Origin of the sequence: Providencia sp. PROV197 (assembly GCF_028479625.1) — a bacterium.
GTDB classification, from domain to species: domain Bacteria; phylum Pseudomonadota; class Gammaproteobacteria; order Enterobacterales; family Enterobacteriaceae; genus Providencia; species Providencia vermicola.
Genome location: NZ_JAMPNZ010000014.1, coordinates 1 through 57,671 on the forward strand (window position 1 = coordinate 1; position 57,671 = coordinate 57,671).

General features: G+C 41.2%; 48 protein-coding genes and 1 other annotated feature. Of the genes, 27 read left to right on the forward strand and 21 right to left on the reverse strand.

All coding sequences use genetic code 11. The annotated features are described in order from the left end of the window. Positions 1-113: 113 nt before the first annotated feature. Positions 114-830, forward strand: a complete 717-nt coding sequence (deoD, locus tag PR808_RS06560) for a purine-nucleoside phosphorylase (RefSeq protein ID WP_206084491.1) — start codon at positions 114-116, stop codon at positions 828-830. A 58-nt stretch (positions 831-888) separates the two neighbouring features. On the opposite strand, the gene PR808_RS06565 is transcribed toward deoD, so the two are convergent. Beyond that, complete coding sequence (locus PR808_RS06565; RefSeq protein ID WP_272539036.1) at positions 889-1,389, reverse strand: GNAT family N-acetyltransferase; 501 nt, start codon at positions 1,387-1,389, stop codon at positions 889-891. Positions 1,390-1,603: 214 nt separating this feature from the next. On the opposite strand from PR808_RS06565, the gene PR808_RS06570 reads away from it, so the two are divergent. Next, positions 1,604-3,148: a hypothetical protein gene (locus PR808_RS06570; protein WP_272538959.1), complete on the forward strand. Its 1,545-nt coding sequence runs from the start codon at positions 1,604-1,606 to the stop codon at positions 3,146-3,148. 65 nt (positions 3,149-3,213) lie between these two features. On the opposite strand, the gene PR808_RS06575 is transcribed toward PR808_RS06570, so the two are convergent. The 5 genes from PR808_RS06575 to PR808_RS06595 all read right to left on the reverse strand — a co-directional run bounded on the left by PR808_RS06575 (position 3,214) and on the right by PR808_RS06595 (position 12,166). Next, complete coding sequence (locus PR808_RS06575) at positions 3,214-6,003, reverse strand: M16 family metallopeptidase (protein ID WP_272538960.1); 2,790 nt, start codon at positions 6,001-6,003, stop codon at positions 3,214-3,216. After that, positions 5,993-7,699: an ABC transporter ATP-binding protein/permease gene (locus PR808_RS06580; RefSeq protein WP_206084495.1), complete on the reverse strand. Its 1,707-nt coding sequence runs from the start codon at positions 7,697-7,699 to the stop codon at positions 5,993-5,995. The genes PR808_RS06575 and PR808_RS06580 overlap by 11 nt, the downstream gene beginning before the upstream one ends. 69 nt (positions 7,700-7,768) lie before the next feature. Beyond that, the gene (locus tag PR808_RS06585; protein ID WP_272538961.1) at positions 7,769-10,522 is read right to left on the reverse strand and encodes a secretin and TonB N-terminal domain-containing protein; all 2,754 of its coding nucleotides are present in this window, start codon (positions 10,520-10,522) and stop codon (positions 7,769-7,771) included. A gap of 118 nt (positions 10,523-10,640) precedes the next feature. After that, complete coding sequence (locus PR808_RS06590) at positions 10,641-11,630, reverse strand: FecR family protein (RefSeq protein ID WP_272538962.1); 990 nt, start codon at positions 11,628-11,630, stop codon at positions 10,641-10,643. Positions 11,631-11,632: 2 nt separating this feature from the next. Continuing rightward, on the reverse strand, positions 11,633-12,166 hold the full coding sequence (locus tag PR808_RS06595; protein ID WP_272538963.1) for an RNA polymerase sigma factor: 534 nt from the start codon (positions 12,164-12,166) through the stop codon (positions 11,633-11,635). 200 nt (positions 12,167-12,366) lie between these two features. On the opposite strand from PR808_RS06595, the gene PR808_RS06600 reads away from it, so the two are divergent. After that, positions 12,367-13,149: an energy transducer TonB gene (locus tag PR808_RS06600; protein ID WP_206084499.1), complete on the forward strand. Its 783-nt coding sequence runs from the start codon at positions 12,367-12,369 to the stop codon at positions 13,147-13,149. A gap of 3 nt (positions 13,150-13,152) precedes the next feature. On the opposite strand, the gene PR808_RS06605 is transcribed toward PR808_RS06600, so the two are convergent. Then, positions 13,153-13,908: an AhpA/YtjB family protein gene (locus tag PR808_RS06605; protein ID WP_206084500.1), complete on the reverse strand. Its 756-nt coding sequence runs from the start codon at positions 13,906-13,908 to the stop codon at positions 13,153-13,155. Between the two features lie 191 nt (positions 13,909-14,099). Between PR808_RS06605 and serB the strand changes: the two genes are divergently transcribed. From serB to nadR, 3 genes are all read left to right on the forward strand, one after another. Then, entirely contained in the window at positions 14,100-15,077 is a 978-nt protein-coding gene (gene serB / locus PR808_RS06610; protein WP_206084501.1) for a phosphoserine phosphatase, read from the forward strand. A 509-nt stretch (positions 15,078-15,586) separates the two neighbouring features. Continuing rightward, positions 15,587-16,972 carry a DNA repair protein RadA gene (radA, locus tag PR808_RS06615; protein WP_047756332.1) on the forward strand — a complete coding sequence of 462 codons (1,386 nt, stop codon included), beginning with the start codon at positions 15,587-15,589 and terminating at the stop codon, positions 16,970-16,972. Between the two features lie 24 nt (positions 16,973-16,996). Then, positions 16,997-18,232 carry a multifunctional transcriptional regulator/nicotinamide-nucleotide adenylyltransferase/ribosylnicotinamide kinase NadR gene (nadR, locus tag PR808_RS06620; RefSeq protein WP_206084502.1) on the forward strand — a complete coding sequence of 412 codons (1,236 nt, stop codon included), beginning with the start codon at positions 16,997-16,999 and terminating at the stop codon, positions 18,230-18,232. A 193-nt stretch (positions 18,233-18,425) separates the two neighbouring features. Here the strand turns inward: nadR and ettA are convergent, their stop codons facing one another. Next, positions 18,426-20,093 (reverse strand): energy-dependent translational throttle protein EttA, encoded by a 1,668-nt coding sequence (gene ettA / locus PR808_RS06625; RefSeq protein ID WP_206084503.1) that lies wholly within the window; start codon positions 20,091-20,093, stop codon positions 18,426-18,428. A 395-nt stretch (positions 20,094-20,488) separates the two neighbouring features. Here ettA and PR808_RS06630 point away from each other — a divergent pair, with 395 nt between their 5' ends. From PR808_RS06630 to trpR, 4 genes are all read left to right on the forward strand, one after another. Beyond that, positions 20,489-20,632 (forward strand): type II toxin-antitoxin system RelE/ParE family toxin, encoded by a 144-nt coding sequence (locus tag PR808_RS06630; RefSeq protein ID WP_272539037.1) that lies wholly within the window; start codon positions 20,489-20,491, stop codon positions 20,630-20,632. Between the two features lie 10 nt (positions 20,633-20,642). Then, the gene (locus PR808_RS06635) at positions 20,643-20,948 is read left to right on the forward strand and encodes a HigA family addiction module antitoxin (RefSeq protein WP_272538964.1); all 306 of its coding nucleotides are present in this window, start codon (positions 20,643-20,645) and stop codon (positions 20,946-20,948) included. 298 nt (positions 20,949-21,246) lie between these two features. After that, entirely contained in the window at positions 21,247-23,160 is a 1,914-nt protein-coding gene (sltY, locus tag PR808_RS06640) for a murein transglycosylase (RefSeq protein ID WP_272538965.1), read from the forward strand. A gap of 362 nt (positions 23,161-23,522) precedes the next feature. Next, on the forward strand, positions 23,523-23,840 hold the full coding sequence (gene trpR / locus PR808_RS06645; protein ID WP_272538966.1) for a trp operon repressor: 318 nt from the start codon (positions 23,523-23,525) through the stop codon (positions 23,838-23,840). Between the two features lie 268 nt (positions 23,841-24,108). Here the strand turns inward: trpR and yjjX are convergent, their stop codons facing one another. Continuing rightward, entirely contained in the window at positions 24,109-24,645 is a 537-nt protein-coding gene (yjjX, locus tag PR808_RS06650; RefSeq protein WP_047756997.1) for an inosine/xanthosine triphosphatase, read from the reverse strand. Positions 24,646-24,697: 52 nt separating this feature from the next. Here yjjX and gpmB point away from each other — a divergent pair, with 52 nt between their 5' ends. Beyond that, on the forward strand, positions 24,698-25,345 hold the full coding sequence (gene gpmB / locus PR808_RS06655; RefSeq protein WP_206084507.1) for a 2,3-diphosphoglycerate-dependent phosphoglycerate mutase GpmB: 648 nt from the start codon (positions 24,698-24,700) through the stop codon (positions 25,343-25,345). A gap of 40 nt (positions 25,346-25,385) precedes the next feature. Here the strand turns inward: gpmB and robA are convergent, their stop codons facing one another. Next, on the reverse strand, positions 25,386-26,300 hold the full coding sequence (robA, locus tag PR808_RS06660) for an MDR efflux pump AcrAB transcriptional activator RobA (RefSeq protein WP_206084508.1): 915 nt from the start codon (positions 26,298-26,300) through the stop codon (positions 25,386-25,388). Between the two features lie 179 nt (positions 26,301-26,479). Between robA and creA the strand changes: the two genes are divergently transcribed. Next, entirely contained in the window at positions 26,480-26,956 is a 477-nt protein-coding gene (gene creA, locus PR808_RS06665) for a protein CreA (RefSeq protein ID WP_206084509.1), read from the forward strand. Between the two features lie 71 nt (positions 26,957-27,027). Here the strand turns inward: creA and arcA are convergent, their stop codons facing one another. Further along, positions 27,028-27,744 (reverse strand): two-component system response regulator ArcA, encoded by a 717-nt coding sequence (gene arcA / locus PR808_RS06670; RefSeq protein WP_206084510.1) that lies wholly within the window; start codon positions 27,742-27,744, stop codon positions 27,028-27,030. A 1,057-nt stretch (positions 27,745-28,801) separates the two neighbouring features. Here arcA and thrL point away from each other — a divergent pair. The 4 genes from thrL (at position 28,802) to thrC (ending at position 33,646) form a co-directional block, all read left to right on the forward strand. Next, positions 28,802-28,870 carry a thr operon leader peptide gene (gene thrL / locus PR808_RS20680; RefSeq protein ID WP_071548816.1) on the forward strand — a complete coding sequence of 23 codons (69 nt, stop codon included), beginning with the start codon at positions 28,802-28,804 and terminating at the stop codon, positions 28,868-28,870. Beyond that, positions 28,809-28,930: a sequence feature (Thr leader region), on the forward strand. (Overlaps the previous gene by 62 nt.) A 24-nt stretch (positions 28,931-28,954) precedes the next feature. After that, positions 28,955-31,414 (forward strand): bifunctional aspartate kinase/homoserine dehydrogenase I, encoded by a 2,460-nt coding sequence (gene thrA, locus PR808_RS06675; RefSeq protein WP_206084787.1) that lies wholly within the window; start codon positions 28,955-28,957, stop codon positions 31,412-31,414. A gap of 3 nt (positions 31,415-31,417) precedes the next feature. Then, entirely contained in the window at positions 31,418-32,347 is a 930-nt protein-coding gene (gene thrB, locus PR808_RS06680) for a homoserine kinase (RefSeq protein ID WP_206084512.1), read from the forward strand. Positions 32,348-32,350: 3 nt separating this feature from the next. Next, positions 32,351-33,646: a threonine synthase gene (thrC, locus tag PR808_RS06685; RefSeq protein ID WP_206084513.1), complete on the forward strand. Its 1,296-nt coding sequence runs from the start codon at positions 32,351-32,353 to the stop codon at positions 33,644-33,646. A gap of 150 nt (positions 33,647-33,796) precedes the next feature. Here the strand turns inward: thrC and PR808_RS06690 are convergent, their stop codons facing one another. The 4 genes from PR808_RS06690 to PR808_RS06705 all read right to left on the reverse strand — a co-directional run bounded on the left by PR808_RS06690 (position 33,797) and on the right by PR808_RS06705 (position 36,860). Continuing rightward, the gene (locus tag PR808_RS06690) at positions 33,797-34,015 is read right to left on the reverse strand and encodes a hypothetical protein (protein ID WP_272538967.1); all 219 of its coding nucleotides are present in this window, start codon (positions 34,013-34,015) and stop codon (positions 33,797-33,799) included. 197 nt (positions 34,016-34,212) lie between these two features. Next, positions 34,213-34,680 carry a hypothetical protein gene (locus tag PR808_RS06695; RefSeq protein ID WP_272538968.1) on the reverse strand — a complete coding sequence of 156 codons (468 nt, stop codon included), beginning with the start codon at positions 34,678-34,680 and terminating at the stop codon, positions 34,213-34,215. 115 nt (positions 34,681-34,795) lie between these two features. After that, positions 34,796-36,184 carry a Cu(+)/Ag(+) sensor histidine kinase gene (locus PR808_RS06700; protein ID WP_272538969.1) on the reverse strand — a complete coding sequence of 463 codons (1,389 nt, stop codon included), beginning with the start codon at positions 36,182-36,184 and terminating at the stop codon, positions 34,796-34,798. Beyond that, on the reverse strand, positions 36,177-36,860 hold the full coding sequence (locus PR808_RS06705; RefSeq protein WP_272538970.1) for a heavy metal response regulator transcription factor: 684 nt from the start codon (positions 36,858-36,860) through the stop codon (positions 36,177-36,179). Before PR808_RS06705 ends, PR808_RS06700 begins: the two co-directional genes overlap by 8 nt. A gap of 153 nt (positions 36,861-37,013) precedes the next feature. Here PR808_RS06705 and PR808_RS06710 point away from each other — a divergent pair, with 153 nt between their 5' ends. From PR808_RS06710 to PR808_RS06730, 5 genes are read left to right on the forward strand one after another with little or no spacing between them, the layout of a single operon-like run. Continuing rightward, positions 37,014-38,402 (forward strand): efflux transporter outer membrane subunit, encoded by a 1,389-nt coding sequence (locus tag PR808_RS06710; RefSeq protein ID WP_206084518.1) that lies wholly within the window; start codon positions 37,014-37,016, stop codon positions 38,400-38,402. 8 nt (positions 38,403-38,410) lie between these two features. Next, complete coding sequence (locus tag PR808_RS06715) at positions 38,411-38,752, forward strand: copper-binding protein (protein WP_241016854.1); 342 nt, start codon at positions 38,411-38,413, stop codon at positions 38,750-38,752. A 17-nt stretch (positions 38,753-38,769) separates the two neighbouring features. Then, positions 38,770-40,038 (forward strand): efflux RND transporter periplasmic adaptor subunit, encoded by a 1,269-nt coding sequence (locus PR808_RS06720; protein WP_272538971.1) that lies wholly within the window; start codon positions 38,770-38,772, stop codon positions 40,036-40,038. Between the two features lie 3 nt (positions 40,039-40,041). Continuing rightward, complete coding sequence (locus PR808_RS06725; RefSeq protein WP_272538972.1) at positions 40,042-43,179, forward strand: efflux RND transporter permease subunit; 3,138 nt, start codon at positions 40,042-40,044, stop codon at positions 43,177-43,179. Positions 43,180-43,224: 45 nt separating this feature from the next. Further along, positions 43,225-43,647 carry a DUF411 domain-containing protein gene (locus PR808_RS06730; RefSeq protein WP_206084521.1) on the forward strand — a complete coding sequence of 141 codons (423 nt, stop codon included), beginning with the start codon at positions 43,225-43,227 and terminating at the stop codon, positions 43,645-43,647. 52 nt (positions 43,648-43,699) lie between these two features. Here PR808_RS06730 and PR808_RS06735 read toward each other — a convergent pair whose 3' ends face one another. Together PR808_RS06735 and yaaA are read right to left on the reverse strand one after the other, a co-directional pair. Continuing rightward, positions 43,700-44,689: an aldo/keto reductase gene (locus PR808_RS06735; RefSeq protein ID WP_206084522.1), complete on the reverse strand. Its 990-nt coding sequence runs from the start codon at positions 44,687-44,689 to the stop codon at positions 43,700-43,702. Positions 44,690-44,880: 191 nt separating this feature from the next. Further along, complete coding sequence (gene yaaA, locus PR808_RS06740) at positions 44,881-45,657, reverse strand: peroxide stress protein YaaA (RefSeq protein WP_206084523.1); 777 nt, start codon at positions 45,655-45,657, stop codon at positions 44,881-44,883. Between the two features lie 473 nt (positions 45,658-46,130). Between yaaA and tal the strand changes: the two genes are divergently transcribed. Together tal and mog are read left to right on the forward strand one after the other, a co-directional pair. Next, positions 46,131-47,084: a transaldolase gene (gene tal / locus PR808_RS06745; protein WP_272539038.1), complete on the forward strand. Its 954-nt coding sequence runs from the start codon at positions 46,131-46,133 to the stop codon at positions 47,082-47,084. A gap of 186 nt (positions 47,085-47,270) precedes the next feature. Beyond that, complete coding sequence (gene mog / locus PR808_RS06750) at positions 47,271-47,852, forward strand: molybdopterin adenylyltransferase (RefSeq protein WP_206084524.1); 582 nt, start codon at positions 47,271-47,273, stop codon at positions 47,850-47,852. A 57-nt stretch (positions 47,853-47,909) separates the two neighbouring features. Here mog and satP read toward each other — a convergent pair whose 3' ends face one another. Then, positions 47,910-48,476 (reverse strand): acetate uptake transporter, encoded by a 567-nt coding sequence (satP, locus tag PR808_RS06755; protein WP_272538973.1) that lies wholly within the window; start codon positions 48,474-48,476, stop codon positions 47,910-47,912. 336 nt (positions 48,477-48,812) lie between these two features. On the opposite strand from satP, the gene dnaK reads away from it, so the two are divergent. Then, positions 48,813-50,729, forward strand: a complete 1,917-nt coding sequence (gene dnaK, locus PR808_RS06760; protein ID WP_206084526.1) for a molecular chaperone DnaK — start codon at positions 48,813-48,815, stop codon at positions 50,727-50,729. A gap of 109 nt (positions 50,730-50,838) precedes the next feature. Beyond that, complete coding sequence (gene dnaJ / locus PR808_RS06765) at positions 50,839-51,975, forward strand: molecular chaperone DnaJ (RefSeq protein ID WP_206084527.1); 1,137 nt, start codon at positions 50,839-50,841, stop codon at positions 51,973-51,975. 66 nt (positions 51,976-52,041) lie between these two features. Here the strand turns inward: dnaJ and PR808_RS06770 are convergent, their stop codons facing one another. Both PR808_RS06770 and PR808_RS06775 read right to left on the reverse strand, forming a co-directional pair. Continuing rightward, positions 52,042-53,442: an amidohydrolase gene (locus PR808_RS06770; RefSeq protein WP_206084528.1), complete on the reverse strand. Its 1,401-nt coding sequence runs from the start codon at positions 53,440-53,442 to the stop codon at positions 52,042-52,044. A 129-nt stretch (positions 53,443-53,571) separates the two neighbouring features. After that, on the reverse strand, positions 53,572-54,420 hold the full coding sequence (locus PR808_RS06775) for an EamA family transporter (RefSeq protein ID WP_272538974.1): 849 nt from the start codon (positions 54,418-54,420) through the stop codon (positions 53,572-53,574). A 391-nt stretch (positions 54,421-54,811) separates the two neighbouring features. Here PR808_RS06775 and nhaA point away from each other — a divergent pair, with 391 nt between their 5' ends. Together nhaA and nhaR are read left to right on the forward strand one after the other, a co-directional pair. Then, entirely contained in the window at positions 54,812-55,987 is a 1,176-nt protein-coding gene (gene nhaA / locus PR808_RS06780) for a Na+/H+ antiporter NhaA (RefSeq protein ID WP_206084530.1), read from the forward strand. Between the two features lie 192 nt (positions 55,988-56,179). Further along, complete coding sequence (gene nhaR / locus PR808_RS06785; RefSeq protein WP_206084531.1) at positions 56,180-57,097, forward strand: transcriptional activator NhaR; 918 nt, start codon at positions 56,180-56,182, stop codon at positions 57,095-57,097. Positions 57,098-57,155: 58 nt separating this feature from the next. Here nhaR and rpsT read toward each other — a convergent pair whose 3' ends face one another. Next, entirely contained in the window at positions 57,156-57,416 is a 261-nt protein-coding gene (gene rpsT, locus PR808_RS06790; RefSeq protein WP_006662810.1) for a 30S ribosomal protein S20, read from the reverse strand. Between the last annotated feature and the right edge of the window lie 255 nt (positions 57,417-57,671).

Sequence of the window (57,671 nt, forward strand, 5' to 3'; positions counted from 1 at the left end):
CGGTGTTGGCTAAAATTTACATTGCTTAGGGTAATGGCATACTGATTCTAATAATAAGGTGGGGGACCACCTTATTTATTTTAAAAAATTTTATTGTTTAAAGGGAAATAATCATGGCAACTCCACATATTAATGCAGAAATGGGTGATTTCGCTGATGTCGTTCTGATGCCAGGTGATCCATTACGTGCAAAATACATCGCAGAAACTTTCCTGCAAGATGTCCGTCAAGTGAACAATGTTCGTGGCATGTTAGGTTTTACAGGGACTTATAAAGGTCGTAAGATTTCTGTTATGGGTCACGGCATGGGTATCCCTTCTTGTTCAATCTATGCAAAAGAATTGATCACCGATTTCGGTGTGAAAGTGATTATCCGTGTAGGTTCATGTGGTGCAGTGATGGATGATGTGAAACTGCGTGATGTTGTTATCGGTATGGGTGCTTGCACAGACTCTAAAGTTAACCGCCTGCGTTTCAAAGACCAAGATTTCGCGGCAATCGCAGATTATGATTTAGTTCACAACGCGGTTGAAGCGGCAAAAGCCAGAAAAGTTAACGTCCGTGTGGGTAACCTGTTCTCTGCTGACCTGTTCTATACGCCAGATCCAGACATGTTCAAAGTGATGGAAAAATATGGCATCTTAGGTGTTGAAATGGAAGCTGCGGGTATCTATGGTGTTGCGGCAGAATACGGTGCGCGCGCACTGGCTATCTGTACTGTATCTGATCACATCAAAACAGGCGAGCAAACCACTTCTGACGAACGCCAAACAACATTCAACGAAATGATTGAAATTGCGCTGGATTCGGTGCTGTTAGGCGACAAATAGTCGTTAGCAAAATACCGAGATGATTTCTTTAAAATGCCACGTATAGCGTGGCATTTTTTTAATTATTAGTTTTTATCCTGCTCATCATCACGGCATCAACGTATTGCCCATCACGGAATGCATAATCACGCATTCTACCTTCTTGCTCGAAGCCAAATTTCTTATATAAGCTAATGCCATTATCGTTGGCGGCAAATACTTCCAATTCAATACGACGCACATTCAACCAGTTATCGCAGTAATCCACCATCACTTGCATTAGTTGTGAACCAATTCCTTTGCCTTGGTGAGCTTCACTGACGGTAATACCGAAAGTGGCCACATGGCGACGGCGAACTTGACCCAGCTGGCTGATGGTCAGCAAACCCACAACTTCTTCATTAATGGTGGCGACAAACTGGGTGACGAGTGGGTCATTCGTCCCAAGGCGTGCTTCCCATGTTTTTTCTGTTGGGTATGGTAGTTGTAAGGTGTTGGCATACGCCGAATAGTCCGCGTGCATTTTGGTGATTGCAGGCACATCGTTCAGTGTTGCTCTGCGGATGGTTACGTTGTTCATTACTTTACTCATTATTGTCGTTTCTAGAATATATTAATCACATCAAAATTATTTTATGTCAATGAGATATAAGACTTATTACATAAAAAACGATGAAATAAAGTAAACGTTTTATAATCGTTATTTGATATAAAAGACTAATCTATCACTATACTATTTTTATGATATATAAATTTTTATTTAAAAATAAAACGAATGTTAGAGGGGGATTGATATGCCAATTTTTGGAAAACAAAAATTTGATGAACAAAAATATCTAACTATGTCATTGAATGAGATGGTAATAGCAATAACCAGAAACCCAAGGGTTTTCGAAGGGAAAAGCGATATCATTATCAATAAAATAAAAACAGCCAAAAACAATGGCGAGAATGGCTGGGCAGAAATAAATAAATCATGGGGTATTGTTGCGAGCGGGAAAGCGAAAGAAAAAATTGATAAGTATTTTAATCAAGGGTTGAAAGTTGATAGTGATCCTTCAATAAATAAAAATATAAAGATAAACTTTAGTGATAAAGGGGCAACGCTCCAACTTATAGGTGTTAAAGATAAAGAAATATCTAATTCTGAAAATGAATGTGAGAGGTGCGATTTTAGTAGTAAGATAGAAAAGAAATTTAAACAGGCTGTAAATAAAATGGCAGGTAATATTGAAAGTAAAATGGAGTCAACAAAAAAAAAGAGAGCTGAAGAGAGTGAGGAAATAAAGAAAGTTGAATATGATAGCTTTGATGATTTAATTAATGATTTAAAAAAAGGAGAGGCTTTAGCTGAGAATGGATTGAGTCATATAAAACTTTTGATGAACTACATTATAACAAAAAATACAATCGGTAGAAATGAAAGTGTAAGGGAGGAACTTGAAGGTTTATTTAAGAAAATTCACGATTCATTGAATAATGATGTAGATAAAAGAAAAATTCTTCTTATATATCAAAATGCACGCTTCTTATCTCTATATAACGCATCCTGTCGAGTTGAAACCTACGCGATAGAAAGTTTACTTGAAAAACAAAAGTTCCCTAAGGAAATAATCACTCAGGTTAAAGAATGCCTTATTGGTTATTCGAATGAATATTTATCTAAGATTAAATTAAACGAATCTGAGTATAAAAAATATATTAAAAACATAAAAAAACATTCGGATTTTTCAGTTTTTAAGGGGGTTGAAAGTATTGATAAAATTAATTTAATTAAAAATGTTCTCTCTGAAAATGAATTTACAAGTGAGAACAGAAAGTTTTTAACGGAACTGAGTCATAATTTAACGGATGAAAGAATTATTGACTTTATAAAAGATAAAATAAATTTAGATATTAAATTGTTACAATCTGAATATAATGAGAAATATTTGGAAGAAAAAAATGCATATAACCAGTATATTAAAAAGAAAAATGAAGTTATAGATGCTGCTATTAATAGAATTGAATCAATGTTAATAGCAAAAAAAATACCTAAAAGTATTGTAGACTCTGTGATTCAAGTCATTAATAAAGAAAGAAGTGACACAAAGATAGAGCTGCTTTCCTCTAAAATTGATTTAATTATCAACATTCTCCAGTGTAAAAGAATTAAAGGTAATGAAATTACTAACGATATTGAACACTATCTGAATATTTCAATGGAACAATTAAAACTAGAGGTTGAAATAGCGAAATCTAAAAGAATGTCATTTCAAGAGCGCATATCTTCATTCTTTAATAACTTAAATAATCGAGTGTTAAATTTTATCTATAACGTAAGGCATTCATTTAAATAATAGTACGATTAATGTACCTATGGAAACCAACAGCTTGATAAATAAAGCTGTTGGTTTTTCTGATATTAAGGCGTCATCATAAACACTTTGCTATTTTGCCCTAAATATTGACCAGCCAAACGGTTTATATCTTCAACCGTGAGTTGGCGTACAATAGCTTGCTCTTGGTTTAAACGTTGATATTGCCCATCATCAGCAGCGATTTGTGCCAGTGCTTCAGTCCAATAGCTCGCACTATCAGTGACTTGCGAATTCTCTGTTAACCAAATATTTTTGGCTTCGGTTAACTCTTTTTCACTCACACCCGATTGGCGAATTTGCGCAATGGTTTTTTGCGCGATTGCCGTCATTTCCTGCGCACGCTCAGGGGAAGTGGTGAAGTTCAAGCGAGCAAGGTAATAAGGCTGTGGTTTTTTCGCTAACATCTGCGAAAAACCGAGCGCATAAATTCCGCTGGCTTTTTCACGTAGTTCCCCGCGTAAGCGTTGACTAACAAGGGTATCAATCAATTGCAGTGCCAGTTGATCTTGTTGCGACCAAACCGCAGGCGCCGCAAATTGAATGCTTACCATGCTTTTATCACTGCTACTGATTGGGTAGGTTTTATTGAAACTCGCCATTTTTGGCATGATGCCTTGGTCGCGTGATACCAATTTTTGGTCACTAGATGGCAGTGAAGCAACCCATTTCTCTAACATTGGTTTCAGGTCTTTGCTATTCATCGCCCCTGTTATGACCAACGTCATATCCGCGGTTGAGGTGAGCAATTGGCGATTGGCTTGTTGCAATTGTTGTGCGGTGAATTGCTGCCAGCCACCTTGTGGATTGATGACTAAAAATTCACCGTGGGTATAACTTTCCTGATTGATATTATCGAGGAAGGTTCGCTCTACCGGGGTTTTCGATAAATTTAACGCGAAAGATTGTTTTTGTTGCTCGAGTTTTTCCCCGCTAAATTGCGGCGCAGTGAGCTTTAAATTCAGCAGCTGCAATGCCGTTTCGAGGTTATCTACAGGGGTTTTACCACGAAAACCGTGTGTCAGTAACTCACTGTAAGGGCGTAGCGAAATTTGGTTGTGTTTTGCCAGCAGCGCTAAATCACGCGCGCTGTAGTGACCATAACCACTGCTTTCAGGCAGTTTCAATGCCCAGTCGGTTAAACCTGCAGTTTGTTGGGTTTCTAAGGAACGGCCGCCTGGTAATTGAAGGTTAAACTGAATATCATCTTTAAGATTTTTATCCGTTTTAACAATCACTTTGATGCCATTACTTAATGTCCATTGCTCGGTTTTATCAACAGGCAATTTGTCTTGCTCAACAATAGTGCCTTTTACTACTTCAGGCAGTTGCAAGGTAATCGCTTTTGAACGCAACGTAAATGGCCCTGGTGAGCTTTGGCGGGCGTTGAGCCATTGGGTATTAAATGTGGATTTATCCACGGTTGGGGCATCAGTATCTGGGCCAATCAGCGCTAAGCGCGGGGAAGCCACTTGCAGGAATTTTGCCACGTGTTGCTGTAACGCTTGTGGTTTTATTCCATTAATCAATTGATAGCTGCCATCCAATTGCTGGCGTTTATTCCACATTGGCATGTCATACTCAAGGGCAGTCGTCAGTTGCCCTGCCAGATAATCATTGCTGTAACGCTGTTCAGAGGCGGCTTGTAAACTGAGTTTTTTCAACATCGCTTGTTTTGCGCTATCGAGCTCTTCTTGGGTTACAGGCTCTGTGGCTAATCGTTGTAATTCCGTAAACAGAATTTGCGTAGCACCTGCATAGTCATTGCCTTTCGGGTGGATAATCATCAGTTGCTGTAAACGTTGGTTATCCAGCATTGCACCTTGTTCATTGATGCTGATTGACGGTAGAACGCCGTTATCTACCATCACCGTAAAGCGTTGGTTTAAAATGGCGAGCCATAAACTGTCTAATAAGTCTTCTTGCTGCCCTAAGCGGGTATTTAGCGGTGCGCTAACATCCTTTTGCAATGCGAATTGGACATAGCGTGCACCTTGTTCCTTATCAAAAATTCCTTGCACTAACATATTGGTGGAACTAGCAAATTGCTTCCATTGTGGGTTATCTTCCGCCACTTTTTCAGGTTTAGGTAAGGCAAATAACGTATTGACCTGATTGCGAACTGAAGAACTATTAAAGTCACCAATCACTAACAGGGTCATGCGCTGTGGTTGGTACCATGTTTGATAGTAGTTTTTGGCTTGTTCAATTGGGGCTTGGCGTACGATATCGAGGGAGCCAATCGGGTTACGTTCTGCATAACGACTGCCGTGGTAACGTAGTTTTTCAAGGCTATCATTAATGCGATAACCCATCCCTTGGCGTAAACGCCACTCCTCGACAATCACTGGACGTTCTTTTTCAAATGCGTCTTGGTCGAACGTCATATTTGAGGCCCAGTCTGCCATGACTTGCAAGCCTGTCTCTACCTGTTTTGTGGTTGCATCGGGTAACGACAACTTATACAGGGTGGAATTTAAACTGGTGATGGCATTGACGTGGCTACCTAGCTTCAGTCCTTGCTGTTCCAGCTGTTTAAAGCCCGTTGTGCCGGGAAAATGTTTAGTGCCTTTAAACGCCATGTGCTCGGTAAAGTGAGCAAGGCCAAGCTGCTGTTCATTTTCTTGCAATGAGCCGCTATTCACTAATAAACGCAGCTCAACACCTGGCTGGCTACGCTGTAAGAGGTAAACTTGCAGGCCGTTATCTAATTTATAATGCTGTAGGTCGCTACGCACAGGCAGTAAAGTTTGTGCATTTTGGCTAGTGGTAGCATGACCTGCACAGCCGCCCAACACTAAGCTGATGCAAGTAACAAAAGTGATTTTACGAAGCATATTCAGGTGTTCCTGTCATTAAAGAGTCAGTACGGACAGACTCTGAAAGGTGAATTTTTTGTTCTGCAAATTGCGTGACAAAGCTTTGGTGGCTGACGAGGACAATCGCGCTATCGTGCAGTTCCGCTTTTAGCAGCGCGAGCAATTCCAATGCGCTGTTTTCATCTAACGCGGATGTGGTTTCATCAAGCAACAACAGTTTCGGGCGGTTAAGCAACAAACGCGCAAACATAATGCGTTGCTGTTCGCCTCCAGATAGGCGGTTGTTCCAGTCCGTTTCTAAGGCTAACTGATGGTGTAGTTTTTCTAACCCCACTAAGGTCAGTGCATACTGGAAATCGTGTTGGTTAAATTGGCAGGCAGCTTGTGGGTAAGCTAATAGGTTATCTAAGCGGCTGATAGGTAAATACAAGCGCTGTGGGATCCACATGACGTGCTCTGTGCGTGAAATCGTACCGCTAAAGAACGGCCAGTGCCCACTAAGAGTGCGCAGTAAGGTGGATTTACCAATGCCAGAGCGCCCTGAAATTAATGTCAGTTCCCCTTGTTTAGCCGTGAAATTAACATCTTCAACCAGTAGGCGGTTATCTGCCGTTGATACGCTAATTTTGGCGGTTAACGGCGCATGTTGCTCATCAACAGTGACTTGTGCTTTATTGTCGTTTTCCAATAACACCACGAAGTTATATAAACGGGAGACGGTAGCTTGCCATGCCGCGATTTCTTTATAGGCGAAAATAAACCAGCCCAAAGAGGTGGCAACGCTAGTGAACGCTTGGCGCAATTGCATTAACCCACCTAACATAATTTCCCCAGCAAGGAATTTAGGCAAGGCCAATAAAACAGGTGCTAATGCGGTGACTTGTTGGTAACCCACAGTGTAAAAAGATAAATTTCGTTCACAGCGGATCAAACGGTTCCAGTTAGTGATGATTTCACCAAAACGCCCCATTAACTCTTTTCTGTCTTGGTTTTCACCACGTTGCCCTGCGATGGCATCACCGTGTTGGCGGCAGTTAATGAGCGAGGTACGGTAATCTGCCTCACGGCGCTGCTTGTCCATATGCAAACGGCGCAGTGGAAAGCCAATCCACTGGGTGAGGGCGATACCAATTAGGGTATAAATGATGCAAGCCCAGAACATATAACCAGGGATAGTCCAATCGCTATCGGCAAAGTTAAACGACAGGCTACCAGAGAGCGTCCATAAAATTGCCGCGAATGAGACGAGTGTTAACATTGAGTGTAGGAATGTCACTACCAAATTGAGGGTTGATTCAATCAGTAAGCGAATGTCTTCGGCAATACGTTGGTCTGGGTTGTCGGGCTCTTGGGCGGTCAACCTTAACAGGTAATGTTTGCTGTTGGGGGATAACCAACGGCCAAGGACTTGCTCGGTCATGCCCTTGCGCCAACGGATAATCAACATTTGTTTGAGGTAATTCCCCATGACCACTACAAATATTAATCCGCTGACTAAGATAACAAAGTACTGTAATAAGCCATACAGTGCTTGCCCATCAAGCTTTTGTAGCGCGTTATAAAAGTCGCCGTTCCACATGTTCATTTTGACGTTGAACCACACGGATGAGAGCGTTAGCCCCAGCGAGGCGAAAAGTAGTATCCAGCACAAAAGGGCAGCACGCTGCCCCCAAAAAGGTTTTACTAAATAGAAAAATTGTTTCAGTGTCTTCATGACGTTTTATTCATTTGTTGTTTTATTTTAATGATTAATATTGTTTTAATTGCTCACATTGCTGGTGGATTACAGGTCGTAATTCACTTGTAACCAGAACTGACGGCCCGGGTCATAGGATTTAATTACACGATCATCAAACATAAATCGGTCTGCAATATTTTTGTTATTCAGAACATTATTCACTTCAACTGAGAAGCCAAAACCGTGAGCGAATTCAGGCTTCCAGCCTAGGCGGGTATCCCACGTATACTTACTGGCAAACTTTTGTTTGCTGTATTTACGGATTTGTCCCACTTCAGGGTCGGTATAATAGTCATTGTCATAACGAACTGCTTGGTCACGAGCCCCCCACCATTGCAGGCGGTTATACCAAGTGACATCGTAATAATCCCAAACACTGGTTAACTCTAAATTAAGTTTGATTGGTGAGTTGAAACTGGTAGATGGTAGTTTGGATGCATCGATCACTTTGCCGTCATACCAAACTTTGTTTAGGTTGACTTTATTGGCTGGGTCGAATGAGTTATAGCCCGAATCTTTTGGCGTATTACTTTCACTTTGCTGCCAAGTAAAGGAGGCATTCATCACGTGAGAGGCTTGTGCCCATTCCCACGGTTGACTATTTTTTACGGATAATGTCACTGTATCGTGAGAACTACGACCACCATTATCATACATACGAATGCTACGTTTATTGGCATCCGTTGAATTGTATTTAGTACGAGTTCTGACTTCATCGTAACCTTCACGGTGTACATATTGTAGGCGCCATGTGGTTGACATCACTTCTTGTTGTAAGGCAAGTGTTAACTCATCGTTATAGGGAGTTTTAAGTGAATCAACACCCTCATAATCACGCTCATCAGTCCATTCATTGGTGTTAGGATCAATTCCACAGAACATATAACAGTTTTGCATTCCTGCATTTTGAGCACCATACAACGCATAGGTAAGCATTGAGCGGCCGTAGTAACGGTTAGCCCCTGCAATTAGTAAGGTTTCATTATTGCCAAAAATATCATAAGTCCCAGTGATACGAGGGGCGATATTGGTACGATTAACGAAATCATCACGGTCAAGGCGAAGTCCTGGGCGCAGGTTTAATTTGCCATACTGTAAATTGTCATCTAAAAAAATTGCATAGCTGGTGTAATCAGCCGAGTGTGTACCAGATTGGAAGCGAGTGATATGATCAGCAGAACCAATCCATTGAATATTGTCTGCTGTGCCGATAAAACGATAGCGATAGTAATCTTTATCACGCTTATAAGTCCCTTTGGTATATGAAACCTCAGAACCTAATGTGGGTTGGTGTGTAATACCGAAACCATCTTCGATTGGGTTGAAGCGCATTACGGCTTTAGCAGTATGAATATTTTGTTTTGTTGTTAAGTCACCTTGCCCGCCACTGCGCAGTGATTGAGGGTTTTTCCAATCGCTGTAGTCTAAAAGTTCAACATAATCTTGTTGGTCATTTTTTCTATCATCTTCTAATGTTTGTGTGCTGGCAGTTAGTTCTAATTTACCGATGTCATAATCATGTTTGAATACACCGGTAAATCCAAGTCCATCATGAGTACTGTCATAACCTGAATTTAAGACAGAGCTAGCAAATAAATAACTGTTATACTTAGCATAATTGATAGATAGGTCTAATGAGCTATGCGGCGATAAATCCGCTGAATATTTTAGGAAAAAATTATCCGAATCTCTTTTTTGTTTGCGAGTTCCTTCAGGCGAATAAATCTCTTCCAATTCCCCTGAACTATTCAATGTCACGCCTGTTCCTCCGGTCACTGTCATTGGAATAGTCGAACTACGACGTGAGGCCGAGAACACAATACCTGAATTTTCACTCACCCCTAATTCAAACCAACCACCAAAGTCATTTTTATCGTAGCGGTTTTGGAAACGGGCTGGGTTGGCGGTATCATTCTTAGTAGTATCAATACCTTGCGTGGAGTCATGAAATAGATTATTCCAACCGGAGCGAGTTAAGCGGTAATAGGCATGGGCGCTATTTTCCCCTTGCCAGCGGCGGCTGTTTACCTCAACAGTTCCCCCTGTAAAGCCACCAAATTCAACTGGAATATTGTTATCGTATACCGTCATGCTGTCGATAAGACGGCTATCAATATAAATCCCTTGGTCACTACTGCTTAAACGCGTGGAAGTTTCCCCAAGGCCACTGTCCGCAGGGTCGAAGTCATTGTTAAAACTCACCCCATCGAGACGGTAAGCATTCTGATAGCTACTGGAACCGTGAATCGAAATACGGGAAGGCTTGATTTCCCCTTGGTTCATCGAGTTACTGTCATTATTGGCAAATTGAACAGCAGGGTTAGTTTTCATTAAATCGGTGATATTGCCATCACCGGTATTTTTCTGGCTAATCTCTTCAGCGGTAACATATTGCGGCGCAGACATAACATCTGTCGCGGGGTGGTTCTGAACAACGCCAGACACTTGCGTTTCTGGTAATACCAATGTGCCTTGGTTTAAATTTTGCGGACGAATAACGAAAACACCATTTTCATTCACTAACTCTAACCCGCTACCGATAAGTATTTTTTGTAATGCGGTTTGTGCTGAGTAATTGCCAGACAATGCAGGTGCACGCAAGCCATTTAATTGGCTTTTATCGTACAATAGTTGGATTTGGCCTTGGCGGCTAATTTCTGCAACGGAGGTTGCGAGCGATTGTTCGGGTAGTGAGAATGCCAGCTCTTGTGCAGCTGCGGATTGGCAAACTATTGCGCTACCAACTGCCACAGCAAGGGCAAGCGGCTTTAACCGGCCTTGAGTAAACTGAATAGACATGGATATCCCTTATTCTTAAGCTGCACAAAAAGTGTGCGGAAAATAGTCAGTAAAAAAACGAACTACTTAAGAAGAGGGTGAAATGAGAATTATCCTCACCTGTAAATGAAAATATTTTTCATTTATTTTTTTTATTGTTGATAATCAAAATGTTATTTTTATCTTGATAGACAACTTGGACAGGTAATAGTGACGGAAGGGCTTGAAAAAACAGATCTGGCTGACGGATATTGATACGCCCTGAGATTTTACTGTTTGCTAAAGTGGCAGGTGAAAGCTCAACATTAACAGCAGAATAGTTTTTGAGTTCAGCGAGTACTTCAGCAAGGGGTTTATCCACAAAAACCAATTCGCCAAAGCGCCAGCGCGCGACATCCTGCGCATCCACGTGTTGTCGGGTAATTTTGCTACTCGGGCTGGCACTGACCGCGCTATCGCCAGCGAGCAAAAAAACAGGGTGGGAGTTTTGTTCGCTTTGGAAGCTCACAATGCCTTGGCTAACATTCACCGAAACCTGTTGTGCGGCCTTATTTACTTCAAACTCGGTACCAACAACCTGAATACGCCGTTGGTCAGATTGAATAACAAAGGGGCGGTAAGGGTTTGATTTTACTTTGAAATACGCATTGCCTTCATCAAGGTACAGGTTACGCACAGGCGTTTCATAGGCAACACGGACACGGGTATGGCGGTTGAGAAATAATTGAGAACCATCGGGTAATGTGACTTCTTTTGGAGTATCCATCGTCACTAATGTCATGTTATTCAATAACATGGAGGGTAAATGGCTGTAAGGTAAAAATAAAATAGCAGCGATAAAAAATGCGGCTAATGTATTACCCAGCGGCCGCCAGAGGCGAAAAAAAGGGCGTTTTTCACTTGCCTCTTTTTTAGCACTGGCAGGGCGAGGCATTGCATCAAAATCACGCCATACTGACGCCATTGCGTCATAGGCTTTTGCATGTTCAGAGGACGCCGCAAGCCATTGTTTAAATTGCGCGGTTTCCTGTTCACTGATGCGTTGGCTGTGCATTCGGGTAAACCAAAGTGCAGCCTCTTCATCAATGTGGTTTGTATCCTCTGATTCGTGCAAAGGCTCGTGTGTCATGACTATTTATTGCCCTGATTATCAAGGTGTTTTTTACAATGAACTAACGCCGCCGCAATGTGTTTCTCCACCATACTGATTGAAATTTCCATTCGCTCAGCGATTTCACTTTGCGATAACCCATCAAAACGATATAGCAAGAATGCTTCTCGCCGACGAGGAGGCAAAGTTTCAAGGGCTTCACTTAACCGTTGAATGCGTTGCTGATGTTCCAGTATTTCACTGGGATCAGCTTCGCGTTGCTCTAAACTGTGTTCATGCGCGATCTCATCAATGGCGGTTTCTGATTTGGTTTGGCGCAGGTTACGCCGCCAATGATCAATCAGCACATGATTTGCAATTTTAAACAGGTAAGCGCGGCTCTCTTTTACTGGTGTTTGTTCCTTGCGATTAAGCCATAGTGTAAACACATCCTGTGATAAATCATCAGCATCGTTGCTGTTGTCTAGCCGATTGCGGAAAAACCGTACAAGTTGGCTATAAGTTGACTGATACGCACCGCTAATTTTGCGGGCAAGGGATTTATCGATGGTCATTTTACTGGTGTCAATGTTATCAAAGTGCGCAAATAACAGGATGGGAGCCCTAAATGCGCTGATGAATAATCCGCTCAGATTACTTTTTATTATGAATCAATATCTTATTTTAATTATTGTGTTTTTAATAATAATAATGAATATCATTTTTGTTTGTATTATGCCTATAATCTGCAAAAAATAAAGTCGTGAGGCAGAATATGAGCAGTATAACGGGCAAGTTAGAACGCCCGATTTTCCGTCCACTGGGCGGTTTGGCGTTGAGTTGTCTTTTCCATGGAACACTAGCAATTATTTTTATTGGATGGTTTACGTCTTCCATCCCCAAAACAGGCGTATTGCCACCCGCAATTTCTTTGCAACTCGGGGTTTATCAGCTAGAGCAACAAGCGGAGCCTGAGGTGAACCATGCGCCTAAACAGCAAGTGGTGACTCGCGAGGAAACCTTGCCAGAAGTGGTGGAAAAAGCGGAGAAATTGCCTGAAACTGCACTGGTGGATAATGGTACGTTAACGAAAGTGACGGAGAGAAAACGCCCACCAAAGAAAAAAATTCCTCAAGAGAAAAAAGTGTTTGAAGATGCCCCTGTGACGACCCAAGAGTCTGCAGTGACATCCGCACCCGCGTCAGGAAGTGAATCCAGCAGCAGTGCAAACTTTTCTAGCAATGCCTCGATGGCAGTGAGTGGTCACCAAGGGTGGCAAAGCGAAGTTCATCAACGTATTGCAAAAACAAAGCGTTACCCACGTGCAGCGCTGCGTTTTCGCTCAACAGGGGTTTCCCAAGTAAAAGTGGTGCTGGATAGCAAAGGGGAAGTTGTCACCGCGAGTTTGTTTAATTCGTCAGGCACAAAAATTTTAGATAAAGAAGCCATTGCAACAATTTCACGCGCGGCACCTTTTCCAGTACCGCCAGAAACTTTATTAGTTGATGGACGTGTGGAATTTATTGCTCCGATTGTATTTGATACAACTTCAATTTAAGCGTTATTTTTCCGATTGTGACGGCTTGCGCTTTGAGGCAGGCCGTTTTGGCCGATAAGGACGAGGCTCTTTTTTGCGCCGCAATCGGATTGGTTTTGCGCGAATAGCCGGCTCATCGCTTTGGTTATCTACTTCATTTTCTTCGTTATTTTCTTCAGTATTTACCACTAACGGTGGTGGCTGTTTGTGGCCTTTCTTTTTCTTCAATTTCAGTAAGGTATTGGCCAAAACAAAACCTATGCACAGCGCGAATAAAATAAAAATGCGTAATACATTGGTGCTGTTATCTGCTTGCTGAATTTCCGCTGCTAGCAATTCGGTATCAATTGTCAGGCGTAAGTAGCCTTTCGGTTCTTTCGCGCCTTGAATAGGGACAACAAGTTGATATTGAAAGTTTTGCAGCGAAGAATTATTGTCAATGGCAAGGCGTTCTTTGACTGTTGTTGGTTCTCCAACTTGAGTGACCAATGTCCCACTCGCGGTGTAGATACTCGCATCTAAAATATAGCGGTCTTTTGCCACATTATTTAAATTGGCATTAATTCGTTCCAAATTAAAATCTTTGCTGCCAGGAACAATATAATCAGATAAGCTGAAAGCAACCTGTTCAGCAAGAACATAAGTCAATTGTTTAAATTGCTCGATTCGGCTTTGATTTTGGCTATAACCTAAATAGGAAATGCCGTGCATCAGTAAAGTTACCAGCGCAACGCAGATAACGATAATGACAGTTTTATGTAGCCTGAAGGTGCGTTTCATTGCTTTATTGGTGCTCTCGACTTATTTTGAGTATAAAGATAGCCTTATACTCAAGTAATAGGGGTTTATATTTCGTTTTCGCAGTAAAAACGTAAGGTTATAAAGCCTTAAAGTTTAGTATAGTGGCTTCGTTCGGCTACTCGCAACACATCATTATAAAAAAGTTATTTCGATTACAGGAGCGCATTTTCATGTCAACGAGTTTGACCTATTGTTACCTACCCGACGAAATCCAAAAATGGCCTGGTCTGCCCCTTTCTTTAAGTGGGGAAGAAGTGATGCCCCTTGATTATCGTGCTGGTGACAGTGGGTGGTTGCTCTATGGTCGCGGTTTAGATAAAGCGAGGATCAGTAATTTCCAACAACGTCTGGGAATTGCGATTGTGATTGTGTCTTCATGGCGCATTGATGACTACCAAGTTGTAAGGATTGCAGGCAGCATCACGCCAAGAATTAAAAAGCTCGCTGATGAATGTCAACTAGACGTGGTGCCATTAGGGCAAATCCCGCGCTTACGTTCGCCGGGGATTTTGTTGATGGATATGGACTCCACTGCAATTCAAATCGAATGCATTGATGAAATCGCCCGCTTAGCAGGGGTGGGTGAGCAAGTGGCCGAAGTCACTGAGCGAGCAATGCAAGGGGAGCTGGATTTTACCGAAAGCCTACGTGCCCGTGTCGCATTATTGGAAGGCGCAGATGCAGCTATCTTAGATAAAGTCTTAGAAACACTGCCATTAATGCCGGGGTTAACGAACCTTGTTCGTAAGCTACAAGCGATGAACTGGCATATTGCAATTGCCTCAGGCGGTTTTACGTTTTTCGCCGACAACCTAAAACAAAAACTCAAATTAGTGGCGGCTGTAGCGAACCAGCTTGAAGTGAAAAATGGTAAGCTAACAGGGAAAGTTAAAGGGCCGATTGTTGATGCAAAATATAAAGCGCAAACCCTAGTAAAACTGGCGGAAAAACTCGAGATCCCAATAGAGCAAACCGTGGCGATCGGCGATGGTGCCAATGACCTAAAAATGATCCGTAAGGCAGGTCTGGGAATAGCATATCATGCGAAACCAAAGGTGTATGCGAGAGCAAAAGTGGCGATTCGTCATGCGGATCTCATGGGGGTGTTGTGTGTACTCAGTGGGGGCCTGAAGCACGAGGAACGCTAATATTCTTCATATTTCGTGCTGTGGCGGTGTTGGCTGCACTCGGCTGCTTGGGTCACATACTTGTGTATGCTCCTAGGGCTTAGCTTCACTTGCCGCCTTGTTACAACACAATCCATTTTGAATATTATGAGATTAATTTAACGCTAAATTAATAGATAAAAGAGTTTGCTGTAGAGGTGTTGGCTTCACTCGGCTGCTTGGGTCACATACTTGTGTATGCTCCCCAAGACATCCTCCTTTGCCGCCTAGCCACAACACGAACTATTTTGAATATTAGTTTTAAATTAATTTATAAGAAGAATCTGCTGTGGCGATGTTGGCTTCACTCGGCTGCTTGGGTCACATACTTGTGTATGCTCCTAGGGCTTAGTTTCACTTGCCGCCTTGCTACAACACAATCCATTTTGAATATTAAGCTAATTTAATTTTCGAGATTTGAAGACTCAAGAACATTAGAACATTGTGGTTCGTCGGTTGTAAAACAGCATAATTTTAACGAGGAGTTTGGTGTGGCGAAAGGGGTAAAAAGGGCGTTTGTCTGTAATGAATGCGGAGCGGATTACCCGCGTTGGCAGGGGCAATGCAGTGCTTGCCATGCATGGAATACGATTACGGAAGTGCGTCTTGCCTCAACAAACTCGGCTTCACGTAATGACCGGTTAACGGGGTATGCGGGGAATGCGGCTGGGGTGAGTAAAGTTCAGAAACTCTCTGATATCAGCCTTGAAGAATTGCCTCGCTTTACGACAGGTTTTAAAGAGTTTGACCGTGTATTGGGCGGTGGAGTTGTGCCAGGAAGTGCCATTTTGATCGGCGGAAATCCAGGGGCGGGTAAAAGTACCTTGTTGCTGCAAACCATGTGTTTGTTATCTCGTGAAATGAAAACCCTGTATGTTACGGGGGAAGAGTCATTGCAACAGGTGGCGATGCGCGCACACCGATTAGGTTTGCCGACAGACTCGCTCAATATGCTCTCTGAGACCAGCATCGAACAAATTTGTTTAACCGCAGAGCAAGAACAGCCTAAATTAATGGTGATTGACTCCATCCAAGTGATGCATATGGCTGATATCCAATCCTCTCCGGGCAGTGTTGCGCAAGTCAGGGAAACCGCAGCTTATCTCACTCGCTTTGCCAAAACTCGTGGTGTCGCCATTATCATGGTTGGTCACGTGACAAAAGATGGCTCACTGGCTGGGCCAAAAGTACTCGAACATTGTATCGACTGCTCTATCATGCTTGATGGCGACGCAGATAACCGCTTTCGTACCTTACGCAGCCATAAAAACCGCTTTGGGGCAGTGAACGAATTAGGGGTGTTTGCTATGACAGAGCAAGGCCTCAAAGAAGTGAGCAATCCCTCCGCGATTTTCTTAAGTCGCGGCGATGAAATTACGTCTGGGAGTTCCGTGATGGTGGTGTGGGAAGGGACACGCCCACTGCTGGTGGAAATCCAAGCGCTGGTCGATCACTCAATGATGTCGAACCCACGTCGTGTAGCTGTTGGCTTAGAGCAAAACCGTTTAGCCATTTTATTGGCGGTGCTGCACCGTCACGGTGGCTTGCAAATGTCGGATCAAGACGTGTTTGTGAATGTAGTAGGGGGCGTAAAAGTGACTGAAACCAGTGCTGATCTCGCTTTGCTATTGTCTCTTGTATCCAGTTTCCGTGACAGGCCATTACCGCGCGACCTTGTTGTTTTTGGCGAAGTCGGGTTGGCGGGTGAAATTCGCCCAGTACCAAGTGGGCAAGAGCGTATTTCAGAGGCGGCAAAACACGGTTTTAAACGCGCTATTGTTCCCCATGCCAATATGCCGAAAAAATCACCACCAGATATGAAAGTGTATGGGGTGAAGAAATTAGCGGATGCATTAAGTATTTTGGATGAGCTATAACGCTTAGAGCAAAAAGGAAAAACCATGGCTGAATTTGACTATCTAAAAAACGCGATCAAAAGAGCGGGCTATACGCTTCAACAGGTTGCGGATGCGACAGATATGACCAAAGGCTATCTCAGCCAGTTGATTAACGACAAAATTAAGAGCCCAAGCGCCCAAAAAATCGCTGCGCTTCATCGCTTTCTTGGATTGGAATTCCCCAATCAGCAAAAAACGATTGGTGTGGTTTTTGGTAAATTTTACCCGCTACATACGGGGCATATCTATCTTATTCAGCGGGCGTGTAGCCAAGTGGATGAATTGCACATTATTTTGTGCCATGATGAACCTCGTGATAAAGAGCTGTTCGTCAATAGCTCCATGTCCCAACAACCCACGGTGAGCGACAGATTGCGTTGGTTGCTACAAACCTTTAAATATCAAAAAAATATTCATATTCATTCGTTTGATGAGCAAGGTATTGAGCCTTATCCACACGGTTGGGAAGTGTGGAGCGATGGAATGAAAGGCTTTTTGAAAAAGCACAATATTAACCCGAGATATATTTATTCTGGGGAAGCCAATGATACTCTGCGGTACAAGAAACACTTAGGTGTCGAAACTATTTTAATTGACCCTGAACGTACTTTTATGAATATCAGCGGCAACCAAATTCGCCAAGCACCTTTTCGTTATTGGGAATATATCCCAACGGAAGTTAAACCCTTCTTTGTTCGTAAAGTCGCTATTCTTGGTGGTGAATCCAGTGGAAAATCGACGTTAGTCAATAAGTTAGCTAATATTTTCAATACCTCCAGTGCATGGGAATATGGTCGTGACTATGTGTTTAGCCACTTAGGTGGTGATGAGATGGCATTGCAATATTCGGACTACGACAAAATTGCATTGGGGCATGCACAGTACATTGATTTCGCAGTGAAATATGCCAATAAAGTCGCATTTATTGATACCGACTTCGTCACGACTCAAGCCTTTTGTTTACGCTATGAAGGTAAAGAGCACCCATTTGTTCAGGCATTGATAGACGAATACCGATTCGATTTGGTAATAGTTTTAGAGAATAACACCCCTTGGGTGGCAGATGGTTTAAGAAGCTTGGGCAGTGATAAAGACCGAAAAGCTTTTCAAAACCTACTGATTGAAATGCTTAAGAAAAATAATATTGAATTTGTGCGGGTGGAATCCTCAGATTACGATACACGCTTCTTGGAGTGTGTCACCCTCGTTCAGCAGTTATTGATGCTAGATGACTTATAAAATTATCCAATAAAAACGGCATCATTAGGTGCTAATTTTATTTTACTAACACTCTATTACTCCATCTATCCCTTAAATAATTTGGATTATAGGTAGGCGGCAAGGGAGTGAGTCCCTAGGAGCATACATTAGTATGTGACTAGGGCTCACGAGCGCAGCCAACACCGCTATAATCCGAAATTATGACAGGGATTTATTTGGTCATACGTTTATACTTCATCCTGTGCGGTTGCAATGCTTCTGCACCTAACGTCCGCTTCTTGTAATCTTCATACTCAGAGAAGTTACCTTCGAAGAACGTAATATTACCTTCATCTTGATAATCAATGATATGCGTAGCGATACGGTCAAGGAACCAACGGTCATGGGAAATAACCATTGCACAACCAGGGAACTCTAACAGCGCATTTTCTAATGCACGTAAGGTTTCTACGTCGAGGTCGTTGGTTGGTTCATCGAGTAACAGCACGTTGCCGCCCACTTGCAGCAGTTTTGCTAAGTGTAAACGACCGCGTTCACCACCGGATAATTCGCCAACACGTTTACCTTGGTCAACGCCTTTAAAGTTAAATCGGCCAACGTAAGCACGGCTTGGGATCTCGAAATTGCCGATGCGCATGATGTCTTGTCCGTTGGAAATTTCTTCCCACACGGTTTTGCTGTCATCCATTGAGTCACGGAATTGGTCAACAGACGCGATTTTTACCGTCTCACCCAAGGTGATCGAGCCTGAGTCTGGTTGCTCTTGGCCTGAAATCATACGGAACAGCGTGGATTTACCCGCACCGTTTGGACCGATGATCCCAACAATGGCTCCTTTAGGAATGGAGAAATTCAGGTTATCGATTAATACGCGGTCGCCATAAGATTTGCTTAGGTTTTCAACTTCGATCACTTTGTCACCTAAACGTGGTCCAGGTGGAATAAAGAGCTCGCTTGTTTCATTACGTTTTTGATATTCAACGTTATTAAGTTCTTCAAAGCGAGCAAGGCGTGCCTTACCTTTCGATTGACGGCCTTTTGGATTTTGGCGGATCCACTCAAGTTCTTTCTCGATAGACTTACGGCGAGCGGCTTCAGTTGATGCTTCTTGCGCCAAACGTTCATCTTTTTGCTCAAGCCAAGAGGAGTAGTTACCTTCCCATGGAATACCTTCACCACGGTCAAGTTCGAGGATCCAACCTGCAACGTTATCTAAGAAATAGCGGTCATGCGTGATGGCGACAACGGTGCCTTCGTAGTCATGTAAGAAGCGCTCTAACCACGCAACGGATTCGGCATCCAAGTGGTTGGTTGGCTCATCGAGCAGCAGCATGTCTGGTTTTTCCAGCAGTAGGCGGCAAATTGCCACACGGCGGCGTTCCCCCCCAGAGAGGTTTTCGATTTTTGCATCCCAAGCTGGCAGGCGCAGCGCATCAGCAGCACGCTCTAATTGGTTATCTAAATTGTGGCCATCTTGTGCTGAAATAATCGCTTCTAACTCGCCTTGTTCTTTGGCCAGTTTATCAAAATCAGCACCTTCTTCAGCGTAGGCGGCATAAACTTCGTCTAAACGCGTTAATGCACGTTTAACTTCGCCAACAGCCTCTTCCACCGCTTCACGCACAGTGTGCTCAAGGTTCAGTTTTGGTTCTTGTGGCAGGTAGCCGATTTTTAAACCAGGTTGCGGACGTGCTTCACCTTCGATATCGGTATCAATACCCGCCATGATGCGCAGTAATGTTGATTTACCTGCACCGTTGAGACCTAAAACACCGATCTTAGCCCCCGGGAAGAAGCTCAGAGAGATATTTTTTAAAATATGACGTTTCGGTGGAACAATTTTTCCAACCCGATACATACTATAAACGAATTGAGCCAAGTTATTTACCTTTTGTTTTATAAAGGGAATTTTAATTTTATGCTGTTTTCTGTGCGTCAGGGGAAAATGCCCTAAAAGACAGAGAAAAACCGCGATAAATTGTTTGTCCTGAACTATACCTGAACATCAGAGGATCATCCATCCCTCCCCGTTATCTGATGAGAGATAGGCAGATAACAGCGGTGTTTTATTTTTAAACATTTACTTTTTTAACTCTGACTGCATAGTGAGTCGATACGCTATACAGGGAGTGAATTGCGATAAAAAGTTTTATGCACAAAGGAATAGAGCGTTTTTTAGGATGGTAATTACCTCAGGTATTCAAGCGAAACATATTACAAAATTATGGATACCGCTTACTGCGTTAAATACGACCAAAAGGCCACAAGATATGTCTGCACCCTAGTTGGGAACTACATCAGTTAAAAGATGCTGATTTGCAAAGTCATTGGTCAATATCCGTCAATGGAAATTGGCGATTAACGTTTAAATTTGAGGGTGAAGATGCCATCCTCGTTGATTATCAAGATTATCATTAAGGTGAAAATCATGAATAAAATGCATAACCCTGTACACCCTGGTATTGTGCTGCGTGAGTATTTAGAGGGAATTTCAGTGACAGGCGCTGCGAAAGGGCTGGGTGTCACAGGTGCAACATTGTCGCGTATTCTTAATGGTAGCAGTGGCGTTTCAGCAGATATGGCGATCCGCTTGGAAATGGCATTAGGAACCAGTGCAAAGATGTGGGTAGAAATGCAGGCTCAATATGAACTTTGGCAAGCTTCTTTGGAAGAACGCCCCGCAATTAAACCGTTATTTCCGAGGAGCAAAGACTTTAAATCATTTATGGGCTGACTGATACGTAAAAGACTGTAAAGTCGATAAATTCAAGAACTCTCCGCTGTTACTAAATAAAAACTTTCGGTAGCATTCACAGTATTGATATATGTTTAATATACCCGTAATCCTACAAGTTGCAGCGCTTTTCGTTGAGGTATAAGTGACAGCGCTCAGTTAGCAGAGTCACATAGTTTATCTATGCTCCTCGCCTATCTTCGCTTGTCGCCTACCTGCAACTCGAATTATTTGGGGTATATATAGGTTAAGGTTTCTCCTGTATTTTGACTTTAGTTTAGCGATGGAGCGAGAGGATATGAAACGTTGGTTAGCGGCAGTTCCAGTAACAATGATGCTGGTTTCTAGCACCGTATGGGCAGATTCCCTACAGTCACAGCGGGAGCGGTATCAAGCGATTAAAACCGCTTGGGATGCAAATAAAATGGATGAAGTGGAGCGCTTATTGCCGACGTTGCATGATTATCCTCTTTATCCCTATTTGGCTTACCGTGAGTTGACGCAAGATCTTGATATTGTTTCACCTCGTCAAGTTCAAGAGTTTATTAATGCCTATCCAACGCTACCTGTTGCTAAGAATTTAAAAACGCGTTTTGTCAATGAACTTGCCCGTCGCCAAGAGTGGAAATCATTGCTTGAATTTAGTCCTGAGGCACCAAAACCTGCCGAAGCACAATGTAATTTTTATTTTGCTAACTGGGCGGTTGGGAACAAACAAGTGGCTTGGCAAGGCGCTGAAAAAGCGTGGTTAAATGGCCATTCAATGCCCGCGGCCTGCGATAAACTATTTAACGAATGGGAAAAAGCAGGCTATTTAAGTGCTGAAATGGTGCTGGAGCGTATTAATCTGGCGATTAAAGAAGGGAACCCATCGATTGCCAGTTATTTAGCAAAACGTCTACCACCGAGTTATAAAACCATTGGTGATGCGTTGATTAAATTGCAAAATGAGCCAGCTTCGGTGGTTTCGTTTGCAAACACTGTCACCCCAACGGATTTTACTCGCCAAGCAACCATTGCGGCATTTAACCGTTATGCTCGCCAATCGCCAGATGCTGCTCGCTCCGTATTAAGCAGCGTAAGCTCTGCGCAAAAAATGAATATGGCTGAAAGCCAGCAGCTAAAAGACAGCATTGCATGGCAGTACATGGGGGATGTGACTCCTGAACAAGCACAGTGGCGTGATGAAACTATTCAGGAAACGAATTCAGCTTCGTTAAAAGAGCGCCGTGTTCGTCTTGCGTTAGGGCAAGGGGATAAAATGGGTGTCGCTTCATGGTTAAGGCAGCTTCCAGCGGAAGTGAAAAACAAAGAAGAATGGCAATATTGGCAGGCGATTACGCTAATTGATGCAGGGAAAAAAGCGGAAGGCGAAACGCTGCTTCGCCAGCTAACTGAAAAACGTGGTTTCTACCCGATGGTTGCCGCACAAGTGTTAGAGATTGATTACCCTGTGTTAGTCAAAAGCGCGGTGAAGCCTGATGCGAGCATCAGCCAGCTCCCTGAAGTCCAACGTGTGCGAGAGCTAATGTATTGGGAAATGGATAATTTAGCGCGCTCAGAATGGGCAAGCTTGGTGGCATCCCGCCCAGCTAATCAACAAGAACAGTTGGCACGTTATGCGTTCGATAATAAATGGGCAGATCTCAGCGTGCAAGCGACGATCACGGCAAAACTGTGGGATCACCTTGAAGAGCGCTTCCCATTGGCGTGGGATAAAGAATTTAATCTGTATACCAAATCAAAAGACATACAAAAAAGTTATGCGATGGCGATCGCCCGCCAAGAAAGTGCTTGGAACCCGCAAGCACGTTCGCCTGTTGGTGCGACAGGTTTGATGCAGTTAATGCCAGCAACCGCAAAACATACGGCACAGAAGCAAGGCATTGATTATGTGAATACTAGCCAGCTAACTAACCCAACGATGAACATCGAGCTGGGGACGGCTTATCTGGAAGATGTGTATCAGCAATTTGGTAACAACCGTATCTTAGCCAGTGCAGCCTATAACGCAGGCCCATCACGAGTGACACGTTGGCTAGGAAACAGCGGTGGTCGCATCGATGCCGTGGCATTTGTTGAAAGTATTCCATTCTCGGAAACTCGCGGGTACGTGAAAAATGTGCTGTCGTATGATTTATTTTATCGCCATTTTATGGGGCAAAAGAATAGTAAGGTTCTTATGCCTAACGAATGGAATATGAAATACTAAAAATACTCTTCATATTTCGAATTGTAGGGGTGTTGGCTTCATGTGTTAGCCCTAGTCACATACTTTTGTATGCTCCTAGGGCCTAACACATTTTGCCGCCTACCTACAATCCGAACTATTTTGAGTATTAAGACTTGTCATATTTCGAATGATAGGGGGTTGGCTTCATGTGTTAGCCTAGCCACATACTTTTGTATGCTCCTCGAGCTATCCTCGCTGGTCGCCTAGTCACAACTCAAATTATTTAGCGTATTAATGCAGTAACTAAATGAAATTCGCTTTTTTTTTGTTTGGTTGGTTGATGATTTCTAATCAGAGTGTGTTATCATTTGTACTAGTTAAATAGTATGGATGGATAAACGATGACAGCAAATCAACACAATGATCCGGCGCTAACGGCCGATGAGAACGCTGACTGGCTGCGCTTTGTGAATTTACTTCAATTGGCATTTGAACAAGATATTCAATTGCCAGTTCTGCAATTACTGCTTACTCCAGATGAACGAACAGCTTTAGCAACTCGGGTAAGGATCGTGCAAGAACTGATGCGTGGCGAAATGAGCCAACGAGAACTGAAAAATGAGCTCGGAGTTGGAATAGCGACGATTACACGTGGGTCAAATAGTTTAAAGTCAGCGCCTATTCCAGTGAAGGAATGGTTAGAGCAGCAACTCCTCTGATATTCGTTATACTTCGCACGATGACGTTGTTGACTGCTCTCGGCTACTTGGGTCACATACTTATGTATGCTCCCCAAGCTATCCTCGCTGGTCGCCTAGTCACCGCACGAATTATTTAGAATATCCATATTCGTTATGCTTCAAATTAGAATATCCTATTTGTCATGCTTCGAATGAATACACATAAAAAAAGTATGGTTTCCCATACTTTAGTGTGTATAAAAGTGGTGCTTTTGCCTACATGCAATTTTAATTATTTTGAGTATAATTAGTCTTCGACTTGGTTTAGCTCTTTATAAATTTCATGCTTAATGGGAACCAAAGCCAGTATCAAGGCTTGTTGGTAAACACTGGTGCGGGTTAATACACCGTCAGTGAAAAAACCGATGGCACCACCTTGTTGTTTGATATTATCGATACCCGTCAAAAAGGCCATTTCATCGCCAAGTTCACGACCTTCGCGAATACCTGCCAGAATTTTTTCTGGGATCATAATACTTGCAGAGCGAGACTCACCGCGAATTTGTTTGTGTTCAATGACAATCCAAGCGAAAGTCATGTCATCATCAATACCCGCTTCAATACCGACCCAAAAGTCGGCTTCAGGGCGAACTTGTCTTGAAGCCATCACGCGTTGTCTAGCACCTGTACGGGTTTCATTATTACCGATAGGTTGCTGTGGAACACTGCTATCGACATTAATATCTTCAATTTGATAACTGCCAGGCCCAAATACAGCATCGAAAGCTAGATTGATCGCTTTAATTTTGGCAGGGTTAGTCGTTGCAGCTATAACTTGGTACATTCATTATTTTCCTTTGAACACATACTTCGAAAAGTAATAACGGAACACATCTATGTTACAGGTTTATCTTGTTCGCCATGGCGAAACTGAATGGAATTTGGCTCGTCGCATCCAGGGACAATCTGATAGCCCTCTGACAGCCACAGGACGATTGCAAGCAAAGCAGGTGGCTGAAAGGATAAAATCAGAAGGCATTACCCATATTATCACTAGTGATATGGGGCGCACACTAGAAACTGCACAAATCATTGCAAGTGTATGCGGATGTGAAATTATCACAGAACCGCGTCTACGTGAACTAAATATGGGCGTGTTAGAGCAAAGAGCGATTGAATCATTGACGGCAGAAGAAGAACAATGGCGCAAAAGTTTGATTGATGGCACTCGTGGTGGACGTATCCCGAATGGTGAATCCATGGAGGAACTCTACACTCGTATGTTTGCCGCGTTGAATAGCTGCTTAGATTTACCCGAAGGTAGTCGTCCATTATTAGTGAGTCACGGTATTGCATTGAGTTCATTAATTAGCCGTATCATGGGGGTTCCTGCATACTCAGAGCGTCGTTTACGTTTACGTAATTGCTCGTTATCTCGCGTGGATTACCAAAACAGCCCTTGGTTAGCGAGTGGTTGGATTGTTGAAACGGCAGGGGAAGTTACTCATCTTACGCAACCCGCGTTGGATGAACAGCAGGGATAGTGATAGAAAAAAGGCGTTTCAACGGTGAAACGCCTTTTGTTTAAGCTGCTGCAGCAACATCCGTTTTGATAGGGACATAATAGTCAAACGTATCGATGTGCGTTTTGGGGTCATCACTGTCAGGTTTTATGTTATGTAGCTCTATGTTTTTTAATCGATAGTGTTCGATATCATAACCTGGTCGACGGGTTAAATTAAGTTTTGGTAAATAAACACCGTAGATTTGATACAGAAACTCTTGTAGTGCATCACGAGTTGGCACACCACTAAATGAAAATTTGACGTAATTTCCACTCGGTAGGGTGATATTCGAGTATTGATCCGTATTGAAACTCGCATCTTCTGGTTTTACAGCCGTGGTATAAAACACCGTCTGCTCATCCTCTTTTTCGGGATTATGGATCGCATGATGCAAGCCAAAAACCTCAGAGGCAATAGTTGTAGTGTTATCCAAATAGTAGTGCCAGAACGATTGGCGCATTTTCGAACACGCAGTTGACCATTCTTCGAGAGCATATGAACAGCTTTGTTCTAAGCCAACCAGTGACAGCTCAGGCATTTGCATAAACTCATGATCAATATTGACGTGGTTATCTAAAATAATTGGCGGGCAAATACCCGCGGCGCACCATTCTTCACTGCGGCGATAAAAAGCGGGCGTTAGGTTAAACTGCTTTTTAAAGGCGCGCGTAAATGTTTGTTGCGAGTCAAAGCGATATTGCAGAGCAATATCTAAAATTGGTCGGCTGGTTAAACGTAGTGCTACAGCCGCACGAGAAAGCCTTCTGGCTCGAATATAAGCGCCAATCGCTTGGTCAGTGACCTCTTTAAACATACGTTGCAAGTGCCACTTAGAGTAGCCTGCTTTTGCAGCGACATTATCCAGCGAAAGCGGTTTATCGAGGTTATCATCTATCCAGCGAAGCAAGTCGCGAATAATATTAGTTTGATCCATGTATATCCCCAGCCAATGCGACTTATCGAACAGATATAATCTATCAATGAATTGCTATTCTATATCAAGTTATCTTTTTCGTTTATAGTAAATGAGTTGTATTTGAGAATTAGTTAGAAAAGTGAATAATTAACTCTGTAACGGTGTTTTATTGGTTTAAATTGAATAGGAAACCCAGTATGCGTTTTTCCACATTAAAAAAGGTTGTATTTGCGTCATTATTAGCGGTGGCGTCTGGTTCAGCGCTCGCTGAAGAAGTTGGTTCAGTGGATACTGTGTTTAAAATTTTTGGGCCAGACCATAAAATTGTTGTTGAAGCCTTTGATGACCCTGATGTTGAAAATGTCACATGCTATTTGAGTCGTTCAAAAACGGGTGGGATCAAGGGCGGGTTGGGGTTAGCGGAAGATACTTCAGATGCAGCAATTTCCTGCCAACAAGTTGGCCCTATTGAGCTGAGCGACCGTGTAAAACGCAAGCCAACAAAAGGTCAGGTTGTTTTCCAGAAAAGAACGTCGTTAGTTTTCAAGAAGCTGCAAGTGGTGCGTTTTTATGATCCAAAACGGAATGCACTAATTTATTTAACTTACTCAGATAAAATGATCGACGGTTCCCCGAAAAATGCCTTAAGTGCTGTGCCGATTATGCCTTGGTGATGCTGAGCGAGCGATAAACACAAAAAAGCACCTTTTCAGGTGCTTTTTTACATCGAAAAATAGAGAGCTAATTATTCGTCTAAATCACCACAGAAACGATAGCCTTCACCGTGAATAGTCGCGATGATTTCTGGCGTGTCTGGTGTCGATTCAAAGTGTTTACGGATACGACGGATAGTTACGTCAACCGTTCTGTCGTGTGGTTTTAATTCACGACCAGTCATTTTCTTCAGTAAATCAGCACGGGTTTGAATTTTGCCCGGATTCTCACAGAAATGCAGCATCGCACGGAACTCACTACGTGGTAATTTGTAGTGTTCACCTGCTGGGCTGACTAATGAACGGCTGTTAATGTCCAATTCCCAACCATTGAATTTATAACTTTCAACAAGACGGCGTTCTTCAGTGCCACCTGCTAAATTCATGGTACGAGATAATAAATTACGCGCACGAATGGTCAGTTCACGTGGGTTAAATGGTTTGGTGATATAATCATCAGCGCCAATTTCGAGGCCAAGGATTTTATCGACTTCGTTATCACGGCCTGTTAGGAACATTAAAGCGATGCTTTCTTGCTCACGCAACTCACGTGCCAATAATAAACCGTTTTTACCTGGTAAGTTAATATCCATGATGACTAAATTGATGTCATGCTCAGAGAGGATATTGTTCATCTCTTCGCCATCAGTTGCCTCATGGACCACATAGCCTTCCGCTTCAAAGATACTTTTCAGCGTATTGCGTGTGACAATCTCATCTTCAACAATCAAAATGTGTGGGGTCTGCATAGTTGCTACCTAAGTATTAAAATAAAAATACTGAACTCACAAGCCGTTTCCAGTTAGGTGGTTATTGATATTGTTCTCTGGGAAAACACGTTTATGAGTATAAATTTGTTTTGAAATTCAACAGTGACTTTATGTTGCCGTTTCTAGCAATTGACTCTAAAAGTGAATCAAAATATAAGCACTCTCCCAATATTGGGCTGTTAACAGCAATATAACAGCTAATACTGCATTTACCACCTAAAAAACTAACTTTTGTTGATACATATCAAAATCAATTGTAGCACGTTAACAAAAATTGTTAGGTAGATAATTATATAAATTAACTTGTGGTTTAGATATCAGATAGGAGCTTAAAATTGCAGGAGCTAATGAGAGGGATTCCTGTTTGGGATTGATATTAAAGCAATAAGTTTTTAGCCGGCTAAATATACCATGACTATTAATGCTCAATTTGTGACCTAGTTCGAATTCTAGAGGGTTATTTGTATTGCCAGAAAGCCTCTTTGGAGAATCAGTGATAGCGGGAAGATAAAATAAAAACATCTATCTTGGGGTTTTGTGGTGTTTAGTTTGGAAAGTTCTCTATTTTATTTTAATTAATTGGTTTTTTTTTACAATTAAGAAACATATTACTCAGTGTTGTTGTTGGGTAGATACCAATAAAATCATAATACTAAGTAAAAAAACTTAGTTTTGGATAGGTGATTTTACTTGAGAAGAAAAAATCAAAATAACAATGAATTTTTTGTTTTTAGAGATGTACATCGCTCACAGTAAAGCCAGAATACTTGTTATTTTTGGTTATTTAATGACCTGATTTGAATTAAAATTTTCAAAAAGATATTAAACTTAAAATTTAATATTTTATGGTGTTAAAAACTGCATTTTTTGTATTCACTCTGTTTTTATTCAAGGTTTAGCTCTTTTTGTAGATAGTTTTTAATCAAAAAAAAGCAATTTTAGCCATATGTTTTTACAAATAAATTTGACAATTTATAGCAATTGCTTTAACCGTATAGGGAGAAACCTAATGAATCAAATGAGACAGACAGAATTTATGCGTAATATCAGCCTGACTATTATTATTACCACCACCACCGTAACCACAGGAAACGGGGCGGGCTGACGCATCCAAAAAATAAAAATGAAAAAGCCCGCATCCCTACCAGATGCGGGCTTTTTTTTGGTGTTAATTCAGGAGAGAAATACCATGCGTGTGCTTAAATTTGGCGGTACTTCGGTTGCGAATGATGAACGAGTACTGAATGTTGCTGACATTGCTGAAAGTAAATTAGCAGATGGGCAAGTGGCTCTGGTGTTGTCAGCACCAGCAAAAATCACAAACCATCTCGTTGCAATGATTGATAAAACGGTTGCAGGTCAGGATGTCATCACGCATGTGAATGATGCCGAAATGATTTTTGCTAGCTTGTTAAAAGGATTGAAAGAAAAACAGCCTGGTTTTGAATATGACAGGTTGAAAAAACTCACTGAACAAGAATTCGCGCAAATTAAACAAGTACTGCATGGTATTACTCTTCTAGGCCAATGTCCTGATAGCATTAACGCATCAATTATTTGTCGTGGTGAAAAACTGTCAATTGCCATTATGGAGTCCGTTTTAAAAGCTCGGGGTCATAACGTCACGGTAATCAATCCTGTCGAAAGTTTATTAGCCAAGGGGCACTACCTCGAGTCTACAGTTGATATTAATGAGTCAACAAAGCGTATAGCTGATCTAAATATTCCCAAAGACCACTTTGTGTTAATGGCTGGATTCACCGCAGGTAATGAAAAAGGGGAGTTAGTCGTTTTAGGGCGTAACGGTTCTGACTACTCAGCAGCCGTATTAGCTGCCTGTCTACGCGCAGATTGTTGTGAAATCTGGACTGATGTTGATGGTGTTTATACCTGTGACCCACGTCTTGTACCTGACGCCCGTTTATTGAAAGGGATGTCGTATCAAGAAGCCATGGAGCTTTCTTATTTCGGTGCTAAAGTTCTTCATCCTCGAACAATTGCCCCAATTGCCCAGTTCCAAATCCCTTGCCTAATCAAAAACACCACTAACTTAAGCGCTCCAGGCACCCTAATTGGTGACGGTCAAACAGATGATAGCACACCAGTAAAAGGCATTACTAACCTGAACAATATGGCGATGATCAACGTTTCAGGGCCTGGAATGAAAGGGATGGTAGGGATGGCTGCACGTATTTTCTCAGTGATGTCTCGTAAGGGGATCTCTGTCGTGCTAATCACTCAATCGTCGTCTGAATACAGTATTAGCTTCTGTGTGCCTCAAGGAGAATTGCAGCGTGCACGTACAGCTCTTGAAGAAGAGTTCTATCTAGAACTTAAAGATGGCGTATTAGACCCGCTGGATGTGATGGAGCAACTGGCTATCATCTCCGTTGTTGGTGATGGTATGCGCACATTAAAAGGCATCTCTGCGCGTTTCTTCTCGGCATTGACCCGCGGTAATATCAACATAGTGGCAATCGCCCAAGGTTCGTCTGAGCGCTCTATTTCTGCTGTGATTGCAAATGAGTCAGCGACAACGGCGGTTCGCCTCTGTCACCAAATGCTGTTTAATGCAGAACAAGTGATTGAAGCATTCATCGTTGGTGTCGGCGGTGTGGGTAATGCATTGATTGAACAAATTCATCGCCAACAGCAATGGTTGAAGCAAAAACACATCGACCTGCGTGTGTGCGGTATTGCTAATTCGCGCGCAATGTTGACCAATATGCAGGGCATTGATCTGGATAATTGGAAAGCAGAATTAGCACAAGCAAAAGAACCGTTTAGTTTAAGTCGTTTGATCCGTTTAGAACGTGAATATCATTTCTTAAACCCAGTGATCATCGATTGCACCTCTAACCAAGAAATTGCTGAACAATATGTGAACTTCTTAAAAGATGGTTTTAACGTGGTGACACCGAACAAGAAAGCAAACACGTTATCCATGGATTATTACCACCAATTACGTACCGCAAGTGAAACGTCAAAGCGTAAGTTTTTATATGATACAAATGTGGGAGCGGGTCTGCCTGTTATCGAAAACCTGCAAAATTTATTGAATGCAGGTGATGAACTGGTGCACTTTAGCGGTATCTTATCAGGTTCATTATCCTTTATTTTCGGTAAGTTAGATGAAGGGATGTCATTATCTGAAGCAACAACCTTGGCGAAAGAAAAAGGCTTTACTGAGCCAGATCCTCGTGATGATTTATCAGGGATGGATGTTGCGCGTAAATTATTAATTTTAGCCCGTGAAGCAGGTTATAAATTAGAGTTACAAGATATTGAAATTGAAGCCGTTCTCCCAGCTGATTTTGACAGCTCAGGCCCAGTTCCTGAGTTTATGGCACGTTTACCGCAACTCGATGCTCAATTTGCTGAACGCATAAAAGCCGCTGAAGCAGAACAAAAAGTGTTACGCTATGTTGGATTGATAGAAGAAGGGCGCTGCCAAGTTAAGATTGTTGCAGTGGATGGTAATGACCCGCTCTTTAAAGTCAAAAATGGCGAAAACGCATTGGCTTTCTATACACGCTATTACCAACCAATTCCTTTAGTATTAAGAGGTTATGGTGCGGGTAATGATGTTACAGCAGCGGGTGTATTTGCAGATATGTTACGTACTCTGTCATGGAAATTGGGAGTTTAATAAGTGATTAAAGTTTATGCACCCGCTTCAATTGGTAATGTTAGTGTCGGGTTTGATGTCCTTGGGGCGGCGGTTTCACCCGCTGACGGCTCATTATTAGGCGATTGTGTGACTGTCGAAGCGGCAGAGACGTTTTCGTTAACCAATAAAGGCAAATTTGTTTCTAAGCTACCAAAGAAAAACGAGCACAATATCGTTTACCAATGTTGGCAGCTGTTTTGTGAGCGTTTGGGGAAAACCTTGAATGTGGCAATGACGCTGGAGAAAAACATGCCAATTGGCTCTGGCTTAGGTTCGAGCGCATGTTCTGTTGTTGCTGCACTGATGGCGCTGAATGAATTTGCGCAAAAGCCGTTCGATGACACTCAGCTGCTTGGCATGATGGGAGAATTGGAAGGGCGTATTTCAGGTAGCGTGCATTACGATAACGTCGCACCGTGTTTCCTTGGCGGATTACAGCTGATTATTGAGCAAAATGGTATTATTTCACAACCTGTACCAGCATTTGAAAATTGGTATTGGGTAATGGCGTATCCAGGAATTAAAGTCTCGACAGCTGAAGCGCGTGCTATCTTACCAAACAGCTATCCGCGTCATGATATCGTTAATCATGGGCGTTATCTCTCGGGCTTTATTCACGCTTGTCATACTCACCAGCCATTATTGGCGGCGACGATGATCCAAGATGTTGTCGCAGAGCCATACCGTACACAATTGCTGCCTGGCTTTGCTGAGGCTCGTCAAAATGCTAAAGAAATTGGCGCATTAGCTTGCGGGATCTCTGGCTCAGGGCCAACATTATTTGCTATTTGTGATGACAAACTCATCGCCGAAAAAATGGCCACGTATTTGCAACAACATTATATTCAGAATGATGAAGGCTTTGTGCATATCTGCCGTTTGGATCTCGCCGGGGCAAGGACAATAGGGTAAACAATGAAACTGTATAATTTAAAAGATAACAACGAACAAGTCAGCTTTGCGCAAGCCGTCAAGCAAGGTTTAGGCAAGCAACAAGGCCTATTTTTTCCACAAGATTTGCCAGAATTTAGCACAGCAGAAATCGACGAATTATTAAAATTAGATTTCGTTACGCGCAGTAGTAAAATTCTGAGCGCATTTATTGGTGATGAGATTCCAGAAGCAGAGCTTGCGGCGCGTGTTAAAACGGCATTTACTTTCCCTGCACCTGTTTCTAAAGTGGAAGATGACGTGGCAACCCTAGAGCTATACCACGGGCCAACATTGGCATTTAAGGACTTTGGTGGGCGCTTTATGGCACAGGCTCTGGGGCAAGTTGCAGGTGAGCAACCTGTGACTATTTTAACCGCAACGTCTGGTGATACAGGTGCGGCAGTGGCACATGCTTTCTATCGTTTAAATAACGTCCAAGTCGTGATCCTCTACCCAGAAGGCAAAATTAGCCCGCTACAAGAAAAACTGTTCTGTACGCTGGGTGAAAATATTCACACGGTGGCAATCAAAGACGATTTCGATGCATGCCAAGCATTAGTTAAACAATCGTTTGATGATGAAGAGTTGAAAAAAGCGTTATTTTTAAACTCCGCGAACTCGATCAATATCAGCCGCTTATTAGCGCAGATCTGCTATTACTTTGAAGCGGTTGCACAGATCCCCGCAGAAAAACGCGATCAACTGGTGATCTCGGTTCCTAGCGGCAACTTTGGCGATCTCACGGCAGGTTTATTGGCGAAATCCATGGGCTTACCTGTTAAACGCTTTATTGCGGCAACCAATGTGAATGACACTGTTCCACGTTATTTAGTCGAAGGTGAGTGGAAACCGCATCAAACTGTCGCAACATTGTCTAATGCGATGGATGTGAGCCAGCCAAATAACTGGCCACGTATTGAAGAACTCTTCCGCCGCAAAGGTTGGTCTTTGAAAGAACTTGGATTTGGTGCAGTTGATGATGAAGTGACAAAAGATACCGTTCGTGAATTGGATAAAAAAGGCTATTTATCTGAACCTCATGCGGCGGTTGCTTACCGTGTGTTACGTGATCAACTCCAAGCGGGTGAATATGGTCTATTTTTAGGTACGGCACATCCTGCTAAGTTTAAGGAAAGTGTTGAAGAAATCCTTAATAAGGAAATACCTTTACCGAAAGAATTAGCTGAGCGTGCAGATTTGCCATTGTTATCGCATTTCTTACCCTCTGATTTTGCGCAGCTACGTCACTTTTTGATGAAACTTGCACCTAAATCATAATTAGAAATCATTCGTAAAAATAATACAAAGTGGGATAAACAAAGAGAATATCCCACTTTATTTGTAAGTATTGCCAAAAAATAACTATCATTTGTTTATATAACTATTGCTCAGGTGAATAAATTAAGTGCAATGTTATATCTTAATAACTTAAGAATGTTTATGGCCTTTATTGTCGTTAACCCAGACATCGCCCTCATCCCCTTTTTTTTCTTCTACCCAAACATCACCATCATCTCCATTTGTTGCTTGAGTCTGATTTGAATGTAGATAAATAATAGGTGGAGTTAGAATCGGTGGAAAAATTGGTAAGGCAGAAGATACTAGAGGGAATAATATTAATGAGAATAGAGTGGATTTTATATACATATAATTTCCTTTTTTAAAAGTTAAAATTGAACTGCATAAAAAAGACTAGTTTATTTATGGTCAGGTTAAAAGCAAATCTAGAATAGATGACGTAATAAAATTTAATTTAGTCAATTAAATAATAAAAATTAATTTTAATAATTTGATATATTAAGAATAAGCCATACTTGTATATTAATATGGCTTTTAATTATACTCTAATTCATTCTATTGGAATGAAACTGTATTTCTTTTTGAATTGATTCAGATGAACTGTTTTTGTTGAAGTTTAGCATGGCAATGGCTTTTTCATGCTCATTCATATCACTAAATAGTTTTGCTACTGAGGTTTCACTTTTGGTCGATTTTTTTGATTTTTCTTGATGTTTTTCAATCATATTCAAGATAGATGCTGAGGTATTATTGTGGGTAAAACTTAAAGCAATAGCGGCTTGTTCATGACTATCCAGTTGCGAAAATGGTTCGGTAGAACGAGTGTTTTTATTTGTGGATATACCAGCTTGGTTTAAATGACGATTAATCGCTTTTAGATTGGAATAAGCCGTATTGTTCTCGGTGAAACTTAGTGCTGTAGCCGCATTTTCATGTATTTCAGCATTAGTTTGGGCTAATGCAACCTGAGTTGTTGATACCAGAAGCGTTAAGGCAAAGACAAACTTTTTCATAATAAATCCTTATTAAATTAAATTAAATTGCTTTTCTTGTTACTATAATAAGGTTTCATTTCTGTCTTCATGCTGACGCTTAAATGACAAAAATGCCATTTAAGCGTTATTGGGATTAAAAATTTTTTGGCAAAATTAAAGTGAAACGTGTTGAATAATCATCTGAAGAGACTGTTATATATCCTTTGTGCGCTAAAATAATTGATTTAACAATTGCTAGGCCAATTCCGCTTCCTTCATTTTTTCGTTGTCTTGACTTATCAACTCGATAAAAACGGTCAAAAAGTTTTGGTAAGTGTTCTTCTGGTATTTTAACTCCAGGGTTACTTATAATAAGCTCAATACCATTTTTTATATTGGATATATTAATACTAACAGAGTCACCCTTGGGCGTATAACGAATAGCATTTGAAATTAAATTTGTGATAGCTCTTCTAAGCATATCTTTGTCAGCCATAATTGGTTCTGCATCTCCAATAAGCTTCAGTTTTATTTCATTGTCTTCAGCAAGATATTCAAAATAATCAAAAATTAACTCAATCTCAGCTTTAATATGAATAAGTTTTTTTTCAGGGATAAGCATATTATCATCTGCTTGAGCAAGAAAAAGCATATCGGATATCATTCTGGAAAGTCGGTTATATTCTTCTAGGTTTGAATAAAGGACTTCGACAAGCTCCTCTTTTGTCCGATTTTTATTTAGCGAAATTTGAGTTTCTGTCATTAAGTTTGTAATCGGTGTTCGCATCTCGTGAGCGATATCGGCAGAAAAATTAGTCTGCCGAACAAAAACATCCTCAATTTTCACTATCATTTGGTTAAATGATTCAGTGAGCTGCTTTAATTCTTTTGGTACGGATGTGGGGTCTAACCGAATGCTCAAATTTTCCGACGTGACATTTTTAATTTTGTCACTGACTTCTTTAAGGGGCTTAAGCCCTTTAATGACGAGAAAATAGACAATAATAACTGTTAATAAACAGAGTAAAACAGCACTAATGATTAAGTTATTGATTAAGGAGTTCAGGTAATCATGATGAAAGTTAAGAGAAAGTGCGGTTACTAATCGATATTTTTTTGTGTCATTCGGCACGCGAACCTGAATATGACTTTCAGCAATACGGTAATTTTCAAGATATTGGTCGTGGTTATCTTTTTCAATATTATAGTTTTTTAATGCTTTAATAATTTCTTTATTCGTATTGGGGGAAACTAACGTATTACCCTGATTATCTGAAAGGTAAACAGCAATATCTTGGTGCTCATTTAAAATAGTTTGTATACGAGAAAATTGTTCATTTTGTGGATCTGAGTTTTCACTTAATAAGCTACTAATGGTTAAATTTATCTGGCTTAAGGTGTATTCGTCCTGTTGCTTAAAATGTAACACAACGGAGTTGATCATGATCCAACTAAATAATAATAAAGCCAGTGATAGTGTCGCACCGATCAAAATGACGAGTCGAGTTAAGATAGAGACAGGCGTATTAAATAATTTAATCATTTTCTAGGATCTCTAGTAAATATCCCATTCCTCTGATGGTATGGATCAATTTTGGCTCGTAATTGAGATCTATTTTTGATCTTAAACGCTTAATCGCCACATCAATGACATTGGTATCACTGTCAAAATTCATGTCCCACACTTTTGAGGCAATCAAAGAGCGAGATAAAACCTCACCTTGGTGTAAAACAAAAAATTCAAGTAGCGCGAATTCTTTACTGGTTAAATTAATTTTATCGTTGGCACGAGTAACGCGTCGTTTTATTAAATCGACATGAAGGTCTGCAATATGAAATTGAGTTTTTTGGATACTATTATTACCACGGCGCAGTAATGTACGAACGCGTGCTAGTAATTCAGAAAAATCGAAAGGTTTGATTAAATAATCATCGGCTCCCAATTCGAGCCCTTTTACTCGATGCTCAACATTACCTAATGCTGTTAGCATTAATATGGGGGCATTTTTTCCCATCGCTCGCAAATTTTTGGCAATTTCCCAACCATTAATATCGGGTAGCATCACATCAAGAATAATTAAATCATACGCTTCAGTTGTCGCCATATGTAGGCCTGTGATCCCATTCTCTATTGCATCAACCACAAAGCCAGATTCTGTTAATCCTTTGGATAAATATTCTCTGGTTTTATGTTCATCTTCCACAATCAGTAATTTCACAGTCACCTCAACGACAATATTTGTACGACTTCATTCTAAGCATTGAAATCCACAAATGTAAAATGACAAATTTGTCATTTTCATGTCATGAATCTAACAGATGGTTTTTTTTACGATAACGCTAATTTAAATCACTAGAGGCATGGCTATACCATGTATTTTCCCAAAATATTATTGATAGCGAATGCCCTAATTTTAAGTGGCTGTGTTTCATTAGCGCCTGAATACCAACGCCCAAATTTAAATATCCCGAACCAATTAAACAGCGGTGCACCCACCTCAAGTGAAAAATCAACATTTTCAGTACCAAGCTGGCAAGCATTTATTCAAGACTCGCAACTAAAAGCGGTTATTCAGCGTGCGCTTGAAAAAAATAGTGATCTTTATTTAGCGGTATTGGATGTCGAAGAAGCTCGAGCCCGTTTTGGGTTAGCCAGTGCAGAAAAATATCCGCAGATGAATGCTTCAATGGGGAGCGAGTATAGCCAAGGGTTACAGCAAGGCGCTGTATTCGATAAAAAATATAATGCAGGCGTAGATATTCGCTATGAATTGGATTTTTTTGGGCGAATAAGGAACTTAACTGAAGCCGATAGAGCCAAATTTATTGCCTCAGAAGAGATGCTCAGAGCGACTCAAATTTTAACCATTAAAACGGTCGCTGAGGCTTATCTAGATGTGGCGTATAACCAGCAACTCTTATTGATTGCACAAGAGACGAAAGCCAGTTACCTCAATAGCCAGTCGATTGTGGCACAAAAAGTGGCAGCGGGAAAAGCGACATTGGCTGATTTAGAACAAGCGAGAGGGCAAGTTCAGTCAATTGAGATCAATATCGAAAACATTCACCGCGAAATTGCCAGAAATGAAAACTTAGTGAATTTTTTAACGAATGACTATATTCAACAAGTCAAAATGCCAGAAGGTGGTTTTGAGCTTAATTACCCGTTGATTACAGCCCCCTCAGCCTTATCGTCTGACATTCTATTAAGCCGCCCAGATATTATAGCAGCAGAGCAAAATATTATTTCTGAAAATGCCAATATTGGCGTAGCAAGAGCCGCCTTTTTCCCGTCGATTTCCTTCAATACTGGTGTTGCTAACAGTAACGACTCGTTATCTGGCTTATTTGATTCTTCTAATGGTATTTGGAATTTTATTCCTAAAATCACCTTACCTATTTTTACTGGGGGAACAAATAGCCGAAATCTAGAGCTCGCAAATATTCGTAAAAATAAAGCCATAGTGAACTACGAAAAAAGTATTCAAGTAGCATTTCGTGAAGTGAAAGATGCGTTGGTTATTAAGTCGAGTTTGGAGAGGCAATTAAGTGAGCAGGTACTGTACGTCAATACATTGCAGAGTGTCTTAACACAGAAACAATCAAGTTACCGCCATGGGGGGGCTAGCTACCTTGATGTACTTGAAGCACAGAGAAGCTTATTTACTGAGCAGCAAAATTTACTGAAGTTAAAAATCGAACAGCAGAAGAATGAGGTGACTTTATTCTCTGCACTAGGTGGTGGGTTTATTAAATCATAAGGATAAGTATGAAAAAGTTAAACGGCATTATTTTTGCCCTTTCAATCGGCATGTTCACTGCGACAGGTTACGCAAATACAGCGGATCATAATCACTCAGTTTACCCCGAAAAAGTTGCAGAACCTGTTATCAATACGGAAGGGAAATTAATTTCTATTGATAAAGAAAATAAGAAATTAACGATTAACCACAAAGAGATTGAAAGTATTGGTTGGCCACCAATGACGATGCGCTTCACTTATGAAGATGAAAATATGATTAAAGGCTTACAAGACAATGACGAATTAAAATTTTCCTTTGAGCAAAAAGGCAATCTTTCAATATTGAAATCCGTCGAAAAAATAAACTAATTAGATAGAGAGATGTTATGTCATTAATTAACCTCACTAAATTGCTGTTGGTTATTATTGTATCGAGCGTTATTTCAATCTTGTTTTATCGCTATTTTTTTGTTGAAGAAAATAATAGTCAACTGATGGAAAAACAAGAACGAACGGTATTGTATTGGTATGACCCTATGTATCCAAATACCAAGTTTGATCAACCAGGTAAGTCGCCATTTATGGACATGGATCTTGTGCCTAAATATGCCGATGAAAACCAAGGATCAGCAAAGAGTAAAGGAGTCACCATTAACCCAACTCAAACCCAAAATTTAGGGTTAAAAACGGTTGAGGTAAAATGGGGGCAATTAAGCTATGACCTAACATTTCCTGCTGAAATTACGTTTAATGATCACCAATTTGCGATTGTACAAGCAAGGGAAAGCGGCTTTGTGGAAAAAGTTTATCCATTTACCGTTGGTGAACGAATTCAAAAAGGCGTTCCAATTGCAGATTTAACGATCCCAGCGTGGGTTGAGGCGCAAAGTGAATATTTAGCGTTAAAACAAATGGGTGCTAACCAATCTGATCTTAATAGCGTGATCGAGCGCTTACGATTAAATGGAATGCCTGAAGGATCGCTATCCCAATTTATTAAAACGGGGAAAGTGCAAACACGCTTTACCATTCAAGCACCGATATCCGGTGTTATTACTGCATTAAATCTACGTTTAGGAATGAATATTTCTAAAGAAGTGACTATCGCCCAAATACAGGGAACTAATCCCCTGTGGGTGAATGCATCCGTCTCCCAATCAGCGGCGGAATTATTGACTAAACAAGCCCAGTTTTCTGTTTCTATTCCCGCTTATTCAACTCAGCAATTTATAGTGAAAAACTGGTTAGTATTACCAAGTGCGGATCAAGCAAGCCGTACCATCAATATCCGTGCAGAAATTGAAGATAACGCCAATGTATTAAAACCAGGAATGACCGCCTATTTAAACGTATTGGCGAAAGGCCAAGAAAGTTTATTAGTCCCCTCTCAAGCTATTGTGGATTCAGGGAAAGAACAACACGTTATTGTGGTGGGGGAGCAAGGGGAGTTTATCCCTAAGAACGTGCGTATTATGGCAGAGTCCAAGCAAACAACGGCTATTTCACAAGGGTTACAAGTTGGCGAAAAGGTTGTGACGCAAGGTATTTTCCTGATCGATTCAGAAGCAAATATTGCGGGTGCATTAGCCCGAATGGAGGCGCTTCCTGTGCAATCCACGTCATTAAATCATTCATCGCATAAATCTAAGGAGTAGGCTATGTTGGAATGGATTATAAGACGCTCGGTTGCGAATCGCTTTTTAGTTTTAATGGGGGTGGTATTTTTAGTCATAATAGGAATATGGAGTATCCGTAGTACGCCTGTTGATGCACTGCCTGACTTATCTGATGTGCAGGTGATCATCAAAACCACTTACCCAGGGCAAGCTCCCCAGCTGGTTGAAAATCAAGTTACTTACCCGATTACGACCACAATGTTATCCGTACCAGGGGCGAAAACAGTTCGCGGTTTTTCTGCCTTCGGTGACTCTTATGTGTATGTGATTTTTGAGGATAATACGGATTTATATTGGGCTCGTTCACGGGTTTTGGAATACTTAAACCAAGTTCAGGCAAAACTGCCAAAAGGTGCGGTCGCCTCAATTGGCCCAGATGCAACGGGTGTAGGTTGGGTGTTTGAATATGCCTTGGTTGATAAAAGCGGTAAACATAACTTAGCTGAATTACGATCGCTGCAAGATTGGTTTTTGAAATATGAATTAAAAGCGCTGCCAAATGTTTCTGAAGTTGCAACAGTTGGTGGTGTAGTGAAGTCCTATCAAATTATTGTTGACCCACTTAAATTAACGCAGTTTTCAGTGACGTTACCTGAAATAAAACAAGCAGTTGAAATGGCGAACCAAGAGGCTGGTGGGTCTTCCATCGAAATTGCCGAAGCTGAGTTTATGGTTAGAGCCAATGGTTACCTGCAATCCATGGATGACTTTAATAAAATCTACCTAAAAATGGCGGAAAATAACGTCCCAATCTACCTGAAAGATGTGGCTCGCATTCAAGAAGGCCCTGAAATGCGCCGTGGTGTTGCTGAGCTTAACGGGGAAGGTGAAGTTGTCGGTGGGATCATTTTATTACGTTCAGGTGAAAATGCGCGAAATGTTATTCATGATGTAAAACAAAAGCTTGAAGATTTGAGCGCGAGTTTGCCAGACGGTATTGAAATCATCACAACCTATGATAGAAGCATTCTGATTGATAATGCGATTGATAACCTCAGCGATAAATTGTTAGAAGAGTTTATTGTTGTTGCTTTAGTTTGTGCAGTTTTCTTATGGCATTTCCGCTCTGCTTTAGTAGCGATTATTTCTTTACCTCTAGGGCTATTTATTGCGTTTATTGTTATGCGTTACCAAGGAATAAATGCAAACATTATGTCGCTTGGGGGAATTGCGATTGCGATTGGCGCAATGGTTGATGCGGCTATTGTGATGATTGAAAATGCCCATAAAAAATTAGAAAAATGGCAACATCAACATGAAGGGCAAATTCTTGATAATACACAGCGTTGGAAATTAATTACTGACTCAGCGGTTGAAGTCGGGCCTGCATTATTTATCAGCTTACTTATTATCACGTTGTCTTTTATTCCCATCTTTACGTTGGAAGGCCAAGAAGGGCGTTTATTTGGCCCTCTGGCATTTACCAAAACCTATGCGATGGCTGGGGCTGCTGCACTAGCATTAATCGTAATTCCGATATTAATGGGGTATTGGATCCGCGGTAATATCCCAAATGAAAATAAAAACCCACTAAACCGTTGGCTAATTGCAATATATAGCCCAATTTTATTAAAAGTGTTGGCATGGCCGAAAACGACATTGCTGATTGGCATTCTGTCATTGTTTACTGTGATATGGCCATTAAAGCATTTAGGGGGTGAATTTCTCCCGTCAATTAATGAAGGTGATTTGCTGTATATGCCCTCGACACTACCGGGGGTATCTCCTGCTCAAGCGGCGTTTTTATTACAAAATACCGATAAGCTAATCAAAACTATTCCTGAAGTTGATACCGTTTTTGGCAAGGTGGGGAAAGCAGAAACTGCTACTGACTCGGCACCGATGGAAATGATCGAAACCACCATTCGTTTAAAGCCACAGTCTGACTGGCGTGAAGGGATGACATTGGAAAAAATTATCGATGAGTTAGATGAAACTGTGCGTTTGCCAGGAGTTGCTAATTTATGGGTTCCACCGATTCGTAATCGAATCGATATGCTTTCCACAGGGGTCAAAAGCCCGATAGGCATTAAAGTTTCAGGGAAAGACCTCGAAGAAATCGATGCATTTGCGCAACAGATTGAAAAAGTGACGAAAACAGTCCCAGGGGTCGTCTCTGTATTAGCCGAACGGCTGGTGGGCGGTCGGTATGTTGATGTCAAAATCGATAGGGAAAAAGCCGCTCGTTTTGGTATGAGTATCAGCGATGTACAGGTTTATATCTCTATGGCGACAGGGGGGGAGATGATAGGAGAAACCGTTGAAGGGATTGAGCGTTATCCCATTAGCCTAAGATACCCACAGGATTATCGAAACAGTGTTTCTGCATTGAAACTATTACCGATTTTAACACCCAATAAGCAACAAATCGTTCTCAGTGATGTGGCTGATGTGGTAGTGCAAATGGGGCCACCGATGCTAAAAACAGAAAATGCACGGCCCACCAGTTGGATTTATATCGATGCGCGGGATAGGGATATGGTCTCTGTCATTAATGATATTGATATGGTAATAAAAAATAATATTCAAATGAAACCAGGGGTCAGCTACTCCTTCACAGGGCAATTTGAATTACTTGAAAGAGCCAACCAAAAATTAATGTTAATGGTACCTGCTACTATTATGATTATTTTTGTCTTGCTCTATTTAGCCTTCAGGCGCTTTAGCGAGGCTCTGTTGATTTTATTAAGTTTGCCTTTTGCATTAGTGGGGGCGATTTGGTTCCTATATGGGATGAACTTTAATTTATCCGTTGCAACAGGGACTGGCTTTATTGCATTAGCAGGGGTTGCCGCTGAATTTGGTGTGGTGATGTTGATTTATTTAAGGCATGCCATTGAAGACAGAGAAAAACTGCAAGGAATAAATACATTATCCAATCAGGATTTAGATAGTGCGTTATATGAAGGGGCAGTATTGCGCGTCCGACCTAAAGCGATGACAGTTGCCGTTATTTTAGCGGGATTATTGCCAATTTTATTAGGAACAGGAGTTGGGTCAGAGGTGATGAGCCGAATTGCTGCCCCAATGATTGGCGGGATGATAACGGCACCATTATTATCGTTATTTATCATTCCAGCTGCATATAAATTAATTTGCCAAATACGCCATAAGAAATAGAAATTTTACAGGTATTAATCATTATTATTGATAAGGTAAATAGCAATGAAAAAGATAATTTTAGGTGGAATGTTTTTACTGTCATTTTCTGCATTTTCTCAAAACCAGAGCGTGCAACTATATAAAGATGCCAATTGCGGTTGCTGCCAGTTATGGGGAGAAGGAGTAAAAAAAGCAGGGTATGACGTTGTGGTCAATGAAATCAGTTATGATGAATTGAACAAGCTGAATGATGAGCTGAATGTGCCATATAACTTACGCAGCTGCCATATCGCGAAATATAAAGGTAAAGTGATTGTTGGGCATGTGCCTGTGAGCAGTTTAGATGCGATTGATACGTTGCCTGCGGATGTGGTTGGAATTTCAGTACCAGGTATGCCAATTGGCAGCTTAGGGATGGAGCAGCCAGATGGAAGAACGCAGCCGTATTCAGTGGTTCAATTTAAAGCCAATGGCGAATACCGTTAGTTCAGAAAAATAGATTAAGTTGCAGGGGAACCTGCAACTTTTGTGACGGTGGTTAGCTTTCTAATATCAGCTCAATAGATTTTAGTTCTTCTTGGCTAAAATCGCGGTTTTTTAAGATCCCTATTGCGTCATCAATTTGGCTAATACGGCTTGCCCCAATCAAAACGGAAGTGATCCTATCATGGCGTAATAACCACGCTAATGCCATTTGGCTTAGCTTTTGATCGCGTTTTGCCGCAATTTCATTCAACTGTTTAACTTTTGCTAAGATAGCAGAAGTCAGTCGCTCAGGAGGCAATGACGGATTACCAGCAGCTCGTGAGTCGGCGGGGATACCATTTAAATAGCGATCCGTTAAGATCCCGCCAGCAAGTGGAGAATATGCGATTGAACCTACGCCTTCTTCTTCAAGAACATCAAACAAACCTTCTTCGGGCGTGCGTTCAAGCATGGAATATTTTGGTTGGTGGATAAGGCAGGGTGTTCCTAATTCAGTCAGAATACCAATGGCCTCTTTCGCTAAATCGGCGGGGTAGTTTGAAATCCCAACGTACAGTGCTTTTCCTTGGCGAACAATTAAGTCAAGAGCAGCCATGGTTTCTTCTAATGGCGTATCAGGGTCTGGGCGATGGTGGTAAAAAATATCCACATAATCAAGCCCCATACGCTTTAAACTTTGGTTGAGACTGGCAACCAAATATTTTTTGCTTCCCCAATCGCCATAGGGGCCATCCCACATGGTAAACCCCGCTTTTGATGAAATGATCATTTCATCGCGATAAGGTAGAAAATCTCGCTGTAAGATCTGGCCAAACCTCGTTTCGGCAGATCCTGGAGGAGGGCCATAGTTATTGGCAAGATCAAAATGCGTAATACCAAGGTCAAAAGCATGGCGCACCATGGCTTGGCAGTTATCAAACGATTTGTTATCGCCAAAATTATGCCATAACCCTAATGAAATCAGTGGTAAACGCAGTCCACTGCGGCCACATAAACGGTATTCCATTTCAGTATAGCGCTTTGATGATGCGACATAAGGCATACTTCACCTCCAAAATAGTGAGCAAAAATCATTCTGATATTGTCATAAACCCCAAATGTGAGCTGAGGAATCGATGCTAATTTAATTTAGTATGGTCTTTTTATCGCTAAATTGTGATGGTGTACGAAGAATTTTGGGATGCATTGAAAACAGAGGGTATTCACTGTGAGTGAATACCCTCTGTTAGAAGATTAAATTTGTTCTGGGCGAGTAAAAATGAGCTCATTACCTTTAGATTGGCTTTCATCAAATTGATAACCTTCTAAATTAAAGTCAGACAATTGATCGGTTTTTGTCAGTTTATTTTGAATAATAAATCGGCTCATTAAACCGCGTGCTTTCTTTGCATAAAAGCTGATGACTTTGTATTTGCCGTTTTTCTCATCAAGGAAAACAGGCTTAATAATCTTCCCATCTAATTTTTTGGTATTTACCGATTTAAAATATTCGTCAGATGCAAGGTTGACTAAGACTTGGTCTTTTTGCTGAGCAAGAGCCAGGTTCAATTGTTTGGTAATGATATCGCCCCAGAATTCATAGAGGTTTTTACCACGGGTATTTTTTAGTGAAATTCCCATTTCAAGGCGATAAGGCTGCATTAAATCTAATGGGCGCAAGATACCATAAAGACCCGATAAAATACGTAAATGGGATTGGGCAAATTCAAAATCTGCAGGGGAAAATGTCTCTGCTTTCATTCCCGTATAAACATCACCTTTAAACGCTAAAATGGCTTGGCGTGCATTTTCAGGGGTAAAGTCTGCGTGCCATTCTGCAAAACGAGCGGCGTTGAGGCCTGCCAATTTATCACTGATTTTCATTAAACTGGCGATATCCACAGGGGTTAACTTACGGCATTCTTTGATGAGCTTTTGCGATTCTGCTAATAACTCAGGTTGCGTAAATTTTGCTGTCGCAAGCGGGCTTTCGTAGTCTAGTGTTTTTGCAGGTGAAATAGTAATAAGCATGACTTGACCCTTTATAAAAGAATAATAACGCTTACTTTAGCAAAAATTCATCCTAAATAGCTAATTGATGCAATAAGGCAAATCAATATTATTCTTTGCTATTGTTAGCTGACGAGATATTTCGCTAAAAGGATTCAGCTTGATATCAAGTTGCGAAACCGATTGCCAATCAAATAGTTGCTTTTGACTAGATTTCCTTGCTTGCAGCAATATGGATGCATGATATTATCTGTAGACGGTGCGGCGATAGCCACAATTCCTTTATAATACGCAAAGTAATTCAAGTTGCAGTCTGTTAGCCAATGCATCTACAACTTGAAGCATGACGGGTTACCCTAAATACTTCAAGTTGTAGGTAGGCGGCAAGTAAACGAGTATCTAGGAGCATACATTAGTATGTGACTAGAGCGAGAGAGCGTAGCCAACACCGCTACAACTTGAAATATAACGGGTATAACAACGAGATTAAAGAAATGACCGATAAACTGACCTCCTTACGTAGTCTGACAACTGTTGTTGCTGATACAGGCGACATCGAAGCAATGAAGCTTTACAAACCACAAGATGCGACCACCAACCCGTCGCTGATCTTAAATGCTGCACAAATTCCTGAGTACCGTAAATTAATTGATGAAGCGGTTGAATGGGCACGTAAGCAAAGCAGCAATCGTGAGCAACAAATTATTGATGCTTGTGACAAACTGGCTGTGAATATCGGTCTGGAAATTCTGAAATTAGTTCCGGGTCGTATTTCTACCGAAGTTGATGCACGTCTTTCTTATGACGAAGAAGCCTGTATTGCTAAAGCACGTCATTTAATCAAAATGTACAACGATGCGGGTATCAGCAATGATCGCATCCTGATTAAATTAGCGTCTACTTGGCAGGGTATCCGTGCAGCGGAAAAACTGGAAAAAGAAGGTATCAACTGTAACCTGACTTTATTATTTTCTTTTGCTCAAGCACGCGCTTGTGCAGAAGCAGGTGTTTACCTGATCTCTCCATTCGTGGGCCGTATCCTTGACTGGTACAAAGCAAATACTGACAAAAAAGAGTTTGCACCACAAGAAGATCCAGGTGTGGTTTCTGTAACTGAAATCTATAACTACTACAAAGCGCACGGCTATAAAACAGTTGTTATGGGTGCAAGTTTCCGTAATGTGGGCGAAATCATTGAATTAGCAGGTTGCGATCGCTTAACAATCTCCCCAGGCTTACTGAAAGAGCTGTCTGAGTCTGAAGGCACATTAGTACGTAAACTGACTGACGCGGGTAAAACGCAAGAGCCAGGTGCTAAACTGACTGAAGCTGAATTCTACTGGCAGCATAACCAAGATCCAATGGCGGTTGATAAACTGTCTGACGGTATCCGTAAGTTTGCTGTAGACCAAGAAAAACTGGAAAAAATGATTGCGGATTTACTGTAATTTTTCTAGCGTCGTCAAAACCCAGCCAATTGGTTGGGTTTTTTTATGGCTATTTTTCATTGATTTATATCTCAATTTAAATATAAAAAAGCCACAACGCTGCATGAAAATATGCTTCATGGTATGATATTACACCTGTTTATGGGCAAATAAACAGTTTCTGATAAGTCAATTTTTGAGGTTTGTATGAATGAATTGCGCATAGGTCTGGTTTCTGTTTCTGATCGTGCTTCGAGCGGTATTTATGAAGATAAAGGCATCCCTGCATTAGAAGAGTGGTTAGCAAAAACGCTAACAACGCCTTTTCGCATTGAAACGCGGTTAATTCCAGATGAGCAAGTCATGATTGAACAAACTTTGTGTGAGCTGGTGGATGAGTTTGCATGCCATTTAGTGCTTACCACAGGTGGCACAGGGCCTGCTCGTCGTGATGTGACACCAGATGCAACATTAGCCATCGCCGATCGTGAAATGCCAGGGTTTGGTGAGCAAATGCGCCAAATTAGCTTGAAATTCGTTCCCACTGCTATTTTATCGCGTCAAGTCGGCGTGATCCGCAATCAGGCCTTAATTTTAAACTTACCAGGGCAGCCAAAAGCCATTGCTGAAACATTGGAAGGGTTGAAAGATAAGGAAGGAAATGTACTGGTATCAGGGATTTTTGCCAGTGTTCCTTATTGCATTCAATTGCTCGATGGCCCGTATGTGGAAACTGATCCTACAATCGTTAAGGCGTTTAGGCCAAAATCGGCGATCCGTACTGAATAAGTTTTGAATACAATCAGGTGAGCATTCACTCACCTGATTAAATACCATTAGCAATAATTAGCCGCGCTGGCCAATAGGTAGCACAGTTCTGCCGTATTGCTCATTTAACACTTCTGCGACCGCTAAATAGAACGCACTTGCACCACAGATAATTCCTTCGAAACCTGCAAATTGGAGTAGCGCAGCGTTGCCCGTTAGATTGCCAATAGCAAGTAAGGCAAATAAGACTGTTAAGCTACCAAAAACAAATTGCAGCACAACGTTAGCTTTAAATGTGCCAAGGAACATGAAAAAGGTAAAAATCCCCCAAATAGCAAGGAAAACGCCTAAAAATTCAGGCGAGGTGGCTTCGGCTAACCCCATAGTTGGTAAAAATAATAAACCAACTAATGCAATCCAAAACATCCCATAAGAGGTAAATGCGGTTGCGCCAAATGTATTGCCCTTTTTATATTCAATCAGCCCTGCGATAAATTGGGCAATCCCACCATAAAAAATACCCATGCTTAAAATAACGGATGAAAGTGGAAAAAATCCTGCGTTATGAATATTCAACAGGATGGTTGTCATACCAAAGCCTAGTAAACCAAGTGGGCCTGGATTTGCAAGAGAGCTAGACTGCATATAACCTCTGGTAAAATATATAAAATTCAAATAGATAAAAAGAAATAAACACCGCTAAAATGGCAGTGGCGGCGAATCATACGCAGTTTTAGTTGCCTAAACAATGATCACAAGACAGGTTTTTTTGCAATAAATGCAAATTTTTTTTAATTCCCCCCTTGATGAATGGATTTACGACCCCATCTTTAAAGCATCAACCGATATCTCTGTGAATTATTGCGTATTGAAAAATAATTTAGGCTCAGGGTGAAAAACGCCCTTGAAAAAGAAATATTGAGCCGCATATAGATTGATATCGAAATCATAGTGAAAAGAATTCCTTTGGAGGCGTTTTAGATGGGTAAAATTATTGGTATCGACTTGGGTACAACTAACTCATGCGTTGCAATTATGGATGGTACTACCGCTCGTGTTCTGGAGAACAGCGAGGGTGACAGAACTACTCCTTCCATCATTGCGTACACTCAAGATGGTGAAATTTTAGTTGGTCAGCCAGCAAAACGTCAGGCTGTTACTAACCCAGAAAATACTTTATTTGCAATCAAGCGTTTGATTGGTCGTCGTTTCCAAGACGAAGAAGTTCAGCGCGATGTCGCTATCATGCCATACAAAATCATTGCTGCAGATAACGGCGATGCTTGGTTAGATGTGAAAGGCCAAAAAATGGCACCGCCACAAGTTTCAGCTGAAGTTCTGAAAAAAATGAAGAAAACAGCGGAAGATTACTTGGGTGAGCCAGTCACAGAAGCGGTTATCACTGTGCCTGCTTACTTTAACGATGCTCAGCGTCAAGCAACTAAAGATGCGGGTCGTATCGCTGGTTTAGAAGTAAAACGTATTATCAACGAACCAACAGCAGCAGCATTAGCTTATGGTTTAGATAGAGAAGTTGGTAACCGTACAATTGCTGTTTACGACTTAGGTGGTGGTACATTCGACTTATCAATCATCGAAATTGATGAAGTTGATGGCGAAAAAACCTATGAAGTGTTAGCAACCAATGGTGATACTCACTTAGGTGGTGAAGACTTCGATACACGTTTAATCAACTACTTAGTTGAAGAATTCAAAAAAGAACAAGGTGTTGACCTGCGTAACGATCCGTTAGCAATGCAACGTCTGAAAGAATCTGCAGAAAAAGCGAAAATTGAGCTGTCTTCTGCACAACAAACTGATGTGAACCTGCCATATATCACTGCTGATGCAACAGGTCCAAAACACATGAACATCAAAGTGACTCGTGCAAAATTAGAGTCACTGGTAGAAGACTTAGTTAAGCGTTCAATGGAGCCAGTGAAAGTTGCACTGCAAGACGCAGGTTTAAGTGTGAGTGAAATCAACGATGTTATTTTAGTTGGTGGCCAAACACGTATGCCAATGGTTCAAAAAGTTGTTGCTGACTTCTTTGGTAAAGAACCACGTAAAGACGTTAACCCAGACGAAGCGGTTGCAATGGGTGCTGCAGTACAAGGTGGTGTTTTAGCAGGTGATGTTAAAGACGTTCTGTTACTTGACGTAACGCCTCTGTCTTTAGGTATCGAAACCATGGGTGGCGTGATGACTTCGTTAATTTCGAAGAATACCACTATCCCAACAAAACACAGCCAAGTGTTCTCAACCGCGGAAGATAACCAAGCAGCCGTGACGATCCATGTTCTGCAAGGTGAACGTAAACGTGCGGGTGATAACAAATCACTGGGTCAATTTAACTTAGACGGTATCCAAGCAGCACCACGTGGTATGCCACAAATCGAAGTGACTTTCGACATCGATGCTGATGGTATCTTACATGTGTCTGCGAAAGACAAAAACAGCGGTCGTGAGCAAAACATCACCATTAAGGCTTCTTCAGGCCTGAACGACGAAGAAATCGAAAAAATGGTACGTGACGCAGAAGCGAACGCAGAAGCTGACCGTAAATTTGAAGAGTTAGTGCAGGTTCGTAACCAAGCTGACCAACTGGTTCACGGTACACGTAAACAAATCGAAGAAGCAGGTGACAAATTACCAGCGGACGATAAAGCAAACATCGAAAAAGCAACATCTGAGTTAGAAGCTGCAGCGAAAGGCGAAGATAAAGCAGATATCGAAGCGAAAATCCAAGCTTTAGTCACTGCATCTGCAAAACTTCTGGAAATCGCACAGCAACAAGCTCAATCAGGCGGTGCCGGTGCAGCTGGCGCAGAAGCGAAGAAAGATGATGATGTTGTTGACGCTGAGTTTGAAGAAGTTAACGACAAAGACAAAAAATAATGCCCTTAGCGGGCGCAGTAGCTGTAGCGAAGATGGTTAATAGTTACTGATACCGGATACGGGCGTTGAGGGAACTCTGCGCCCGTTCCGCATGTTAAGGGTAAATTAAATGGCAAAAAGAGACTTTTATCAGGTTTTAGAACTTGAAAAGAATGCTTCAGAAAAAGACATAAAAAGAGCGTATAAGCGCTTAGCAATGAAATACCATCCTGACCGTAATCAGGGCAATAAAGACGAATCTGAAGAAAAATTTAAAGAAATTAAAGAAGCTTACGAAGTTCTTTCCGATGAGCAAAAACGTGCCGCTTATGACCAATATGGTCATGCTGCGTTTGAACAAGGCGGAATGGGCGGCGGCGGGTTTGGCGGTGGCGCTGACTTTAGCGATATCTTTGGTGACGTCTTCGGTGATATTTTCGGAGGCGGTCGCAGACAGCAACGCCCAAGCCGTGGCTCTGATCTGCAGTACAACATGGAATTGACTCTTGAAGAGGCTGTCCGTGGAGTGACCAAAGAAATTCGTATTCCGACGCTAGAAACCTGTGATGTGTGCCATGGTAATGGTGCGAAACCAGGAACCAGTGCTGATACTTGTTCCACTTGTCATGGTATGGGCCAAGTGCATATGCGCCAAGGCTTTTTCTCGGTACAACAACCTTGCCCAACTTGCCACGGTCGCGGAAAAGTTATCAAAGACCCATGCAACAAATGCCATGGTCATGGTCGTGTTGAAAGATATAAAACACTATCAGTTAAAATTCCAGCGGGGGTTGATACGGGTGATCGCGTTCGCTTATCGGGTGAAGGTGAAGCGGGTGAGAACGGAGCTCCAGCAGGCGATTTATTCGTTCAAGTTCATGTATTACCTCATAACATTTTTGAGCGTGATGGTAATAACCTGCATTGCGAAGTACCAATTAACTTTGCCGATGCAGCTTTGGGCGGTGAAATTGAAGTTCCAACCCTTGATGGTCGTGTAAAACTGAAAATTCCAGCAGAGACACAAACAGGTAAAATTTTCCGTATGAAAGGAAAAGGTGTGAAATCTGTGCGTGGAGGTCTGCAAGGCGATTTGATGTGCCACATTGTTGTTGAAACTCCCGTAAAACTGAATGAGAAACAAAAAGCGTTACTCAAAGAGTTTGGCGAGTCTTTAGGTGGCAAAAGTGGAGAAAAAAATAGTCCGCGTTCCAAAAGCTTCCTAGATGGCGTGAAAAAATTCTTTGATGATTTAACGAACAAATAATGTGTTAATTATTTAATAAATTAGAATGGCTGGTCTGTGAAATACAGAACCAGCCATTTTTTTATGTTATTTAACCACTTCCCCGCTAGCAATAACGGTTTCACGTACTTTGTTTGCAAAGTCTTGTGCTTCTTGGATAATCACTTTTTCATCAGCGGTGAGTAATTGGCGGTCTTGCATCAAAACTTTACCGTCTACTATCGTATGGCGAACATTAGCCCCATTCGCGCCATAAACAAGTGCGGCATATGGGCTATACATTGGAACCATATTAGGTGATTTAGTATCAATAACAATAATATCTGCAAGTTTACCCGCTTCAAGTGAGCCTAATTTATCTTCCATATGCAGAACTTTAGCTGAGCCTTTGGTGGCTAGCTCGACAACAGTGAGCGGCGGCATTGCAGCTCGGTCTTTGTTCTCTAGTTTATGAATTTTACCGACTAAATTAAGCTCATTTAATGTTGTTAGAGTATTGCTCGACATTGGGCCATCGGTTCCTAACCCTACCCGAATGCCTTTTTCTAACATAGTCGTGACAGGCGCAACGCCTTTTGCTGATTTGGTGTTGGCACTGATATTATGTGCGACACCGACATCGTATTTTTTCAGCAAATCCATATCTTGCTCATTCACCATAATTGCGTGTGCAGCAATGACTTTATTATTCAGTGCGCCAATATCAGCCATGTATTGAACAGGGCTTTTACCACCTGTTCGCTTAGCAATTTCTTCTTGCTCGCGATCGGTTTCGGCTAAGTGGATCATGACTGGAACATTTAATTCTTGAGATAATGTTGAAATTTGCTGTAAATGCTCAGTTGAGTTGGTATATGGAGCATGGGGTGCAAAAGCTGGAGTTATGCGTGGATGGTCTTTGTATTGATTAATAAAACTCACTGCATATTGAATACCTTCATCTGCATTTTGCGCATCAGCAACAGGAAACTGGATCACGGACTCACCTAAAACAGCTCTTAAGCCAATTTTATCAACCGTTTTTGCCACTTCGTCTTCAAAATAATACATATCGACATATGTTGTGACGCCCCCCTTAATCATTTCAATATTGGCAAGATTCGCACCAACGCGTACCATTTCACGGCTTACCATCTTGTTTTCTAGGGGAAATATATAACGATGTAAGCGGTCTGGAACATCATCCGCCAATGAACGAAAAACAGTCATTGATGCATGAGTATGGGTATTAATTAGACCTGGCATGACAATGTCTCCCTCGACATTGAGCACATTCGTAGCTTGATAGTCTTTTGCAAGCTCTGGTCCACCTACGGCAATGATTTTATTTTCTTTAATGACAACGGTACCGTTTTTGATGATGTGGTTTTTAGCATCCATCGTTAAGACTGTACCATCAACTATCATCATATCCACAGGTGTGACAGAAAAGCTTGCAAAAGAAGACGTCATTGTTGCAAGTGCTAATAAAGACTTTGTAAAAGACATTGTTACCTCATATCCAAATGAAAAATCAGTTTTTATTCTTTATAAAAGGCTCAAGTGGATTTATTAAAAACCACACTCTAATACCTAAATATAAGGGATTGATATTTATGTTCAGTCCCTTATCGCGGGCTAACTGCTAAGTTTGGCAAGTAAAACACCCGATAAAATAACTATGCAGGCAAGAACTCGCATTAAGTTGAACTTTTCTTTTAAAAAGACAATCGAAAGGAACATTGCAAAGAGTACGCTGGTTTCTCTGATGGCTGCTACCATAACTATAGGTGTTTGGCTCATTGCCCAAATAGCAATGCCATAGCTCACTAATTGCATTAACCCACCTAATAACCCAGAACGCCAATATTGCTGAATACCGAGCACAAGTGTTGTGCGATATTTAATAATACCTGAAATAGTTAAGACGATACCATTTAATAAAAATAGCCAAAGTGTATAGACGACAGGGTCTTCACTGGCTCGAGCTCCGTGGCCATCTGAAAGTGTGTAGCAGGCTGTGAAAAAGGCTGTACATAAGGCAAAAGTTAACGCTTTTCCTTTGATATTTAATTGAAATTTTCTTCCAGCAAAGGCGATGAGTAAAACACCACTAATAATGAGCAGTATGCCAATAAAACCCATTAATGGAATAAACTCATTGAATAATACAGCGCCAAGCAATGCTGTAATCAGTGGCGCGGAACCTCGTGAAATAGGGTAAATCTGGCTCAAATCACCGTGAGTATAGGCCTGGCTTAAAAAGTAGGTGTAGCCAATGTGGAACAATACCGATAAGGCCAACCAGTGCATTGCTTGGGGAGAAGGTAGCCCCAACCAAAATATTGCTGGAATGGCGAGCACACCCGAAAAAAAAGAAATCATGACGAGACCAAAAAAACGGTCATTACCAAATTTAACTAAGGCGTTCCAAGTTGCATGGCAAAAAGCAGCAAAAAGGACGGCGAGTAATACGTAAGTAGTCATAATTTAAGGATAAAGATTATTTTTTTGTTTGAAAAATAAATAACGTTGTTGTTGCGAAGCGCTTCGCAAAACGATTGTAACTCAGTCTCCCATATTAAAAATTATTGCGAAACCCTTCGAACAGAAAAAATAGATGATTGCGACAAGAACATCAAAAAATGTAAATTAGAAAAACGAGAAAAAGTTGAATTTATAAAGTCACTTTTTAAAAAATTTATTATTTGTTTTTATAAAAGTTGTCTATAGTGAAATTAACGTTTTTTTATCATTTTGAGTGATCTCTAACCTAAATAGATCGTTAATTCCGAGTTTTAATGGATGAATAAACGATTTTTTACGAATTAATAATTAGCATAATATTAACATTCAAAAAATATTGAGGTTAAAATAAATGACAGCAATTATTCGTAAATTTTTAAGGTTAGAAGCAGCAGGGGGCTTACTCCTGATTATTGCTGCCATAGTTGCTTTGATTATGGCTAATACGCCATTGCAAGGCGCTTATCAGCAATTTTTAACGATCCCAGTATCGATTAAAATTTCAGACTTTGGGCTAGATAAACCATTAATTTTATGGATTAATGACTTCCTAATGGCTATTTTTTTCTTAGTCGTGGGTCTTGAGGTTAAACGTGAATTATTGGAAGGATCCTTAGCTGGTCGTGATAAAGCTATATTTCCAGCAATTGCAGCATTAGGTGGGATGATTGTTCCTGCGCTAATTTATCTGCTTTTTAATGGTGGAAATGAAATCACTCAACAAGGTTGGGCAATACCAGCGGCAACAGATATTGCATTTGCTTTAGGTGTTATGGCGTTATTAGGTAAGCGCGTACCCACTGAGTTAAAGGTCTTTTTATTGGCGCTAGCTATTATCGATGATCTTGGTGTTATTGTGATTATTGCCTTTTTCTATACAAGCTCTGTATCAATGATTGCGCTCGGCTTAGCTGCTTTATGTATTGCAATATTGGTCACTATGAATTGGCGCAAAGTGGAAAATACAGCAGCTTATTTAGTTATAGGGCTGATATTGTGGGTATGTATATTAAAGTCAGGTGTTCATGCTACATTGGCGGGGGTGATTGTTGGTTTCTTAATTCCATTAAGGGGCACAAATCAAACAAAACCTTCTGAAGAGCTTGAGCATGTCTTACATCCGTGGGTTGTCTATTTAATCTTACCTATTTTTGCATTTGCAAATTCAGGCGTTCAATTACAAGGCATCACCTTTGATGGGTTATTGAGTCCGTTACCGCTTGGTGTGGCTGCAGGGTTAGTATTGGGTAAGCCAATTGGGATTTTCTTATTTAGTTGGATTTCGGTAAAACTTGGCTTTGCGAAATTACCTGAGTCGATTAATTTGAAGCAAGTTTTTGCCGTTTCGGTGTTATGTGGGATCGGTTTTACTATGTCTATTTTTATAACTGGGCTCGCATTCGATGGTATTGATGAGGTATATAGTACTTACTCACGCCTAGGTATTTTAATTGGCTCCACAGTGGCAGCAGTGCTCGGTTATTTTATGTTAAGAGTAGTCTTACCGAAACAAAAACAGTTAGCGTGAACTAGAATTATAAAGTAATTTAGTTAATTCTTAGTAAGAATTTCCGAACTAATATTCTATGATATGCCGTAGTGTATCTTTTGCAGATACACTACGGTTATACATAATAAAAGCCCCTGATTCATGGGGACAGGTAGATATGTATGGTGAATAGCACCAAGTGTGGTTATTGACGATACAAAAGGAATCGATATGCGGGTTTCACATTTAAATTTTAACCATCTTTACTACTTTTGGCATGTATGTAAAGAGGGCTCTGTCGTGGGGGCGGCTGAAGCACTTTACCTGACTCCTCAGACCATAACAGGCCAAATAAAGGCGCTAGAAGAGCGTTTAGGTGGTAAATTATTTAAGCGACAGGGGCGTGGTTTAGTGCCTTCCGAACTCGGGCAACTTATTTTTCGCTACGCAGATAAAATGTTTATGCTTAGCCAAGAAATGCTCGATATAGTTAATTACAGCAGAGAGTCCAACTTACTATTTGATGTTGGTGTTGCTGATACATTGTCAAAACAGTTAGTTAGCCGAATATTGGAAACGACAGTTGTTGAGCATGAACAGATTCACTTGCGCTGTTTTGAATCAACTCACGAGCTGTTATTAGAGCAACTTAGCCAACATAAGTTGGATATGATTTTATCGGACTGCCCAGTTGATTCATCACAGCAGGAAGGCCTGTTTTCCGTTAAATTGGGTGAATGCAGTATGAGCTTTTTTTGCCGTCAGCCAATACCGAAAAAGCCATTTCCTGAATGTTTAGAAGAGCGTCGCTTACTGATTCCTGGAAGACGTTATCTTTTAGGTCGGCATATTTTAGCTTGGATACGGAATAAAAATTTACAAGTTGAGGTATTAGGCGAGTTCGATGATGCTGCATTAATGAAAGCGTTTGGCATGCATTATAATGCTATTTTTGTTGCTCCTTCTCAGTATACACCTGACCTTTTAGGCGGAGAAGATATTGTAGAATTAGGGCGATTAGAAAATGTAAAAGAAGAATATTACGTTATTTTTGCAGAAAGAATGATTCAGCATCCAGCAGTGCAGCGAGTTTGCAATAAAGATTTTTCAGAATTATTTTCAGTGTCATTTGACAAGTTAGGGCAGTAAATTAAGCAAATAAAAAAACCGGCCTAGGCCGGTTTTTTTAGCTAATCAAGAAGCAAAATTACATTGCTTTAATTTGAGCAACTAAGTTAGCTTTATGACGTGCTGCTTTATTTTTGTGGATCAGGCCTTTACTGGCGTGACGATCAACAATAGGTTGCATGTCATTGAATGCTTTCTGAGCAGCTTCTTTATCGCCTGCAGCGATAGCAAGGTAAACTTTCTTGATAAAAGTACGTACCATAGAGCGACGGCTAGCGTTGTGCTGGCGACGTTTCTCTGACTGAACGGCACGTTTCTTAGCTGATTTGATATTAGCCAAGGTCCAACTCCCAAATGTATTCTATTGAGGACAATTCAAAGGTCGAGGAATATGCCCTTTCGCCCTGCATTTGTCAATGGATTTGTGCAAATAAACATCGTGTACTTCGATGTCCATGCGCTGTGAATGGTGCAAGATTCTATCAGCAAATATGAGAAGAATACAGATCTTAGCGTGAAAAAATGCGTAATTGATGTCAGAAAATTAAAAACAATCACGATAGAAAAAAATTTTAGCCCATCAATAAGAGGAGAG

Bases quoted from the DNA above. Each gene is read 5' to 3' on its own strand.
- tal (WP_272539038.1), top strand. From the start codon at position 46,131: ATGACCGATAAACTGACCTCCTTACGTAGTCTGACAACTGTTGTTGCT.
- nadR (WP_206084502.1), top strand. From the start codon at position 16,997: ATGGCTGAATTTGACTATCTAAAAAACGCGATCAAAAGAGCGGGCTAT.
- PR808_RS06735 (WP_206084522.1), bottom strand. From the start codon at position 44,689: ATGCCTTATGTCGCATCATCAAAGCGCTATACTGAAATGGAATACCGT.
- dnaJ (WP_206084527.1), top strand. From the start codon at position 50,839: ATGGCAAAAAGAGACTTTTATCAGGTTTTAGAACTTGAAAAGAATGCT.
- PR808_RS06580 (WP_206084495.1), bottom strand. From the start codon at position 7,699: ATGAAGACACTGAAACAATTTTTCTATTTAGTAAAACCTTTTTGGGGG.
- thrA (WP_206084787.1), top strand. From the start codon at position 28,955: ATGCGTGTGCTTAAATTTGGCGGTACTTCGGTTGCGAATGATGAACGA.
- PR808_RS06700 (WP_272538969.1), bottom strand. From the start codon at position 36,184: ATGATTAAATTATTTAATACGCCTGTCTCTATCTTAACTCGACTCGTC.
- PR808_RS06695 (WP_272538968.1), bottom strand. From the start codon at position 34,680: ATGAAAAAGTTTGTCTTTGCCTTAACGCTTCTGGTATCAACAACTCAG.
- yaaA (WP_206084523.1), bottom strand. From the start codon at position 45,657: ATGCTTATTACTATTTCACCTGCAAAAACACTAGACTACGAAAGCCCG.
- yjjX (WP_047756997.1), bottom strand. From the start codon at position 24,645: ATGTACCAAGTTATAGCTGCAACGACTAACCCTGCCAAAATTAAAGCG.
- PR808_RS06690 (WP_272538967.1), bottom strand. From the start codon at position 34,015: ATGTATATAAAATCCACTCTATTCTCATTAATATTATTCCCTCTAGTA.
- PR808_RS06725 (WP_272538972.1), top strand. From the start codon at position 40,042: ATGTTGGAATGGATTATAAGACGCTCGGTTGCGAATCGCTTTTTAGTT.
- dnaK (WP_206084526.1), top strand. From the start codon at position 48,813: ATGGGTAAAATTATTGGTATCGACTTGGGTACAACTAACTCATGCGTT.
- creA (WP_206084509.1), top strand. From the start codon at position 26,480: ATGCGTTTTTCCACATTAAAAAAGGTTGTATTTGCGTCATTATTAGCG.
- PR808_RS06635 (WP_272538964.1), top strand. From the start codon at position 20,643: ATGAATAAAATGCATAACCCTGTACACCCTGGTATTGTGCTGCGTGAG.
- PR808_RS06605 (WP_206084500.1), bottom strand. From the start codon at position 13,908: ATGAAACGCACCTTCAGGCTACATAAAACTGTCATTATCGTTATCTGC.
- mog (WP_206084524.1), top strand. From the start codon at position 47,271: ATGAATGAATTGCGCATAGGTCTGGTTTCTGTTTCTGATCGTGCTTCG.
- PR808_RS06585 (WP_272538961.1), bottom strand. From the start codon at position 10,522: ATGTCTATTCAGTTTACTCAAGGCCGGTTAAAGCCGCTTGCCCTTGCT.
- nhaA (WP_206084530.1), top strand. From the start codon at position 54,812: ATGACAGCAATTATTCGTAAATTTTTAAGGTTAGAAGCAGCAGGGGGC.
- PR808_RS06715 (WP_241016854.1), top strand. From the start codon at position 38,411: ATGAAAAAGTTAAACGGCATTATTTTTGCCCTTTCAATCGGCATGTTC.
- PR808_RS06590 (WP_272538962.1), bottom strand. From the start codon at position 11,630: ATGACACACGAGCCTTTGCACGAATCAGAGGATACAAACCACATTGAT.
- gpmB (WP_206084507.1), top strand. From the start codon at position 24,698: ATGTTACAGGTTTATCTTGTTCGCCATGGCGAAACTGAATGGAATTTG.
- PR808_RS06730 (WP_206084521.1), top strand. From the start codon at position 43,225: ATGAAAAAGATAATTTTAGGTGGAATGTTTTTACTGTCATTTTCTGCA.
- PR808_RS06570 (WP_272538959.1), top strand. From the start codon at position 1,604: ATGCCAATTTTTGGAAAACAAAAATTTGATGAACAAAAATATCTAACT.
- PR808_RS06710 (WP_206084518.1), top strand. From the start codon at position 37,014: ATGTATTTTCCCAAAATATTATTGATAGCGAATGCCCTAATTTTAAGT.
- PR808_RS06595 (WP_272538963.1), bottom strand. From the start codon at position 12,166: ATGACCATCGATAAATCCCTTGCCCGCAAAATTAGCGGTGCGTATCAG.
- satP (WP_272538973.1), bottom strand. From the start codon at position 48,476: ATGCAGTCTAGCTCTCTTGCAAATCCAGGCCCACTTGGTTTACTAGGC.
- serB (WP_206084501.1), top strand. From the start codon at position 14,100: ATGTCAACGAGTTTGACCTATTGTTACCTACCCGACGAAATCCAAAAA.
- nhaR (WP_206084531.1), top strand. From the start codon at position 56,180: ATGCGGGTTTCACATTTAAATTTTAACCATCTTTACTACTTTTGGCAT.
- PR808_RS06565 (WP_272539036.1), bottom strand. From the start codon at position 1,389: ATGAACAACGTAACCATCCGCAGAGCAACACTGAACGATGTGCCTGCA.
- thrC (WP_206084513.1), top strand. From the start codon at position 32,351: ATGAAACTGTATAATTTAAAAGATAACAACGAACAAGTCAGCTTTGCG.
- arcA (WP_206084510.1), bottom strand. From the start codon at position 27,744: ATGCAGACCCCACACATTTTGATTGTTGAAGATGAGATTGTCACACGC.
- PR808_RS06575 (WP_272538960.1), bottom strand. From the start codon at position 6,003: ATGCTTCGTAAAATCACTTTTGTTACTTGCATCAGCTTAGTGTTGGGC.
- PR808_RS06600 (WP_206084499.1), top strand. From the start codon at position 12,367: ATGAGCAGTATAACGGGCAAGTTAGAACGCCCGATTTTCCGTCCACTG.
- PR808_RS06770 (WP_206084528.1), bottom strand. From the start codon at position 53,442: ATGTCTTTTACAAAGTCTTTATTAGCACTTGCAACAATGACGTCTTCT.
- PR808_RS06775 (WP_272538974.1), bottom strand. From the start codon at position 54,420: ATGACTACTTACGTATTACTCGCCGTCCTTTTTGCTGCTTTTTGCCAT.
- PR808_RS06720 (WP_272538971.1), top strand. From the start codon at position 38,770: ATGTCATTAATTAACCTCACTAAATTGCTGTTGGTTATTATTGTATCG.
- sltY (WP_272538965.1), top strand. From the start codon at position 21,247: ATGAAACGTTGGTTAGCGGCAGTTCCAGTAACAATGATGCTGGTTTCT.
- deoD (WP_206084491.1), top strand. From the start codon at position 114: ATGGCAACTCCACATATTAATGCAGAAATGGGTGATTTCGCTGATGTC.
- robA (WP_206084508.1), bottom strand. From the start codon at position 26,300: ATGGATCAAACTAATATTATTCGCGACTTGCTTCGCTGGATAGATGAT.
- trpR (WP_272538966.1), top strand. From the start codon at position 23,523: ATGACAGCAAATCAACACAATGATCCGGCGCTAACGGCCGATGAGAAC.